The organism is Bradyrhizobium sp. SZCCHNR1053, assembly GCF_032381235.1.
Lineage (GTDB): Bacteria > Pseudomonadota > Alphaproteobacteria > Rhizobiales > Xanthobacteraceae > Bradyrhizobium.
The window spans coordinates 115,343-171,909 of the sequence record NZ_JAUHJM010000008.1 but is presented as its reverse complement, the minus strand read 5'-3'; the positions used below and the strand labels follow the sequence as shown (position 1 = coordinate 171,909).

At 65.5% G+C, this 56,567-nt stretch carries 49 protein-coding genes and 1 tRNA gene (1 of these 50 cut by a window edge); 28 read left to right on the top strand and 22 right to left on the bottom strand.

Going from position 1 to position 56,567, the window contains the following annotated elements; all coding sequences use genetic code 11:
- Window positions 1–59: 59 nt before the first annotated feature.
- From thpR to QX051_RS19775, 10 genes are all read left to right on the top strand, one after another.
- Window positions 60–599, top strand: coding sequence for an RNA 2',3'-cyclic phosphodiesterase (gene thpR / locus QX051_RS19820; RefSeq protein ID WP_315740705.1), 540 nt, complete (start codon window positions 60–62; stop codon window positions 597–599).
- A gap of 191 nt (window positions 600–790) precedes the next feature.
- Window positions 791–1,972 carry a cell division protein ZapE gene (gene zapE, locus QX051_RS19815; RefSeq protein WP_315740706.1) on the top strand — a complete coding sequence of 394 codons (1,182 nt, stop codon included), beginning with the start codon at window positions 791–793 and terminating at the stop codon, window positions 1,970–1,972.
- Window positions 1,973–2,198: 226 nt separating this feature from the next.
- On the top strand, window positions 2,199–3,167 hold the full coding sequence (mdh, locus tag QX051_RS19810; RefSeq protein WP_009031546.1) for a malate dehydrogenase: 969 nt from the start codon (window positions 2,199–2,201) through the stop codon (window positions 3,165–3,167).
- 127 nt (window positions 3,168–3,294) lie between these two features.
- Window positions 3,295–4,491 (top strand): ADP-forming succinate--CoA ligase subunit beta, encoded by a 1,197-nt coding sequence (sucC, locus tag QX051_RS19805; protein WP_315777283.1) that lies wholly within the window; start codon window positions 3,295–3,297, stop codon window positions 4,489–4,491.
- A gap of 55 nt (window positions 4,492–4,546) precedes the next feature.
- The gene (sucD, locus tag QX051_RS19800; protein WP_315740708.1) at window positions 4,547–5,431 is read left to right on the top strand and encodes a succinate--CoA ligase subunit alpha; all 885 of its coding nucleotides are present in this window, start codon (window positions 4,547–4,549) and stop codon (window positions 5,429–5,431) included.
- 139 nt (window positions 5,432–5,570) lie between these two features.
- Entirely contained in the window at window positions 5,571–8,528 is a 2,958-nt protein-coding gene (locus tag QX051_RS19795) for a 2-oxoglutarate dehydrogenase E1 component (protein WP_315777282.1), read from the top strand.
- Window positions 8,529–8,666: 138 nt separating this feature from the next.
- Complete coding sequence (gene odhB, locus QX051_RS19790) at window positions 8,667–9,905, top strand: 2-oxoglutarate dehydrogenase complex dihydrolipoyllysine-residue succinyltransferase (protein ID WP_315740710.1); 1,239 nt, start codon at window positions 8,667–8,669, stop codon at window positions 9,903–9,905.
- A gap of 65 nt (window positions 9,906–9,970) precedes the next feature.
- Window positions 9,971–10,717, top strand: a complete 747-nt coding sequence (locus QX051_RS19785) for an SDR family oxidoreductase (RefSeq protein WP_315770549.1) — start codon at window positions 9,971–9,973, stop codon at window positions 10,715–10,717.
- A 44-nt stretch (window positions 10,718–10,761) separates the two neighbouring features.
- Complete coding sequence (gene lpdA / locus QX051_RS19780) at window positions 10,762–12,165, top strand: dihydrolipoyl dehydrogenase (protein ID WP_315777281.1); 1,404 nt, start codon at window positions 10,762–10,764, stop codon at window positions 12,163–12,165.
- Window positions 12,166–12,294: 129 nt separating this feature from the next.
- Entirely contained in the window at window positions 12,295–12,825 is a 531-nt protein-coding gene (locus QX051_RS19775) for a hypothetical protein (protein ID WP_315740714.1), read from the top strand.
- A 41-nt stretch (window positions 12,826–12,866) separates the two neighbouring features.
- Here QX051_RS19775 and QX051_RS19770 read toward each other — a convergent pair whose 3' ends face one another.
- Window positions 12,867–13,457, bottom strand: a complete 591-nt coding sequence (locus QX051_RS19770; RefSeq protein ID WP_315740715.1) for a DUF4337 domain-containing protein — start codon at window positions 13,455–13,457, stop codon at window positions 12,867–12,869.
- An 81-nt stretch (window positions 13,458–13,538) separates the two neighbouring features.
- Window positions 13,539–14,522, bottom strand: coding sequence for a tyrosine recombinase XerC (locus QX051_RS19765; RefSeq protein WP_315777345.1), 984 nt, complete (start codon window positions 14,520–14,522; stop codon window positions 13,539–13,541).
- 117 nt (window positions 14,523–14,639) lie between these two features.
- On the opposite strand from QX051_RS19765, the gene QX051_RS19760 reads away from it, so the two are divergent.
- The gene (locus QX051_RS19760; protein ID WP_315777280.1) at window positions 14,640–16,850 is read left to right on the top strand and encodes a primosomal protein N'; all 2,211 of its coding nucleotides are present in this window, start codon (window positions 14,640–14,642) and stop codon (window positions 16,848–16,850) included.
- 128 nt (window positions 16,851–16,978) lie between these two features.
- Here QX051_RS19760 and QX051_RS19755 read toward each other — a convergent pair whose 3' ends face one another.
- Window positions 16,979–17,527 carry a septal ring lytic transglycosylase RlpA family protein gene (locus QX051_RS19755; RefSeq protein WP_315740717.1) on the bottom strand — a complete coding sequence of 183 codons (549 nt, stop codon included), beginning with the start codon at window positions 17,525–17,527 and terminating at the stop codon, window positions 16,979–16,981.
- Between the two features lie 650 nt (window positions 17,528–18,177).
- On the opposite strand from QX051_RS19755, the gene QX051_RS19750 reads away from it, so the two are divergent.
- From QX051_RS19750 to QX051_RS19725, 6 genes are all read left to right on the top strand, one after another.
- Window positions 18,178–18,738, top strand: a complete 561-nt coding sequence (locus QX051_RS19750; RefSeq protein ID WP_315715934.1) for a F0F1 ATP synthase subunit delta — start codon at window positions 18,178–18,180, stop codon at window positions 18,736–18,738.
- On the top strand, window positions 18,738–20,270 hold the full coding sequence (atpA, locus tag QX051_RS19745; RefSeq protein WP_315715935.1) for a F0F1 ATP synthase subunit alpha: 1,533 nt from the start codon (window positions 18,738–18,740) through the stop codon (window positions 20,268–20,270). The genes QX051_RS19750 and atpA overlap by 1 nt, the downstream gene beginning before the upstream one ends.
- Before the next feature lie 156 nt (window positions 20,271–20,426).
- Entirely contained in the window at window positions 20,427–21,305 is an 879-nt protein-coding gene (locus QX051_RS19740) for a F0F1 ATP synthase subunit gamma (protein WP_315770540.1), read from the top strand.
- A 96-nt stretch (window positions 21,306–21,401) separates the two neighbouring features.
- Complete coding sequence (atpD, locus tag QX051_RS19735) at window positions 21,402–22,844, top strand: F0F1 ATP synthase subunit beta (RefSeq protein WP_315740720.1); 1,443 nt, start codon at window positions 21,402–21,404, stop codon at window positions 22,842–22,844.
- Between the two features lie 97 nt (window positions 22,845–22,941).
- Window positions 22,942–23,349, top strand: coding sequence for a F0F1 ATP synthase subunit epsilon (locus tag QX051_RS19730; protein WP_315740721.1), 408 nt, complete (start codon window positions 22,942–22,944; stop codon window positions 23,347–23,349).
- A 168-nt stretch (window positions 23,350–23,517) separates the two neighbouring features.
- On the top strand, window positions 23,518–25,200 hold the full coding sequence (locus tag QX051_RS19725) for an adenylate/guanylate cyclase domain-containing protein (RefSeq protein ID WP_315777279.1): 1,683 nt from the start codon (window positions 23,518–23,520) through the stop codon (window positions 25,198–25,200).
- Window positions 25,201–25,282: 82 nt separating this feature from the next.
- Here QX051_RS19725 and QX051_RS19720 read toward each other — a convergent pair whose 3' ends face one another.
- The 14 genes from QX051_RS19720 to QX051_RS19655 form a co-directional block, all read right to left on the bottom strand.
- A complete protein-coding gene (locus QX051_RS19720) occupies window positions 25,283–25,789 on the bottom strand; it encodes an RNA pyrophosphohydrolase (RefSeq protein WP_315740723.1) in 507 nt (168 codons plus the stop codon).
- 137 nt (window positions 25,790–25,926) lie between these two features.
- Window positions 25,927–26,433: an RNA pyrophosphohydrolase gene (locus QX051_RS19715; RefSeq protein ID WP_315740724.1), complete on the bottom strand. Its 507-nt coding sequence runs from the start codon at window positions 26,431–26,433 to the stop codon at window positions 25,927–25,929.
- Window positions 26,434–26,520: 87 nt separating this feature from the next.
- A complete protein-coding gene (locus tag QX051_RS19710; RefSeq protein ID WP_315777278.1) occupies window positions 26,521–27,735 on the bottom strand; it encodes a divergent polysaccharide deacetylase family protein in 1,215 nt (404 codons plus the stop codon).
- A gap of 186 nt (window positions 27,736–27,921) precedes the next feature.
- A complete protein-coding gene (locus QX051_RS19705) occupies window positions 27,922–29,274 on the bottom strand; it encodes a S41 family peptidase (protein ID WP_315740726.1) in 1,353 nt (450 codons plus the stop codon).
- Window positions 29,271–30,641, bottom strand: coding sequence for a murein hydrolase activator EnvC family protein (locus QX051_RS19700; protein ID WP_315777277.1), 1,371 nt, complete (start codon window positions 30,639–30,641; stop codon window positions 29,271–29,273). The genes QX051_RS19705 and QX051_RS19700 overlap by 4 nt, the downstream gene beginning before the upstream one ends.
- Before the next feature lie 33 nt (window positions 30,642–30,674).
- Entirely contained in the window at window positions 30,675–31,157 is a 483-nt protein-coding gene (gene rlmH, locus QX051_RS19695) for a 23S rRNA (pseudouridine(1915)-N(3))-methyltransferase RlmH (RefSeq protein ID WP_315740728.1), read from the bottom strand.
- 56 nt (window positions 31,158–31,213) lie between these two features.
- Window positions 31,214–31,570, bottom strand: coding sequence for a ribosome silencing factor (rsfS, locus tag QX051_RS19690; RefSeq protein ID WP_315740729.1), 357 nt, complete (start codon window positions 31,568–31,570; stop codon window positions 31,214–31,216).
- Between the two features lie 307 nt (window positions 31,571–31,877).
- Window positions 31,878–32,501 (bottom strand): nicotinate-nucleotide adenylyltransferase, encoded by a 624-nt coding sequence (locus tag QX051_RS19685; protein WP_315757270.1) that lies wholly within the window; start codon window positions 32,499–32,501, stop codon window positions 31,878–31,880.
- A gap of 66 nt (window positions 32,502–32,567) precedes the next feature.
- Entirely contained in the window at window positions 32,568–33,857 is a 1,290-nt protein-coding gene (locus tag QX051_RS19680) for a glutamate-5-semialdehyde dehydrogenase (protein ID WP_315777276.1), read from the bottom strand.
- A 74-nt stretch (window positions 33,858–33,931) separates the two neighbouring features.
- Complete coding sequence (gene proB, locus QX051_RS19675) at window positions 33,932–35,068, bottom strand: glutamate 5-kinase (RefSeq protein ID WP_315777275.1); 1,137 nt, start codon at window positions 35,066–35,068, stop codon at window positions 33,932–33,934.
- Window positions 35,069–35,212: 144 nt separating this feature from the next.
- Window positions 35,213–36,283, bottom strand: coding sequence for a GTPase ObgE (gene obgE, locus QX051_RS19670; protein ID WP_315740732.1), 1,071 nt, complete (start codon window positions 36,281–36,283; stop codon window positions 35,213–35,215).
- Between the two features lie 127 nt (window positions 36,284–36,410).
- Window positions 36,411–38,525, bottom strand: a complete 2,115-nt coding sequence (locus tag QX051_RS19665) for a hypothetical protein (protein ID WP_315777274.1) — start codon at window positions 38,523–38,525, stop codon at window positions 36,411–36,413.
- A 19-nt stretch (window positions 38,526–38,544) separates the two neighbouring features.
- Window positions 38,545–39,726 carry a phosphatase PAP2 family protein gene (locus QX051_RS19660; protein WP_315777273.1) on the bottom strand — a complete coding sequence of 394 codons (1,182 nt, stop codon included), beginning with the start codon at window positions 39,724–39,726 and terminating at the stop codon, window positions 38,545–38,547.
- A 117-nt stretch (window positions 39,727–39,843) separates the two neighbouring features.
- Complete coding sequence (locus QX051_RS19655) at window positions 39,844–41,766, bottom strand: adenylate/guanylate cyclase domain-containing protein (protein ID WP_315757165.1); 1,923 nt, start codon at window positions 41,764–41,766, stop codon at window positions 39,844–39,846.
- A gap of 495 nt (window positions 41,767–42,261) precedes the next feature.
- Here QX051_RS19655 and QX051_RS19650 point away from each other — a divergent pair, with 495 nt between their 5' ends.
- A complete protein-coding gene (locus QX051_RS19650) occupies window positions 42,262–43,179 on the top strand; it encodes a DMT family transporter (protein ID WP_315740834.1) in 918 nt (305 codons plus the stop codon).
- Between the two features lie 37 nt (window positions 43,180–43,216).
- On the opposite strand, the gene QX051_RS19645 is transcribed toward QX051_RS19650, so the two are convergent.
- From QX051_RS19645 to rplU, 3 genes are all read right to left on the bottom strand, one after another.
- Complete coding sequence (locus tag QX051_RS19645) at window positions 43,217–43,810, bottom strand: GNAT family N-acetyltransferase (protein ID WP_315777272.1); 594 nt, start codon at window positions 43,808–43,810, stop codon at window positions 43,217–43,219.
- Window positions 43,811–43,950: 140 nt separating this feature from the next.
- The gene (gene rpmA / locus QX051_RS19640; RefSeq protein WP_008961804.1) at window positions 43,951–44,220 is read right to left on the bottom strand and encodes a 50S ribosomal protein L27; all 270 of its coding nucleotides are present in this window, start codon (window positions 44,218–44,220) and stop codon (window positions 43,951–43,953) included.
- 132 nt (window positions 44,221–44,352) lie between these two features.
- Window positions 44,353–44,736, bottom strand: coding sequence for a 50S ribosomal protein L21 (rplU, locus tag QX051_RS19635; RefSeq protein WP_315757168.1), 384 nt, complete (start codon window positions 44,734–44,736; stop codon window positions 44,353–44,355).
- Between the two features lie 374 nt (window positions 44,737–45,110).
- On the opposite strand from rplU, the gene QX051_RS19630 reads away from it, so the two are divergent.
- From QX051_RS19630 to QX051_RS19605, 6 genes are all read left to right on the top strand, one after another.
- Window positions 45,111–46,250 carry an ROK family protein gene (locus tag QX051_RS19630; protein ID WP_315777271.1) on the top strand — a complete coding sequence of 380 codons (1,140 nt, stop codon included), beginning with the start codon at window positions 45,111–45,113 and terminating at the stop codon, window positions 46,248–46,250.
- 483 nt (window positions 46,251–46,733) lie between these two features.
- Window positions 46,734–47,393 (top strand): outer membrane protein, encoded by a 660-nt coding sequence (locus tag QX051_RS19625; protein WP_315740830.1) that lies wholly within the window; start codon window positions 46,734–46,736, stop codon window positions 47,391–47,393.
- 245 nt (window positions 47,394–47,638) lie between these two features.
- A tRNA-Ser gene (locus tag QX051_RS19620) sits at window positions 47,639–47,728 on the top strand.
- A gap of 145 nt (window positions 47,729–47,873) precedes the next feature.
- Window positions 47,874–48,227, top strand: a complete 354-nt coding sequence (locus QX051_RS19615) for a hypothetical protein (protein ID WP_315777270.1) — start codon at window positions 47,874–47,876, stop codon at window positions 48,225–48,227.
- Between the two features lie 423 nt (window positions 48,228–48,650).
- Window positions 48,651–49,160 (top strand): hypothetical protein, encoded by a 510-nt coding sequence (locus QX051_RS19610; protein ID WP_315777269.1) that lies wholly within the window; start codon window positions 48,651–48,653, stop codon window positions 49,158–49,160.
- A gap of 315 nt (window positions 49,161–49,475) precedes the next feature.
- Complete coding sequence (locus QX051_RS19605; protein WP_315777268.1) at window positions 49,476–50,234, top strand: DUF2786 domain-containing protein; 759 nt, start codon at window positions 49,476–49,478, stop codon at window positions 50,232–50,234.
- Between the two features lie 114 nt (window positions 50,235–50,348).
- On the opposite strand, the gene QX051_RS19600 is transcribed toward QX051_RS19605, so the two are convergent.
- Entirely contained in the window at window positions 50,349–50,957 is a 609-nt protein-coding gene (locus tag QX051_RS19600; protein ID WP_315777267.1) for a hypothetical protein, read from the bottom strand.
- A gap of 190 nt (window positions 50,958–51,147) precedes the next feature.
- Here QX051_RS19600 and QX051_RS19595 point away from each other — a divergent pair, with 190 nt between their 5' ends.
- Window positions 51,148–51,483 (top strand): MmcQ/YjbR family DNA-binding protein, encoded by a 336-nt coding sequence (locus QX051_RS19595; RefSeq protein ID WP_315777266.1) that lies wholly within the window; start codon window positions 51,148–51,150, stop codon window positions 51,481–51,483.
- A gap of 41 nt (window positions 51,484–51,524) precedes the next feature.
- Here QX051_RS19595 and QX051_RS19590 read toward each other — a convergent pair whose 3' ends face one another.
- Window positions 51,525–52,559: a hypothetical protein gene (locus QX051_RS19590; RefSeq protein ID WP_315777265.1), complete on the bottom strand. Its 1,035-nt coding sequence runs from the start codon at window positions 52,557–52,559 to the stop codon at window positions 51,525–51,527.
- Between the two features lie 501 nt (window positions 52,560–53,060).
- On the opposite strand from QX051_RS19590, the gene QX051_RS19585 reads away from it, so the two are divergent.
- The 3 genes from QX051_RS19585 to QX051_RS19575 all read left to right on the top strand — a co-directional run.
- Window positions 53,061–53,558, top strand: a complete 498-nt coding sequence (locus QX051_RS19585) for a YchJ family protein (RefSeq protein ID WP_315740825.1) — start codon at window positions 53,061–53,063, stop codon at window positions 53,556–53,558.
- Between the two features lie 365 nt (window positions 53,559–53,923).
- A complete protein-coding gene (locus tag QX051_RS19580) occupies window positions 53,924–55,432 on the top strand; it encodes a bifunctional class I SAM-dependent methyltransferase/glycosyltransferase family 2 protein (RefSeq protein ID WP_315777264.1) in 1,509 nt (502 codons plus the stop codon).
- A 151-nt stretch (window positions 55,433–55,583) separates the two neighbouring features.
- Window positions 55,584–56,567, top strand: the 5' portion of a protein-coding gene (locus QX051_RS19575) for a hypothetical protein (RefSeq protein ID WP_315777263.1). It continues 636 nt past the right edge of the window; only the first 984 of its 1,620 coding nucleotides appear in the window; the start codon lies at window positions 55,584–55,586; the stop codon falls past the right edge of the window.

The window sequence follows — 56,567 nt, the reverse complement described above, 5'->3', positions numbered from 1 at the left end:
CGAAGGCATGATCTCGTCAATTTTCGAGATCAGCCTCCAGCATCGGGAGTCCTGAAACGATGCCGCGTCTGTTTACTGGACTGGAAATCCCGGCCGAGGTTGGCCACACGCTTTCCGGTTTGCGGGGTGGCCTCCCCGGCGCCCGCTGGATCGATCCCGAAAATTACCATGTGACGTTGCGTTTCATCGGTGACATCGACGGCGCCTCCGCCAACGAGATCGCCTCGATGCTGTGGCGGGTGAACCGCAAGCCGTTCGAAGTGACGGTGCAAGGTCTCTCCAGCTTCGGCGGCCGCAAGCCGCGGGCGGTCGTCGCCAACATCGCGCCGAGCCGGCCGCTGATCGAGCTGCAGGCCGAGCTGGAGCGGCTCATGCAGCGGATCGGGCTCGATCCCGAGGGACGCAAATTCGTGCCGCACGTCACGCTGGCGCGACTGCACGATGCGTCGAGCCAGGACGTCGCCGACTATCTCTCCGTCCGCGGCTATTTCCCGAGCCGCGTGTTCATGGCCGAGCGCTTCGTGCTGTTTTCGTCGCGTGCCTCGACCGGCGGCGGGCCCTATGTGGTCGAGGACGCCTACGATCTCTCCCCGGGATGAGGTCTGCAGCGCGGTCGTTCAAGCCAGCCGTTCGCAGAGGCCAAGAGCGAAGACGAGCGTCGTTAGCCCCGGGCTAACGATCACGGCGGCGTTTGCGTGCCATATACCAAGACATCACGGCTCCGACGCATGGCGGCTTCCACCATTTGCGGATTGCATTTTACGTAAGTCTCGTGACCTAGAGTGGACTCATGCTGTCCACTCCCTCAGACGCGTTCCGCGCGCAATATCAGTCTTTGGTCGATACTGGTGCGATCGAGCCCGACCCCGCCCAGGCCGAGGTCGCCGACGCGCTGGCGGCGCTGGAGCGCCGGCTCTCCACCTACAAGCCCTCGCGCAAGCAAGGCTTGTTCGGTCGCCTTTTTGCCGACAAGAGCGAGCCGCCGAATGGCCTCTATGTCCATGGCGAGGTCGGCCGCGGCAAGACCATGCTGATGGACCTGTTCTTCCAGAACTGTCCGGTTGAGCTCAAGCGCCGCGCGCATTTCCACGAATTCATGGCCGAGGTGCATGAGCGCATCTACGGCTACCGCCAGAACATCGCGCGCGGCGAGCTCGCCGATGCCGATGTGATCGGGCTCACGGCGCAGGCGATCTTCGACCAGGCCTGGCTGCTCTGTTTCGACGAATTCCATGTCACCGACATCGCCGACGCGATGATCCTGGGCCGTCTGTTCGCCAGGCTGTTCGAGCTCGGCACGGTGGTGGTGGCGACCTCCAACGTCGCGCCTGAAGACCTCTACAAAGGCGGCCTCAACCGCGCGCTGTTCCTGCCCTTCATCAAGCAGATCGCCGACCACATGGACGTGATGCGGCTGGACGCGCGCACCGATTTCCGGCTGGAGAAGCTGGCCGGCGTGAAGATGTGGCTGGTGCCGGCCGATGTCGACGCGCGGGCGGCGCTCGACAAGGCCTGGGCGCGGCTCACGGGTCATGCCAAGTGCAAGCCGCGCGACATGACGATCAAGGGGCGCATCCTGCATGTCCCGTGCTCCGCCAACGGCGTCGCCCGCTTCGGCTTTGCCGATCTGTGCGGAAAGCCGCTGGCAGCCTCGGACTATCTGCGGCTCGCGCACGACTATCATACGATCCTGATCGATCATGTTCCGGTCATGGATCTGGCCGAGCGCAATGCCGCCAAGCGCTTCATCACCCTGATCGATACGCTCTACGACAACGCCGTGAAGCTGATCGCCTCCGCCGAGGCTGACCCGGTTTCGCTCTACATCGCGACCGAGGGCGTGGAGGCCATGGAGTTCAAGCGGACCACCTCGCGCCTGATCGAGATGGGCTCGGACTCCTATCTGGCCCTGCCGCACGGGCGGAAGGACTCGGCGGCATCTGGGACTTCCACGGGGTTGGTCGAAACCTGACAACCACCGGAGCTTTGGCGAGCGCCTGCCGCCGGGCACACAGCCGCGAAAAGGCCACGTCAATCATGCTGAAAGGATCATCAGCGCCCGTCGCCCGGTCCTGATCGAAATCAAGGCACGCCCGCCAATTGGCCATAGCGTGACTTGAACGGCCCGGGCGAAAGGGATAACCACCACTCGACTTTTCAACCTCCCTCACTCCTTCGGGTTCAAAGGAAAATTTGCCATGGCGCGCGACAAGATTGCTTTGATTGGCTCCGGTCAGATCGGCGGAACGCTGGCTCACCTCGTTGGCCTCAAGGAGCTCGGCGACGTCGTGATGTTCGACATTGCCGAAGGCGTTCCGCAGGGCAAGGCGCTCGACATCGCCCAGTCGTCGCCGGTCGACGGCTTCGACGCGCACTATACCGGGGCCAACTCCTATGAGGCGCTCGACAACGCCAAGGTGTGCATCGTTACCGCCGGCGTGCCGCGCAAGCCCGGCATGAGCCGCGACGATCTGCTGTCGATCAACCTCAAGGTGATGGAGCAGGTCGGCGCCGGCATCAAGAAGTACGCGCCGGACGCCTTCGTCATCTGCATCACCAACCCGCTCGACGCGATGGTCTGGGCGCTGCAGAAGGCCTCCGGTCTCCCGGCCAAGAAGGTCGTTGGCATGGCCGGCGTGCTCGACTCGGCGCGTTTCCGCTACTTCCTGGCCGATGAGTTCAACGTCTCGGTCGAGGACGTCACCGCCTTCGTGCTCGGCGGTCATGGCGACACCATGGTGCCGCTGACCAAGTACTCGACCGTTGCCGGCATTCCGCTGCCCGACCTGGTCAAGATGGGCTGGACGTCGCAGGCCCGCATCGACGAGATCGTCGACCGCACCCGCAACGGCGGCGCCGAGATCGTCAATCTGCTGAAGACCGGCTCGGCCTATTACGCGCCGGCGGCGTCGGCGATCGCGATGGCCGAGAGCTATCTGCGCGACAAGAAGCGCGTGCTGCCCTGCGCGGCGCATCTCAACGGCGAGTTCGGCGTCAAGGACATGTATGTCGGCGTGCCCGTCGTGATCGGCTCCAAGGGTGTCGAGCGCATCGTCGAGATCGAGCTCGCGGGCAAGGACCGCGAGGCGTTCGACAAGTCGGTCGCCGCCGTGCAGGGCCTCGTCGACGCCTGCAAGAAGATCGCGCCCGACCTGCTCGGCCGCTGATCAGGGGTCATTCACGGGGCGTAATCTCGCCCACATCGAGTTGCAGGATGTTTGGTATATGGTATACCAGACATCCTAACAACAATTCTGGTCGTCACCCCATCGCGGGTTCGGGGAGCAAGCGCTTATGAACATTCACGAATATCAGGCCAAGGCACTGCTGCACGAGTTCGGCGTGCCGATTTCCAAGGGCGTGCCAGTTCTCCGTCCGGAGGACGCGGATGCGGCGGCGAAGACGCTCGGCGGCCCGGTCTGGGTCGTGAAGAGCCAGATCCACGCCGGTGGCCGTGGCAAGGGCAAGTTCAAGGAGGCCTCGGCCGGCGACAAGGGCGGCGTCCGCCTCGCCAAGTCGATCGACGAGGTCAACACTTTCGCCAAGCAGATGCTGGGCGCGACGCTGGTGACGGTGCAGACCGGCCCCGACGGCAAGCAGGTCAATCGCCTCTACATCGAGGACGGCTCGGATATCGACAAGGAGTTCTATCTGTCGCTGCTGGTCGACCGCGAGACCTCGAAGGTCGCCTTCGTCGTGTCGACCGAAGGCGGCGTGAACATCGAGGACGTGGCGCACAGCACGCCTGAGAAGATCATCACCTTCTCGGTCGACCCGGCCACCGGCGTCATGGGCCATCATGGCCGCGCTGTCGCCAAGGCGCTGAAGCTGACGGGCGATCTCGCCAAGCAGGCCGAGAAGCTCACCACCCAGCTCTACAATGCGTTCGTCGCCAAGGACATGGCGATGCTCGAGATCAACCCGCTGGTCGTCACCAAGCAGGGCCAGCTCCGCGTGCTCGATGCCAAGGTGTCGTTCGACTCCAACGCGCTGTTCAAGCATCCCGAGGTCGTCGCGCTGCGCGACGAGACCGAGGAGGACGCCAAGGAGATCGAGGCCTCGAAGTACGACCTCAACTACGTCGCGCTCGACGGCACCATCGGCTGCATGGTCAACGGCGCCGGCCTCGCCATGGCGACGATGGACATCATCAAGCTCTACGGCATGGAGCCCGCCAACTTCCTCGACGTCGGCGGCGGCGCCAGCAAGGAGAAGGTCGCGGCGGCGTTCAAGATCATCACCGCCGACCCGAACGTGAAGGGCATCCTGGTCAACATCTTCGGCGGCATCATGAAGTGCGATGTCATCGCCGAAGGCGTCGTGGCCGCGGTCAAGGAAGTGGGTCTGAAGGTGCCGCTGGTGGTGCGCCTCGAAGGCACCAATGTCGATCTCGGCAAGAAGATCATCAGCGAGTCCGGTCTGAACGTGCTGCCCGCCGACAATCTCGACGACGCCGCGCAGAAGATCGTCAAGGCCGTCAAGGGAGGCTGAGCGCCGGTCCAGGCGCTCGCTCATTCCTCACCGCAACGCTTTTAGAGAAAGCACGATGTCCATCCTCATCGACAAGAACACCAAGGTCATCTGCCAGGGCTTCACTGGCAAGAACGGCACCTTCCACTCCGAGGCGGCGATCGCCTATGGCACCAAGATGGTCGGCGGTACCTCGCCGGGCAAAGGCGGCTCGACCCATCTCGGCCTGCCGGTGTTCGACACCGTCAAGGAGGCCCGCGAGGCCACCGGCGCCGACGCCTCGGTGATCTACGTGCCTCCGCCGGGCGCCGCCGACGCGATCTGCGAAGCCATCGATGCCGAGGTCCCGCTGATCGTCTGCATCACCGAAGGCATCCCGGTGCTCGACATGGTCCGGGTGAAGCGCTCGCTGCAGGGTTCCAAGTCGCGCCTGATCGGGCCGAACTGCCCGGGTGTCATGACCGCCGGCGAGTGCAAGATCGGCATCATGCCGGCCAACATCTTCAAGCCGGGTTCGGTCGGCATCGTGTCGCGTTCGGGCACGCTGACCTACGAGGCGGTGTTCCAGACCACGTCGGAAGGTCTCGGCCAGACCACCGCGGTCGGCATCGGCGGCGACCCGGTCAAGGGCACCGAGTTCATCGACATGCTGGAGATGTTCCTGGCTGACCCGAAGACGACCTCGATCATCATGATCGGTGAGATCGGCGGCTCGGCCGAGGAGGACGCGGCGCAGTTCATCAGGGACGAAGCCAAGCGCGGCCGCAAGAAACCGATGGTGGGATTCATTGCCGGTGTCACCGCCCCTCCCGGCCGTCGCATGGGTCATGCCGGCGCGATCATCTCGGGCGGCAAGGGCGATGCCGGCTCGAAGACGGCCGCGATGGAAGCTGCTGGTATTACAGTGTCTCCGTCGCCCGCACGGCTCGGCAAGACGCTTGTCGAAAAGTTGAAATCCTGATTCAGGACTTAGTGCTTTTCGGCGCGAATATTTACAATAAATAAGGTAGACGGTCCTAACCGGAGCCTGATCCGCTTTATCAGCGGGTCAGGCATTGCGCCGTTTTGATTGGGCGCATCGAAATTACCAGGACGCCACCATGTCTCGCCAAGACGCGAACGCCGCCTTCGCCCTGTCGTCTTTTCTGCAGGGCACCAATGCCACCTACATCGATGAGATCTACGCCCGCTACGAGAAGGATCCCGCCTCGGTCGATCCGGAGTGGCAGGAGTTCTTTAAAAGCCTGAAGGATGCGCCGGCCGACGTGCAAAAGAATGCGTCGGGCCCCTCCTGGGCGCGCAGCAACTGGCCGGTCTCGCCGCGCGACGAACTGACCTCGGCGCTGGACGGCAACTGGGCCGTGGTCGAGAAGAAGGTCGGCGAGAAGATCGCGGCCAAGGCGCAGACCAAGGGCGTCGAACTGTCGCTGGCCGACGTCAACCAGGCCACCCGCGACTCCGTCCGCGCGTTGATGCTGATCCGCGCCTACCGCATGCGTGGCCACTTCCACGCCAAGCTCGATCCGCTCGGCATCGAGGCGCCGCGCAACCGCGAGGAGCTCGACCCGCGCTCCTACGGCTTCACCGAGGCCGATTTCGACCGCAAGATCTTCCTCGATCACGTGCTGGGCCTCGAATACGGCTCCCTGCGCGAGATCGTCGCGATCTGCGAGCGCACCTACTGCCAGACGCTCGGCGTCGAGTTCATGCACATCACGAACGCGGCGCAGAAGGCCTGGATCCAGGAGCGCATCGAGGGGCCGGACAAGGAGATCTCGTTCACCCGCGAGGGCCGTCGCGCCATCCTGCAGAAGCTGATCGAATCCGAAGGCTTCGAGAAGTTCTGCGACGTCAAGTTCACCGGCACCAAGCGCTTCGGTCTCGACGGCGGCGAGTCGCTGATCCCGGCGCTGGAGCAGATCATCAAGCGCGGCGGCAATCTCGGCGTGAAGGAGATCGTGCTCGGCATGCCGCATCGCGGCCGCCTGAACGTGCTGACCCAGGTCATGGGCAAGGCGCACCGGGCGTTGTTCCACGAGTTCAAGGGTGGCTCGGCCAATCCCGACGCGGTCGAAGGCTCCGGCGACGTCAAGTACCACCTCGGCGCCTCCTCGGACCGCGAGTTCGACGGCAACCGGATCCATCTGTCGCTGACTGCCAACCCGTCGCATCTCGAGATCGTCGACCCCGTGGTGCTCGGCAAGGTCCGCGCCAAGCAGGATCAGCATGGCGATCCGCCGGACATGCGCATCTCGGTGCTGCCGCTGCTGATGCATGGCGACGCGGCGTTCGCCGGCCAGGGCGTCGTGGCGGAGTGCTTCGCGCTCTCCGACCTGAAGGGCTACCGGACCGGTGGCTCGATTCATTTCATCGTCAACAACCAGATCGGCTTCACGACCTATCCGCGCTATTCGCGCTCGTCGCCCTATCCGTCCGACGTCGCCAAGATGATCGACGCGCCGATCTTCCATGTGAACGGCGACGATCCGGAGGCGGTCGTGTTCGCGGCCAAGGTCGCGACCGAGTTCCGGCAGAAGTTCCACAAGCCGGTCGTCATCGACATGTTCTGCTACCGCAGGCATGGCCACAACGAAGGTGACGAGCCGGCTTTCACCCAGCCGGTGATGTACAAGAAGATCGCCGGTCATCCGTCGACCCTGGAGATCTACTCCAAGCGCCTGGTCGCCGAAGGCGTCATGACCGAGGGCGAGGTCGACAAGGCCAAGGCCGACTGGCGCGCCCGTCTCGACGCCGAGTTCGAGGCCGGCACCTCCTATCGTCCCAACAAAGCCGACTGGCTCGACGGCAAGTGGGCAGGGTTCAAGTCTGCCGACCAGGAAGAAGAAGCGCGCCGCGGCGTGACCGGCGTCGAGCTCGACCGTCTCAAGGAGATCGGCCGCAAGATCACCAAGGTGCCGGACGGCTTCCGCCTGCACCGCACGATCCAGCGCTTCCTCGAGAACCGCGCCAAGGCGATCGACAGCGGCATCGGGATCGACTGGGCGACCGGCGAGGCGCTGGCGTTCTGCTCGCTGCTCCTGGAAGGCCACAAGGTTCGTCTGTCCGGCCAGGACAGCGAACGCGGCACCTTCTCGCAGCGTCACTCGGTCTTGATCGACCAGGAGGACGAGAGCCGCTACACGCCGTTCAACCATCTGGCGCCGGAGCAGGGCCATTTCGAGGTCATCAACTCGCTGCTCTCGGAAGAAGCCGTGCTCGGCTTCGAATACGGCTACTCGCTTGCCGAGCCCACTGCGCTGACGCTGTGGGAGGCGCAGTTCGGCGATTTCGCCAACGGCGCCCAGGTGCTGTTCGACCAGTTCATCTCGTCGGGTGAGCGCAAATGGCTGCGCATGTCCGGCCTCGTCTGCCTGCTGCCGCATGGCTATGAGGGCCAGGGCCCCGAGCATTCGTCGGCCCGCCTTGAGCGCTATCTGCAGATGTGCGCTGAGGACAACATGCAGGTGGTCTATCCGACCACGCCGGCGAACTACTTCCATGTCATGCGTCGGCAGCTGCATCGCGAGATCCGCAAGCCGCTGATCGTGATGACGCCGAAGTCGCTGCTGCGCCACAAGCGCGCGGTGTCGCGGCTCGAGGAGCTGGCCAAGGGAACGACCTTCCACCGCATCCTGTACGATGACGCCCAGATGCAGGCGGACGACAAGACCAAGCTGGTGCCGGACGATCAGATCCGCCGCATCGTGCTGTGCTCGGGCAAGGTCTATTACGACCTGTACGACGAGCGCGAGAAGCGCGGGCTCAACGACGTCTATCTGATGCGCGTCGAGCAGCTTTACCCGGTGCCGCTCAAGGCGCTGGTCGCCGAGCTCAGCCGCTTCAAGAACGCCGAAGTCGTCTGGTGCCAGGAAGAGCCGCGCAACATGGGCGCCTGGCATTTCATCGAGCCGTATATCGAGTGGGTGCTGAACCAGACCGGCGGCAAGAGCAAGCGTCCGCGCTATGCCGGCCGCGCCGCGTCGGCGGCCACCGCCACGGGCCTGATGTCGAAGCATCTTGCGCAACTGAAGGCGCTGCTCGACGAAGCCCTGAACTGAACCTGCCTATAGAGGCGCCCCGCAAGCCATGCGGGGCGCAAGTACATCGCGTTGATCGTCCGTCCCGCATCGCTTGCTCGCCGCAAGGCGATGGCGGACGGACTTTATGGCCGCACGGGTTATTGAGGATAAAAGACCATGACTGAAATTCGCGTTCCGACGCTGGGTGAATCCGTCACCGAAGCCACCATCGGCCGCTGGTTCAAGAAGGCTGGCGACGCGGTTGCCGTCGACGAGCCCCTCGTCGAACTCGAGACCGACAAGGTCACGATCGAGGTGCCCGCGCCGTCGGCCGGCACCTTGGGCGAGATCATCGCCAAGGATGGTGAGACGGTCGCCGTCGGCGCGCTGCTCGGCCAGATCACCGATGGCGCCGCGGCTGCCAAGCCGGCCGCTGCTGCTCCGGCTCCGGCAAAGCCCGCTGCCTCCGCGCCGCCGGCTGCGGCACCTGCGCCGGCCAAGGCGCTGCCAGCCGATACGCCGCAGGCCCCGTCGGTGCGCAAGCTCTCGGCCGAGAGCGGCGTCGATGCCACCACCGTGCCCGGCTCGGGCAAGGACGGCCGCGTCACCAAGGGCGACATGCTGGCCGCGATCGAGCGCGCCGCCTCGGCGCCGACTCCGGTCAATCAGCCGGCCGCCGCCGTGCAGGTGCGTGCGCCGTCGCCCGCTGACGACGCGGCGCGCGAGGAGCGCGTGAAGATGACCCGGCTGCGCCAGACCATCGCGCGCCGCCTCAAGGACGTCCAGAACACCGCGGCCATGCTCACGACCTTCAACGAGGTCGACATGACCAACGTGATGGCGCTTCGCAGCCAGTACAAGGACGTGTTCGAGAAGAAGCACGGCTCGAAGCTCGGCTTCATGGGCTTCTTCACCAAGGCGGTGGTGCAGGCGCTGAAGGACATTCCGGCGGTCAACGCCGAGATCGACGGCTCGGACCTGATCTACAAGAACTACTATCACATCGGCGTCGCCGTCGGCACCGACAAGGGCCTGGTCGTGCCGGTCGTGCGCGACTGTGACCACAAGTCGATCGCCGACATCGAGAAGGGCATCGCCGATTTCGGCCGCCGCGCCCGTGACGGCCAGCTCAAGATCGACGAGATGCAGGGCGGCACCTTCACGATCACCAATGGCGGCATCTACGGCTCGCTGATGTCGACCCCGATCCTGAACGCGCCGCAGTCCGGCATCCTCGGCATGCACAAGATCCAGGAGCGCCCCGTCGTGGTTGCCGGCAAGATCGAGGTCCGCCCGATGATGTATCTCGCGCTGTCCTACGATCACCGCGTCATCGACGGCAAGGAGGCGGTGACCTTCCTGGTGCGCGTCAAGGAGAGCCTGGAGGATCCGGCGCGGCTCGTGCTGGATCTCTGAGCAACGTCATATCTGATGCTCGAGAGGCGCGCCGAAAGCGCGCCTCAAACCTAACGGGGGCCATCATGACCGATCGAGTTGCAGTGATCACCGGCGGCAGCCGCGGCATCGGCCGCGCCACCGCCATTGCGGCCGCATCGCGCGGCTTCAAGATCGTGGTCGGCTACGCCTCCAACGAGGCGGCGGCGCAGAGCACGGTGGCCGCGATCGAGGCCAAGAACGGCAAGGCCATCGCGGTCAAATGCGACGTCGGCCGCGAGCACGACATCCTCGCTCTGTTCAAGGCGGCCGACAAGTTCGGTACCCTCGGCGCTCTCATCAACAACGCTGGCATCGTCGGCCCCACCACGCGCGTCGACGAGATGAGCGCGGAGCGCATCGAGCGATTGATGGCGGTCAACGTCACCGGCAGCATCCTGTGCGCACGTGAGGCCGTGAAGCGGATGTCGACGCGGCATGGTGGTCAGGGCGGCGTCATCATCAATTTGTCGTCGGTCGCGGCCAGGCTCGGCTCGCCCAACACCTATGTCGACTACGCCGCCTCGAAAGGGGCGATCGATTCCTTCACCGTCGGCCTCGGTCACGAGGTCGCGAACGAAGGCATCCGCGTCGCCGCGATCCGCCCGGGCCTGATCGACACCGAGATCCATGCCGCCGGCGGCGAGCCCGATCGCGCCCACCGCCTTGCCCCCATGGTGCCGATGAAGCGCGTCGGCACCGCGGAGGAAGTCGCCAATGCCATCGTCTGGCTGCTGTCGGACGAGGCCTCCTATGTCACTTCGGCCATTCTCGACGTGTCGGGCGGACGCTGACGACCGTCGTCATCTTTGACTGCAAGCTTACGGAACATTCGATCATGGCATCTTACGATCTCGTCGTCATCGGCACCGGACCCGGTGGGTATGTCTGCGCCATCCGCGCGGCGCAGCTCGGCATGAAGGTGGCTGTAGTCGAGAAGAACGCGACCCTCGGCGGTACCTGCCTCAACGTCGGCTGCATGCCCTCGAAGGCGCTGCTGCATGCCTCCGAGCTGTTCGAGGAGGCCGGGCACTCCTTCGCCAAGATGGGCGTCAAGGTGTCGCAGCCCGAGCTCGATCTGCCGGCGATGATGAACTTCAAGCAGCAGGGCATCGACGGCAACGTCAAGGGCGTCGAGTTCCTGATGAAGAAGAACAAGATCGACGTGCTCGTGGGCAAGGGCAAAATCCTCGGCACCGGCAAGCTGCAGGTGACCGGCAATGACGGCGCGGTGCAGACCGTCGAGACCAAGAACATCGTGATCGCGACCGGCTCGGACATCGCGCGCCTGAAGGGCATCGAGATCGACGAGACGCGCATCGTCTCCTCGACCGGCGCGCTGTCGCTGGAGAAAGTGCCTTCGAGGCTGCTGGTGGTCGGCGCCGGCGTGATCGGGCTCGAGCTCGGCTCGGTGTGGCGCCGCCTCGGCGCCAAGGTCACCGTGGTCGAATTCCTCGACCGCATCCTGCCCGGCATGGATGGCGAGATCGCGAAACAGTTTCAGCGCATTCTCGAGAAGCAGGGCTTTGCGTTCAAGCTCGGCGCCAAGGTGACCGGCGTCGATACGTCCGGGGCTACGCTCTCGGCGACCATCGAGCCCGCCGCGGGCGGAGCGGCTGAAAAGATCGAAGCCGATGTCGTGCTGGTGGCGATCGGGCGCGTGCCCTACACCGACGGTCTTGGCCTGCAGGAGGCCGGCGTGGTGCTCGACAATCGCGGCCGCGTCCAGATCGATCACCATTTCGCGACCAGCGTGCCGGGCGTCTATGCCATCGGCGACGTCGTCGCCGGGCCCATGCTCGCGCACAAGGCCGAGGACGAGGGTGTTGCGGTCGCCGAGATCATCGCCGGACAGGCCGGCCATGTGAACTACGACGTCATTCCCGGCGTTGTTTACACGACGCCGGAAGTCGCGTCCGTCGGCAAGACCGAGGACGAGCTGAAGCAGGCGGGCGTCGCCTATATCGTCGGCAAGTTTCCGTTTACCGCGAACGGTCGCTCCAAGGTCAATCAGACCACTGACGGCTTCGTGAAGATCCTTGCGGATGCGAAGACGGATCGCGTGCTTGGCGCCCATATCATCGGCCGCGAGGCCGGGGAAATCATTCACGAGGCCGCCGTATTGATGGAGTTCGGTGGCTCTGCCGAGGATCTCGCGCGCACCTGCCACGCGCATCCGACGCGGTCGGAGGCCGTCAAGGAAGCCGCGCTTGCGGTGGGCAAGCGGGCCATCCATATGTGATGGACGCCCGGAGACGCCTTCGGTGGGTGCGACAAAACGCCCGCTGGTGACGCTGAACCGAACGGCAAGGCGCGAGGTCGTATCGTCATAGCGGCCTCAACCCGCGGGGCCTGGCGGAGATGGAGTCCGATGCTGCGCCGCCTGCTTCAGCCGTTCTGGGTTTTGCTTGCGATCATCTTCCTGATCGAGGCTTGGCTGTGGGACCATCTCGAGCCGATCGTGGCGCGCATCGTCGCCGCGATACCGCTGCGTAGCTTCAAGCACTGGCTGGCCGGGCGCATTGAGACGCTGTCGCCGGCGCTGACCCTGATCGTCTTCGTCGTGCCGGTCGTGCTGCTGTTTCCGCTCAAGCTGATCGGCATGTGGCTGCTGATGCACCAGCAGTGGAAGTTTGCGCTGGCCACGATCGTGTTCGGCAAGATCGTCGGCGTCGGCGTCACCGCCTTCATCTTCGATGTGACGCGCAGCAAGCTGCTGCAGATGTCCTGGTTCGCGTGGCTCTACGAGGCCGTGCTCGCGCTGCGCAGGAAAGCCGCGGCGCTGGTCGATCCGATCAAGCAGCGCATCCGCGAGATCATCCGCGGCAATGCCGATGGCTGGTCATCGCGCGTGCTGCGCGTGATCATGCGCTTCCGCAGGAGCGTGCAGCAGGCGCGGTAGCGGTGGTCGCCACGTCGCAAAGCCAGTTGCTGTCGCTGACCTCAGTGCAGATGCAAGAGATGCGGCTGGAACAGGCCGAGCAACGTCATGGCAATACCGATCAGCGCGAGCCCTCCGGACGCCCAGGCCAGCACGAGCATGCCCGTGATGATCGTCGCTGACGCCAGCACGATGCCGATCTGGAAGGCGGCCGACGCGAGCTCATAGTGGTGGTACTTTGCGGTGGCGAGGTCGCGCTCGTGCTCGGCATGCTTGGCGCGTTCGGCCAGCTGCTCGCTGCCTTCGCCGGTCTCCGGCTCCGAGCGATAGCGCGCGGCATTCTTCTGCCAATCGTCGATCTGCTTCTGCAACGCCGCCTTCGCTGCCTCGTCAGGCAGCGCCGGCAAGCTCAGCTTGCCCTGCTCGGCGGCGGTCTGCACCACGGTGCGGCGAACGGTCTTGGCCTGGAAGAAGGCCCAGAGGTTCGAGGCCTCGACGTTCTTGCTGATCGATTCGGTCTGCGCGCCCTTGCCGAGCGTCTCCGAGAGCGCCAGGAACAGGGCTATGACGGCGATCAGCAGCGCGATCTTCTTGTTTTCGCCGGACGCATGCTCGGCATGCTCCGCATGCTCCATGCTCTCATGTGCGCTCATCTGTTCCCCTCCGGATCAAGCGCGAGAACGATTGCCGGAAGCTCGGTGGTCGCGCAAGGGAAACGATGTGACGGAACGGTGTCACCGCCGCGGATGCGCCGACGCGTAGACCTGGAGCAGCCGCTCCGAATCGATGCCGGTATAGATCTGGGTGGTCGACAGCGAGGCGTGGCCGAGCAGCTCCTGGATGGCGCGCAGATCGCCGCCGCGCGACAGCAGATGCGTCGCGAAGGAATGGCGCAGCGCGTGCGGAGTCGCGCTGTCCGGCAGGCCAAGCGCGCCGCGCAGCCGCTCCATGGCGAGCTGAATGATTCGTGGGCTCAGCGGACCGCCCTTGGCGCCCACGAACATCGGTCCCTCCGCGGGCAGCGGATAGGGGCAGAGCTTGGCGTACTCGTCGATCAGCTGCAGCACATTCTGCAGCACCGGCACCATGCGGGTCTTGTTGCCCTTGCCGGTCACGACCAGCACGTCGCCTTCGCCCGGCCGTGGCACCTCGCGGCGCTTGAGGCCGAGCGCTTCGGAGATGCGCAGGCCGGAGCCGTAGAGCAGGGCCATCACAGCGGCGTCGCGCGCCAGCACCCAGGTCTCCCGGGTCTCGCCGGCGCGCTCGTCGGCATCGGCGAGCCGCTTGGCGGCATCCATCGGCAGCGGCTTGGGCAGGCTCTTGGCGATCTTTGGCGCGCGGATTCCGGAGAGTGCGCCGACCTTGCCCTTGCCCTCGCGCTCGAGGAAGCGGCCGAACGAGCGCAGGCCCGCCAAGGTTCGCATCAGGGAGCGTCCGGCGATGTCGTCGGCGCGGCGCATCGCCATGAAAGCGCGGATGTCGGCTGCCTCCAGCCCGGCGAAGCGCACCAGCGTCACCGGCTCGCCCCAATGGGTGCAGAGGAATTGCAAGCACTGCCGCAGGTCACGGGCATAGGCCTCGACCGTCTTCGGCGACAGCCGGCGCTCGCTGCGCAGATGCGCCAGCCACTGCATCATGACCCGTACCACGCCCTCGTCGGCGCCGATGAGGTCGGTGATGTCGGGCGTCTCCGCCGCTGATGTCGTGGTCGCAGCCATCGCGAACAGCTCGATCTCATCTCGTCGAGTCATGTATATCCCACTATCGTCCTTTACCGTTCGCTAACTTTGCCGGGCGGCTTTCGCTTCAGCCAGAGCAAGGCTATCTCCGGCCTCATGGACCGCCCGACCGATCTCTTTCCAGGTGCAGCCAGCGCGACCGGCGTGGTCGACGTGCTGGTTCCGGTCGCGCTGGACCACACCTATTCCTACCGTGTGCCGCGCGGCATGGACCTGAAGCCTGGCGATGTCGTCGGCGTGCCGCTGGGCCCGCGCGAGGTGCTGGCGGTGGTGTGGGCCGAGAATGCCAATCCCGATCCGCGCCTGCACAACCGGCTCAAGGACGTCAGCGAGAAGCTCGATGTGCCGCCGCTCAAGCCGGAGCTGCGGTCCCTGATCGACTGGGTCGCCAATTATACGCTGTCGCCCCGCGGCATGGTGCTGCGGATGTCCCTGCGCATGGGCGAGCATCTCGGCCCGGAGCGCGTTCGCCTCGGCGTCCGGCTGGTCGGCGAGCCGCCGAAGCGGCTGACGCCGTCACGCCGCCGCGTCATCGACGCCGTTTCCGACGGCCTGCTGCACGGCAAGTCGGATCTGGCGCGCGAGGTCGGCGTGTCCGGGGGCGTGATCGACGGCCTGGTCGACGAGGGCACCTTGACGGTGGAGGCGATGCCGCGGACGCTGGCGCCGCCGGCGCCCGATCCCGACTTCGCCCGGCCGGAGTTCTTCGACGCGCAGCAGGCCGGCGTCGAGGCGATGCGGGCGCTGGCCGCGAGCGGCACGTTCCAGGTGGCGCTGCTCGACGGCGTCACAGGGTCAGGCAAGACGGAAGTCTATTTCGAGGCGGTGGCCGAAACGGTCCGCCGCGGCCGGCAGTCGCTGATCCTGATGCCGGAGATCGCGCTGACCGGCCAATTCCTGGAGCGCTTCTCGCGCCGCTTCGGCGTCCGCCCGCTGGAATGGCATTCCGAGCTGACCCCGCGCAACCGTCAGCGCAACTGGGCTTCGATCGCCGCCGGCGAGGCGCCGGTGGTCGTCGGCGCCCGCTCGGCGCTGTTCCTGCCCTATGCCGATCTCGGCCTGATCATCGTCGACGAGGAGCACGACCAGGCCTACAAGCAGGACGAGGGCGCCCATTACCACGCCCGCGACATGGCCGTGGTGCGCGGCCACATCGCCAAGATCCCGGTGGTGCTGGCGTCAGCGACGCCCTCGGTGGAGACCGAGGTCAATGCCCGCAAGGGCCGCTACCAGCGCGTGGCGCTGCCGTTGCGGTTCGGCGGCCAGCACATGCCGCATATCGAGGCCATCGATCTCCGGCGCGAGCCGCCGCCCCGCGGCCGCTACATCTCGCCGCGGCTGGCCGGCGAGATCCGCACCGCGATCGAGCGCGGCGAGCAGGCGCTGCTGTTCCTGAACCGCCGCGGCTATGCGCCGCTCACCCTGTGCCGCGCCTGCGGTCACCGCTTCGCCTGCACCATCTGCGACGCCTGGCTGGTCGATCACCGCTTTCGCCAGCGGCTGGTCTGCCACCATTGCGGCTTCTCGATGCCGCGTCCGCCGAGCTGTCCGCACTGCGCGGCCGAGGAATCGCTGGTCGCGGTGGGACCCGGCGTGGAGAGGTTGCAGGAGGAGGCGGCGGCGCTGTTTCCGGAGGCGCGCAGCATGGTGCTGTCGAGTGATCTGATCACCTCGATCGAGACCATGCGCGCCGAGCTGACGGAGATCGCGGAAGGCCGCGTCGATCTCATCATCGGCACCCAGCTCGTCGCCAAGGGGCATAACTTTCCGCGGCTCAATCTCGTCGGTGTGGTCGATGCCGATCTCGGCCTCGGCAATGGCGATCCGCGCGCCGCCGAGCGCACCTGGCAGCTCCTGAACCAGGTGATCGGCCGCGCCGGCCGTGAGCAGGGGCGAGGCCGAGGCTACCTGCAGACCCACCAGCCCGAGCATCCCGTCATGAAGGCGCTGGTCGCCTGCGACCGCGAGGCCTTCTACACCAGCGAGATCGACGTCCGCGAGCGCACCGGCTATCCGCCGTTCGGGCGGCTCGCGAGCCTGATCATCTCGGCCGGAGACCGGCCCACCGCAGAGGGCTTCGCCCGCCGGCTGGTCGCGTCGGCGCCGCGCGAGGAGGGTGTGCTGCTGCTCGGCCCAGCCGAGGCGCCGCTTGCGGTGATAAAGGGCCGCTACCGCTTTCGGCTGCTGCTCAAGTCGGCACGCAATTTCGACCTGTCGGATTATCTGCGCCACTGGCTGGCGCATGCCGAGAAGCCCAAGGGCAATCTCAAGCTCGAGGTCGACGTCGACCCGCAGAGCTTCCTGTAGCGCTCGGCGCGCTCTCCACCGTCATCGCGAGGAGCGACGCGACGAAGCAATCCAGAGTCCAGACCCGGCCCTGGATTGCTTCGCTGCGCCGCTGCGCTCGCAATGACGCGTAAATAGATTCTGGTGCCTTACGACACGACCTCAGCGGTGACGCGGCCGACGCCGGCGCGGGTCAGGCCGATGGCGCGGGCGGCGCCGGTCGAGAGGTCGAGCACCCGGCCGCGGATGAACGGGCCGCGGTCGTTGACGGTGACGATGACGCTGTTGCCGCCATGGGTCACGCGCAGCTTGGTGCCGAACGGCAGCGAGCGGTGCGCGCAGGTCATGGCGTTGGCGTTCATGCGCTGGCCGGAAGCAGTGCGGCTGCCGGACTCGTTGCCGTAGTACGACGCCATGCCGGAAAAGCTGCGGCCGGTGCCGGACGACGGCGTGACCGCTGCGTTGGAGTTCATCCACGAGGAGCCGTTGGACGACCATCCGTTCGAGAACGAGTCGGCCGCGGGCTGAGCAGCATGGCGCGACATGTGGTGATGGTGGTGGCGAGCGTGGTGCTGGTGGTGCCTGGACCGGGCCGAGGCTTCGGTGGCGCTGCCGCCGACGATCAGCGTCACGGCAACAGCGAGCGCGGTGCGCGAGCCGGCGATCTTGCCAGCCGAGATGTTCTTCAGTTTCAGCATCTATGTCCCTCGAACAGTATTGCCGCGTTCTGCGGCCAGTGAACCCCCGTCAGGTGTTGAGGCGGGCGCCGTTTGGTGGGGCAATGAGGCGTGAATGGGGCAGTAGAAATTGTTTCGCTCTGATCGAAACATCTTGCATCGCGGTCTACTCATCACGGAAAATTCCGTAATCCGTTGCTATAACGTTTCATTAACGATTAAATACTTTCAAATACTGTTGAGTTAAGTTCTCGCTTAGGACGTCAAGATGTCAGCAAGTAATGTCGATGCGGGCCGGCCGGCGGCCGCCGGGCACCGCCAACGGGAGTCAAGGCCAAACCAGCATGGCGGCCATGCAGCAACAGCTGGAACCTTGTCCGAAGTGATTGGTATTGGGGTCGGGTCGCGTGTTGGGCGCGATCAGCGTGTCCGTTGGACGGGCGCTTACGCTCCGACCGCGGCGCGGCAACAAGGTGCCGAATAGCGGGCCACCGCTTGTTGCGGCTGCGCGTACGCTATGTTAGCAAAGCGCCGCTTTTCGTGATCAAGCTGCTCCCGCGGCGATCGAAAATCAAAGTCCTGCTTGAATTCCAAGGGCTTAACTGGTTTGCGCCGCAGCGGCGCGCCGGTGTCCCTCTTGTGGGTTGGGCACATATAAAAAGAGCACGTCTGTGGCTGCTGAAGATCCCTCCGTATCCGGTGTGTCCGGTCGTTACGCGACGGCCCTGTTTGAACTGGCCCGTGACGAAAAGTCCGTCGATGCGGTCAAGGCCGATCTCGATAGGTTCAATGCCCTCCTCGATGAGAGCGCCGATCTCAAGCGCCTCGTCCGCAGTCCGGTGTTCGGTGCGGACGTGCAGCTCAAGGCGCTCAATGCCGTGCTGGACAAGGCTGGCATCGCCGGCGTCGCCGCCAACGTGCTGCGCGTGCTGACCGCCAACCGCCGCCTGTTCGCGGTGACCGACGTGATCCGCGCCTTCAACGCGCTGGTCGCCAAATACAAGGGAGAGGCCACGGCCGACGTCGTCGTCGCCGAGCCGCTCTCCGACAAGAATCTCGACGCCTTGAAGGCCTCACTGAAGACGGTGACCGGCAAGGACGTCGCGCTCAACGTGAAAGTCGATCCAGCGATTATCGGCGGGCTCGTCGTCAAGCTCGGCAGCCGCATGATCGATAGTTCGCTTCGCACCAAACTCAACTCGATCAAGCACGCGATGAAAGAGGCAGGCTGATGGACATCCGCGCCGCGGAAATTTCCGCGATCCTCAAGGACCAGATCAAGAATTTCGGGCAGGAAGCCGAAGTTACCGAAGTCGGACAGGTGCTGTCCGTCGGTGACGGTATCGCCCGCGTCTACGGTCTCGACAACGTCCAGGCCGGTGAGATGGTCGAGTTCGAGAACGGCACCCGCGGCATGGCGCTGAACCTCGAGACCGACAATGTCGGCGTCGTCATCTTCGGCGCCGACCGCGAGATCAAGGAAGGCCAGACCGTCAAGCGCACCCGCGCCATCGTCGACGCTCCGGTCGGCAAGGGTCTGCTCGGCCGCGTCGTCGACGCGCTCGGCAATCCGATCGACGGCAAGGGCCCGATCCAGGCGACCGAGCGCAAGCGCGTCGACGTCAAGGCCCCCGGCATCATTCCGCGCAAGTCGGTGAACGAGCCGATGTCGACCGGCCTCAAGGCGATCGACGCCCTGATCCCGGTCGGCCGTGGCCAGCGCGAGCTGATCATCGGTGACCGTCAGACCGGCAAGACCGCGATCGCGCTCGACACCATCCTGAACCAGAAGCCGCTGAACGTCGCTGGCGCTCCCGAGAGCCAGAAGCTGTATTGCGTCTATGTCGCGATCGGCCAGAAGCGCTCCACCGTCGCTCAGTTCGTCAAGGTGCTCGAAGAGCAGGGCGCGCTGGAGTATTCGATCGTCATCGCCGCAACCGCGTCCGATCCGGCCCCGATGCAGTATCTCGCCCCGTTCACCGGCTGCACCATGGGCGAGTACTTCCGCGACAACGGCATGCACGCCGTCATCATCTATGACGATCTGTCGAAGCAGGCCGTCGCCTATCGCCAGATGTCGCTGCTGCTGCGCCGTCCGCCGGGCCGCGAGGCCTATCCGGGCGACGTGTTCTATCTGCACTCGCGCCTGCTCGAGCGGGCCGCCAAGCTCAGCAAGGACCATGGTCTGGGGTCGCTCACCGCGCTGCCCGTCATCGAGACCCAGGCCAACGACGTGTCGGCCTACATTCCGACCAACGTCATTTCGATCACCGACGGCCAGATCTTCCTGGAGACCGATCTGTTCTTCCAGGGCATCCGTCCTGCCGTGAACGTCGGTCTGTCGGTGTCGCGCGTCGGCTCCTCGGCCCAGACCAAGGCGATGAAGAAGGTCGCCGGCAAGATCAAGGGCGAGCTGGCGCAGTACCGCGAAATGGCGGCGTTCGCGCAGTTCGGCTCCGACTTGGACGCCTCGACCCAGCGCCTGCTCAACCGCGGCGCGCGCCTGACCGAGCTCCTGAAGCAGCCGCAGTTCTCGCCGCTGAAGATGGAAGAGCAGGTCTGCGTGATCTGGGCCGGCACCAACGGCTATCTCGATCCGCTGCCGCTCAACAAGGTGCGCGCGTTCGAGGACGGCCTGCTGTCGCTGCTGCGCGGCAAGAATGCCGACCTGCTGAACGCGATCCGTGACAGCAAGGATCTGTCCGACGACAGCGCCGCCAAGCTGAAGGCGGTGGTCGAAGGCTTCGCCAAGACCTTCGCCTGACGGCAAAGGATGGCCGGACTTCGCCCGGCCATCAACGTCGTAGACGTGGGACAACAAGACATCTCATGTCCGGCACCAGGCCGGGCATGACCAATCTCGAGGGTTGAACGGCAAGGTCCCAAGGGGATCCGGCCGCCGGGGTGAGATCGACGAACAATGGCGTCACTGAAAGACATGCGGGTCCGCATCGCCTCGACCAAGGCGACGCAGAAGATCACCAAGGCCATGCAGATGGTCGCGGCCTCCAAGCTGCGCCGTGCGCAGCTCGCGGCCGAGGCGGCGCGTCCCTATGCCGAGAAGATGGACGCTGTGATCTCCAACATCGCGAGCGCCACCATCGCCTCCGCCGGCGGGCCGAAGCTGCTCGCAGGTACCGGTCGCGACCAGGTGCACCTGCTGCTGGTCTGCACCGGCGAGCGCGGCCTGTCCGGCGCGTTCAACTCCTCGATCGTCCGCCTGGCGCGCGAGCGTGCGCTCGCCCTGATGAACCAGGGCAAGGAGGTGAAGTTCTTCTGCGTCGGCCGCAAAGGTTATGAGCAGCTTCGCCGCCAGTTCGACAAGCAGATCGTCGAGCACATGGACCTGCGCTCGGTGCGCCAGATCGGCTTCGCCAATGCCGACGAGATCGCCAAGAAGGTCATCGCCCGCTTCGATGCCGGCGAGTTCGACGTCTGCACGCTGTTCTATTCGCGCTTCCGCTCGGTGATCGCGCAGATCCCGACCGCCCAGCAGATCATTCCGCTGGTGGTCGAGGCGCGGCCCGCCAACGCGGCGCCGCTGGCGCCTTACGAGTATGAGCCGGAGGAGGACGAGATCCTGGCCGGACTGCTGCCGCGCAATCTCGCGGTGCAGATCTTCCGCGCGCTGCTCGAAAACAACGCCTCGTTCTACGGGGCGCAGATGTCGGCCATGGACAACGCCACCCGCAACGCCGGCGAGATGATCCGCAAGCAGACGCTGATCTACAACCGCACGCGTCAGGCGATGATCACCAAGGAACTGATCGAAATCATTTCGGGCGCCGAGGCGGTCTAACCGGATCGCGTCGCGCCCCGTTGAAGCGCAACCCAAGGACATATCCCGGTCGAGCCGACCGTGGTTTCGTATACGGATCGTAAGGAGAGAAATCCAATGGCTACCGCAGCCAACCAGATCGGTCGCATCACCCAGGTCATCGGCGCCGTCGTCGACGTGCAGTTCGAAGGTCACCTGCCGGCCATTCTCAACTCGCTCGAAACCAAGAACGGCGGCAACCGCCTCGTGCTTGAGGTCGCCCAGCATCTCGGCGAGTCCACCGTGCGCACCATCGCGATGGACACCACCGAGGGCTTGGTTCGCGGCCAGGAAGTCAGCGACACCGGGTCGCCGATCCGGGTGCCGGTCGGCGTCGGCACGCTCGGCCGCATCATGAACGTGATCGGCGAGCCGATCGACGAGGCCGGCCCGGTCGAGGCCGAGGGCCTGCGCCCGATCCACGCGGACGCGCCGAGCTACACCGATCAGTCGACCGAAGCGGAAATCCTCGTCACCGGCATCAAGGTCGTCGACCTCTTGGCGCCCTACGCCAAGGGTGGCAAGATCGGCCTGTTCGGCGGCGCCGGCGTCGGCAAGACCGTGCTGATCCAGGAGCTGATCAACAACGTCGCCAAGGCGCACGGTGGTTATTCGGTGTTCGCCGGCGTCGGCGAGCGTACCCGTGAAGGCAACGACCTCTATCACGAGTTCATCGAGTCTAAGGTCAACGCCGATCCGCACAATCCCGATCCGAGCGTCAAGTCGAAGTGCGCGCTGGTGTTCGGCCAGATGAACGAGCCGCCGGGCGCCCGCGCCCGCGTCGGCCTGACCGGCCTGACCGTCGCCGAGCACTTCCGTGACCAGGGCCAGGACGTGCTGTTCTTCGTCGACAACATCTTCCGCTTCACCCAGGCCGGCTCGGAAGTGTCGGCGCTGCTCGGCCGCATCCCCTCGGCGGTGGGTTATCAGCCGACGCTCGCCACCGACATGGGCGCGCTGCAGGAGCGCATCACCACCACCAACAAGGGCTCGATCACCTCGGTGCAGGCGATCTACGTGCCGGCCGACGACTTGACCGACCCGGCGCCGGCGACCTCGTTCGCCCACTTGGACGCCACCACCGTGCTCAACCGCGCGATCTCGGAAAAGGGCATCTACCCGGCCGTGGACCCGCTCGACTCGACCTCGCGCATGCTCTCCCCGCTGGTCGTCGGCGAGGAGCACTATCAGACCGCGCGTCAGGTCCAGCAGATCCTGCAGCGCTACAAGTCGCTGCAGGACATCATCGCCATCCTGGGCATGGACGAACTGTCGGAAGAGGACAAGCTGACCGTGGCCCGCGCCCGCAAGATCGAGCGCTTCCTGTCGCAGCCGTTCCACGTCGCCGAAATCTTCACGGGATCGCCGGGCAAGTTCGTCGACCTCGCCGACACCATCAAGGGCTTCAAGGGCCTGTGTGAAGGCAAGTACGATCACCTGCCGGAGGCCGCCTTCTACATGGTCGGCAACATCGACGAGGCGGTCGAGAAGGGCAAGAAGCTGGCCGCCGAGGCGGCCTAAGGGCGAATAGCGAATAGGGAGTAGCGAATAGACGAACTGTTCGCTGCTTCCTCCTTCACTACTCGCCATTCGCTATTCGCTATTCGCAGGTTTCCCAATGGCTACTTTCCATTTCGATCTCGTCTCGCCGGAAAAGATCGCCTTCTCGGGCGAGGTCGACCAGGTCGACGTTCCCGGCCAGGAGGGTGATTTCGGCGTGCTCGCCGGCCATGCGCCATTCGTGGCGACGCTGCGGCCGGGTATCCTGACGGTGACCGCTGGCGGCTCCCAGCAGAAGATCATCGTGCTCGGCGGCCTCGCCGAGATATCGGACAAGGGTCTGACGGTTCTGGCCGACGTCGCGACGTCGCTGAAGGAGCTCGACCAGACCGCTTTCGCGGCCGAGATCGCCGGCATGGAATCCAAGCTGAACGAGAAGCAGGGCAACGAGCTCGATCGCGCGATCGAGCGGCTCGATCACTTCAAGACGATCCAGCAGCAGCTCAACACGACCGCGCTGCATTGATCCAACAGCACGACGTATGAATGAACGTTCATGGCCGGGCTCTGCCCGGCCATTTTCGTTTTCCGGCTCGAACGTCCGGGGCCGGCGGATGACTACTAGCAAGGGATGCCGGTTGCGTGCTCGCCGATCTGACGGCATGCTCCCGGCCGTTCGACTGGGCGTGGTGACATGGCAGGGCAGATCGTGTTGAAGCGCAAGATCGCGGCGATTTTTGCCGCCGATATTGCCGGCTATTCCCGCCTCGTCGCCGAGGATGAAGAGGAGACGCTGCGGCGTCTGGCTGCCTATCGCGAAGTGGTCGACGACTTCATCGCGCGCGCCGGTGGCCGCATCTTCAACACCGCGGGCGATGCCGTGCTCGCGGAGTTTCCCAGCGCGGTCGAAGCGGTGCGCTGCGCGATCGACATTCAGGAGAGCCTGCGCACGCGCAACATGGCCTATCCGCCGAACCGGCAGATGAGCTACCGCATCGGCATCACCATCGGCGACGTCGTCGAGCGCGACGGCGATCTGCTCGGTGACGGCGTCAACATCGCAGCCAGGCTGGAGGGGCTCGCCGATGTCGGCGGCATCTGCATCTCGCGCGCGGTGCACGAGCAGGTCGCCAATAAGCTGTCGGTGCAGTTCGCCGACATGGGTGCGCGGGAGGTCAAGAACATCCCGACCCCGGTGCACGCCTATCGGGTCGCGATGCGCCGCGAGGACGGCACTTGCGCGCCGCCGGAAGAAAAGAAAGTCGCCCGCGGCGGCGGGCTCCGCCTGATCTGGCGAATTGCGGCCGCCCTGGTTGCGCTCGGAGCCGTCGGGGTCGGGACTGAGCTCTATCTGGACTACCGCGATCCGCATCCTGTGCAGCGCGATGCCGCCAAGGCGGCGGCGGAGGCGCTGGCCCGGCTGTCGGCCACGCCGGCTTCGCCTTCCTCGGCCCCGTCTTCATCTCCGTCCCCCGCGGCGACGCAGTCATCCGTCGCCGTGCAGCCCGCTGCCTCGCCGCAGCCGTCACCGCAACCTTCGTCCGTTGTCGCCGCCGAGAAGTTCGCACCTGAAGCCGTGCCGTTCGTGAGCGAGCGGACCCGCATTGCGCTGGCGCGCGACTACGTGCTGGCACCGGATCACAAGGCGTTCGCGACAACGATCAACGGCGTCAGCGCCTATGTCACCGGACAGGCGAGCGATGAGGCCGCGAAATCGGCTGCGCTGGAGCAGTGCCAGCAGCGCGCGGAAAACGCGAACGGACCGCGCAAATGCGAGCTCTATGCCGTCGGCGACAGCGTCGTCTACGTGCACAGCAAGCCACTGTTGCCGCCGCAGCCCTGGGTGCGCCACGACCCGATGACCGAGCGCGCCTTCAGCGCTGCAGAGATGCCGCTGGTGCGTGATACAGGCCGAGCCCGGCTCGAGGCGAACTACGGCACGGCGCGACGGACCAAGGCCATCGCGCTCGGGCCCGGCGGGCAGTTCTTCTATAGCGTCGGCGGCGACCTCGTCGACGACGTGGTTCGCCGCAATCTCGAAGCCTGCGGTGCCCAGGCGGGGACCGCCTGCATCATCGTTGCGCTCGACGATGCCTTCGTGGTGCCGGTGCCGACGGTGATGAAAGTCACCGGCTTCTTCCGCGCGGTCAACCATCAGGCGATCGCCCCGGAGGCGCGCGAGGAGGTGGCGCGGCGCCTCGAGGCCGCGCCGTCGGGCTGGAATGCAGTCGCGGTCGGAACGGCTGGCCGTCCCGGCTTCGGCCTCAACGGCGATCGCGAGGAGACCGCGATCGGCGGCGCGCTGGCCGATTGCGCCACGCGCGACAGCGATTGCCGGGTGATCGCGATCGGCCCGTTCACGGTCGAGGACAATTAAGCCGGCGAACTCTCTCGACCTCGTCTTTCCGAGGCGCGCGGAGCGCGAGGCCGGAATGACGGTGAGCCTCACTCTTCGTTGATCAGTCGCCAGCTTTGGCGAGATGCGCAAAGGCCTGCGCCACCGCGCGGTAGACCTCTCGGCGGAACGGCACCACCAGATCCGGAATGCGCGCGAGCCGCTCCCAGCGCCAGGCGTCGAACTCGGCCGGCTGGTCGTTGCGCGGCGTCACCGGATCGATGTCGCCCTCGCGTCCGGTGAAACGCATCGCGAACCATTTCTGGCGCTGGCCGCGAAAGCGCGCGAGCCGGTGGTTCGGATCCTCAAATGGGGGAAATTCGTAAGTCAGCCAGTCGGTCTCGCCGAGGATGTCGGCGTCGCGAATGCCCGTCTCCTCCCAAAGCTCGCGCCGCGCCGCCGCCTGCAGATCCTCGCCGGGGTCGACGCCGCCTTGCGGCATCTGCCATTCGAGTCCGGGCAGGACGATCTCCGGCCCGTCGTCGCGGAAGCGGCGCCCGAGGAAGACGAGGCCTTCGGCATTGAGCAGGGCGATGCCGACATTCGGCCGGTAGGGTCTGGTTTCGGTCATGCTCATATCCGTGGGGCTTCGTCTCGCATGGCAACGCATCGTGACGGCGTTGTCGCGACGGATCTGCAGAGATTCTTTGCAGTGCGAGCGTATGACACGGTTTCGGCCACGCGTCGCGGTCGGCCCGCGATCGCGAGTCAGCCGCCAGCCAGCGTGGCGAATTCCTTCACCACCCGCTCATAGACCGGCCGCTTGAACGGCACGATCAGCCCCGGCAGGTTCTTCATCGGCTCCCAGCGCCAGCTGACGAATTCCGCCTTGTGGTGGCCGCCGCCGGGCCGCTCGACGTTGATCTCGGCATCGGGCCCGGTGAAACGCAGCGCGAACCATTTCTGGCGCTGGCCGCGATAGCGGCCCTTCCAGGCGCGACCCGCGACCGTGCGCGGGATGTCGTAGGTCAGCCAGTCCCCGACCTCGGCCAGCTTCTCGACGGAGCGCACGCTGGTCTCTTCGTACAGCTCGCGTTTGGCCGCCTCCCAGGCATCCTCGCCGGGATCAACGCCGCCCTGCGGCATCTGCCAGACATGGGTGTCGTCGACATGCTCGATCCCGCCGGCGCGGCGACCGATGAAAACCAGCCCCTCCGAATTGATCAGCATGATGCCGACGCAGGTGCGGTAAGGCAGGTCCTCGTAGCGCGTCATTCCGGTCTCGGCCTTCCTGCGGGACCCTGCGCCTCGCTGCGCAGGCCTCACGCTGTCACGTCGCCAGTCGGGCCGGCGCACGTTCGTTCAGTTCGATTTTGATTTCAGCATCGCGGTTGTCAATGGCACCAGCAGCATGCCCTTGCGGTCGAGCCCCTTGATCCAGGTGCCGATGCGGTCGATCGAGACCGGCAGCGCCGACGCGGTCCCGACGGCGACGCCACGCTCCTTGGCCAGGCTTTCGAGCTTGGCGAGCGCATTGTCGATCTCGACCGGGGTCGGCACCGCGTCGATGGCGACGTCGCCCTTCGCGAACGGCATCGCGCGTCCCGTGGCCAGCGAGGCCGCCACGCTGCGCGGGGCTGCGCCATCGTCGAACAAGGCCAGACCGCGCTTGGCGGCCTCGTTCACGATCGGCTGCATCGCCGCTTCCGTTGCGACGAAGCGCGCGCCCATGAAGTTGCCGATGCCGACGTAACCCTGCAGCCGGCTCATGTGCCAGAACAACCGGTCGATGTTCTGGTCCGGTGCGAGTGTAGCGAGCAGCGTCTGCGGACCCGGATCGTTGTCGGGATAGTCGTAGGGCTCCATCGGGACCTGGAGCAGGATCTCGTGGCGCTGCGCCCGGGCGCGCTCGGCGAGTTTGGTCGGATCGGAGCCATAGGGCGTGAAGGCCAGCGTGACCGCCGGCGGCAGCTTCATGATCGCGTCCACCGTCTTCGCGGCGCCGACGCCGAGACCACCGATCACGATCGCGACGGCCGGCATGCGCGCCGCCTTGGCGCGGTCAGCCTCGGCCGCATAGGCGGTGAACGGCTTCAGCCCGTCGGCCATCACCGGGATCATGCCGTAGCGCGACTTCTCCAGCAGCCGCGGGTCCACGCCGGGCATCTGGCTCGCCGGAGCGGCCGATCCAGGCTCCGCCGTCTCGCCACCGGCACCGATCGCGACCTCCTGGCGGGTGCCGCTGGAGCCGTCGATGATGGTGACCGTCTTGCGCTCGCCGCCCTCCTGCTTGGCCGCGGGGGCCGCGCCGTGATCGACCTTTGCCTCAGACTTGCCATCCGGCTTGGCGGCCTTGTCGTCGGCAGGCCTTGCGCCTTCGTTGATCGCGACGCGGGCGACCGGCTCGCCACCGAGCGGATTGTCGTTGAACATCGCAAAGCCGGCGAACGCGACCAGGAACAGGCCGAGCAGCATCGCAAGGGCCTGCAGGGCCGTGAAGGGAAGCCGAATGCGGCGCTTGCGACGCGTTTCCGTCTGTCCGAGCGGGGCGCTCAGCTCGTCGGCCGTCTCTGTCATCGAAATTCCCGAATCAATCGGGTCGACGATACCACGGCGAGGATTCGGACGCAGGGCCAGTCTCCCAAAGCCCGTAGATCGGCGGAGCGGGAAAGCAAGAAGCCAAAGAGAAGAGGAAAGGGCGGCCCGGAGGCCGCCCTTCAAACCCGATGCGCGTCTGTCGGCTGCCGCCTAGTTCGCAGCCTCTCAGTTCGCAGCCTTGGCCGGCTTGTCGGCCGCGGCCTTCTCGGTCGGCGCCGGCGTGTTGGCGCTGTTCTTGATGCCGTGGAGGAGGTCGGCGGCCATTTTGAGCGCCTTGTCGTCCTTGGCGTCCGGCGGCACGTAGGATTGCGAGCCGGTCTTCTCGTCGCCGTCGTTCTTCAGATGGCCGCGCAGCGAAGCCTCGCCCTTGGTGTCGGTGCGCGACTTCAGCTCATCCGGCACGTCCTGCAGCACCTCGATGTCGGGCACGATGCCCTTGGCCTGGATCGACTTGCCCGACGGCGTGTAGTAGCGCGCGGTGGTCAGCCGCAGCGCGCCATTGCCGGCGCCGAGCGGGATGATGGTCTGCACCGAGCCCTTGCCGAACGAGCGGGTGCCGACCAGGGTCGCGCGCTTGTGGTCCTGCAGCGCGCCGGCCACGATCTCCGACGCCGAAGCCGAGCCGCCATTGATCAGCACGATGACCGGCTTGCCCTTGGTGAGGTCGCCGGCATGCGCCGCACGGCGCTGCGTCTCCTCGGCATTGCGGCCGCGGGTCGAGACGATCTCGCCGCGCTCCAGGAACGCGTCGGAGACGGTGACCGCCTCCTCGAGCAGGCCGCCCGGATTGTTGCGCAGGTCGATGATGTAGCCCTTCAGCTTGTCACCGATCTGGTTCTGCAGGTCGGCGATGCTCTTCTTCAGGCCCTCGGTGGTCTGCTCGTTGAAGGTGGTGATGCGGACATAGGCGATGTCGTCGCTCTCGGTGCGCGAGCGCACCGAGCGGACGCGGATGTTGTCGCGGGTCAGCGTCACGTCGAGCGGATTGTCGGCGCCCTTGCGCACGACCTTCAGCTTGATCTTGGTGCCGACCGGGCCGCGCATCTTCTCGACCGCCTGGTTGAGGGTCAGGCCCTGCACGGCTTCGTCGTCGAGATTGGTGATGATGTCGTTGGCCTGGATGCCCGCCTTCGAGGCCGGCGTATCGTCGATCGGCGACACCACCTTGATCAGGCCGTCTTCCATCGTCACCTCGATGCCGAGGCCGCCGAACTCGCCGCGGGTCTGCACCTGCATGTCGCGGAAGCTCTTCGCATCCATGTAGCTCGAATGCGGATCAAGGCCCGAGAGCATGCCGCTGATCGCGGACTCGACCAGCTTCGAATCGTCGGGCTTCTCGACATAATCGCTGCGCACGCGCTCGAACACGTCGCCGAACAGATTGAGCTGGCGATAGGTATCGGCGGTCGCGGCGCGCGCCGTCGATCCCATCAACACCGCGCGCGGTTGCGAGACGAACAGGGTCAATGCCGCACCAGTGGCCGCGCTCAGGAGAATTACCGAAGTCTTACGCATCATCCGCGTACCTTTTCGCCTTCATTTGCGGCCCACCATGGGCCTGGATCGATTGGAGTGCCGTCCTTACGGAACTCGACATAGAGCACTGGTTGACTCGCGTTGGTAGCGAGAATGGAGGCGACCTGGGACGAGTTACCCATGGTCGCGACCGGTTCTCCCGTCTGAACAAACTGCCCGATGTTGACGGAAATGCGCTCCATCCCGGCGATCAGGACATGATACCCGCCACCGGCGTTGAGGATCAAGAGTTGTCCGTAGCTGCGGAAGGGACCCGCATACACAACCCAGCCATCACACGGGGTTGTGACCTGGGCGCCCGGCCGGGCTGCCAAAGAAATGCCTTTATCGGAGCCTCCGGCGCCGTCCGACGCGCCAAATTCGCGAATCTTGGTGCCGTTGACGGGAAACGTCAGCATGCCCTTGGTCGAGGCGAACGCGATCGCGGGCGCCTTGCGGCCCGGGTTGCGCAGCGCATTCGCGTCCGGCTTGCTGTTGACCGGGACGCCCTGCAGGCTTGCCGTCGACGCGGCCTTGGCGGCGCTCTTGAGATCGAGCTCCATCGTCGTGATCAGCCCTTGCAGCGAGTCGATCTGCTGGGCCAGCACAGCCGCGCGCGCGCTTTCGGCTTCCATGTCTTTCTCGGCCGAGCTCTGCTTGCGCTGGCGTTCCTCCACCAGGGCCGCGAGACGGGTCTGATCGGTCCGCAGCCTGTCGCGGTCGCCGGCGAGCTTGTCGCGTTCGCTGGCGATCGTCTTGCGGATGGCGACGAGCTCGCCGAGATCGGTCGAGAGCTTTTCGGCGCGGCCACGCATCTCCGGGATCACAGCGCCCAGCAGCATCGCGGTCCGCAGCGACTGCAGCGCATCCTCGGGACGGACGAGCAAGGCCGGCGGCGTGCGGCGGCCGGCGCGCTGCAGCGCAGCCAGAACCTCGATGATCTCGGTGCGCCGCGCCTCCAGCGAGGTGCGCAGATCCTGCTCGCGGCCGTCGAGCCCGCGCAGTCGCGTTTCGGCCTCACCGACTCTCGTCTCGACGCTGCGCACCTGCGCGGCGACGTCGATCAGCTGCTGATTGAGCTTGCCGCGATCCTCGCCCAGCGCGGCGATGTCGGCCTTCAGGCGCTCCTGGGCCTCGGCGGCGGCCTTCTGGGCCGCGCGGGCGGCCTCGAGCTCCTGCTCGCGCTGCTTCAACTGCTCGGGTGTCGCCGGTGTCGGCGAGGCGGTACCGGCGAGGGAAGGCCGAAGTCCGGTCTGCGCCGTCGCCGGCAGACCGGGAACGACGATCAGCAGCGCGACCAGCGACGCGCGGCACAGCCGGCCGCTGCGGACGGTTCTTGAGGAACGGGAGAGGGGCCGCGCAGCGAACATCGAGGTCCTTATTGTGCTCCCATCGTCCCCTATTCAAGCGCGGTGATAGGGGTGACCGGCCAGGATCGTAGCAGTACGGTAAATCTGCTCGAGCAACAGGACGCGGACGATCTGGTGCGGCCAGGTCGCAGCGCCGAACGCAACCCCAAGCTTGGCTCTGCGCCGTAATTCGGGCGAAAGTCCGTCGGCGCCGCCGATTGCGAAGACGGCGGCCGGAATGCCTTCGTCCCGCCAGCGGCCGAGATAACCCGCAAAGGTTGTGCTGTCGACGTTCTGGCCACGTTCGTCGAGACACACCAGCACGGACTTGTCCGGGATCGCGGCCGACATCGCGGCGGCCTCCTCGGCGATGCGCGTTGCCGCGTCGCGGGCGCGGCTTTCCGGAATCTCATGAATGTCGAGGCCGCGAAAGCCGAGCTTGCGGCCGATGTCATCAAAACGCCCGCGGTAGCGCTCCGCGAGCTCCCGCTCGGGACCCTGCTTCAACCGGCCGATGGCGACCACGATCAGGCGCATGCGCACGGACTAGCACGTGCGCCGCACGATTCGCATCCGGCGCGGCGTGGGACCGCCTAGACCGTCTTCGCCGGGTTCGGCCCTTGAGTCCACAATCGCTCGAGATTGTAGAACTCGCGAACCTCGGGTCTGAACACGTGCACGATCACGTCGCCGGAATCGATCAGCACCCAATCGCAATTGGGCAGGCCCTCGATGTGGAGTTTCTTGGTGCCGGCTTCCTTCAGGCCCTTGGCGACGTTTTCCGCGATCGACCCGACGTGCCGGTTCGAGCGGCCCGTGGTGATGACCATGTAGTCGGAATACGCCGATTTGCCGTGAAGATTGATCGTGACCGTCTCCTCCGCCTTCATGTCTTCGAGGCGGGAGAGGATGGTGCGCAGGGTCTTGTCGGCGTCGGGTTGCGCCTGCAAGGCCGCATCTCGGGTCGACGTCTTACGCGCTGACTTGGCAGTGGCCGACTTGGTCGTCGTTGCCTTCGTCTTGGGTAAGGCCGACTGGGACAATACAGATGTGGTCAGGGACCATTCCTTTCACTGTATCGCAGGCCGAATCCAACCCGGCCTGCTGACCATACTAGGCATGTGGGGTTAACGGTTTCAACAATCCAGTGCCCCGACTGCCCGGCCCGACATTCTCGACCGGCCGCCCCGCTTCGGACCGTAACGGGACGGCAAGTTCCATGCACATCCGATGCCGCACGACAGCGAGCGCGGCCGTTCAGAACGACTTCCAACTGCCGTCCGGGTTCCTCAGGCCCGTCGACGACAGGCTGAGCTTGAGGCCGGTGAGGTAGACCCAGGCTGGCGCGGCGCTGTCGGCGAGACGGCTGGCCTGCGCTTCGGGAATGCGGTACCGCGCGAGGGCGCGTGCGGCGGGTGCGTTCAGGGCGCGGAAGCTGCGAGGCGGGCGGTCGACCACGGCCATGGGAACCTGGGCAGCGATGTGCTGCCACTTCTGCCAGCGATGGAACTGCGCGAGATTGTCGGCGCCCATGATCCACACGAAGCGCAGGCGGGAGGCGCGCCGGCGCAGATAATCGATCGTGTCGGCAGTGTAGCGGGTGCCAATGACGGATTCGAGACAGCTGATCTCGATGCGCGGATCGGCGGCGACTTTGCGTGCCGCCTCGGCGCGCTCGGCCAGCGCATGCAGCCCGCCATTGTTCTTGAGCGGATTGCCCGGCGTCACCAGCCACCAGACACGGTCGAGCTGCAGCCGCTTCAGCGCGAACAGGCTGATCGCGCGGTGCGCCTGGTGTGGCGGGTTGAACGAGCCGCCGAGCAGGCCGATGCGCATGCCGTCGCTGTAGGGCGGCAGCGCCTGGCGGATCGCAGGCCGCATGGCTGTGGCGTTGGTCACGGCGGCCCCCGCCTGCTGCTCGTGTAGCTCAACCACAGGATGCGGCGGTCATGGCCGCGTCTGACCACTGCCGTGAATGCGGTATTTGAAGCTCGTCAGCTGCTCGACCCCGACCGGCCCGCGCGCATGGAACTTGCCCGTGGCGATGCCGATCTCGGCGCCAAAACCGAACTCGCCGCCGTCGGCGAACTGGGTCGAGGCATTGTGCAAGACGATGGCCGAGTCGACCTCGTTGAGGAACTTGTCGGCCGCGGCGTTGTCGTCGGTGACGATCGCGTCGGTGTGGTGCGAGCCGTGCGCGTGGATGTGGGCGATCGCGCCCTCCACGCCGTCGACGACCTTGGCGGCGATGATCGCGTCGAGATATTCGGTGTCCCAATCCTCGTTGCTGGCCGGCTTCACCCGCGCATCGGCCGCCCGCACCGCATCGTCGCCCCGCACCTCGCAGCCGGCGCCAATCAGCATGTCGACCAGCGGCTTGATCTTGTCGGCGCTGGCGCGATCGACCAGTAAAGTCTCCGCCGCGCCGCAGACGCCGGTGCGGCGCATCTTGGCGTTCAGCACGATCGACTTGGCCATCTCGAGATCGGCGGCGCCATCGACATAGACGTGATTGACACCTTCGAGATGCGCGAACACCGGCACGCGCGCCTCCGCCTCGACGCGCGCAACCAGGCTCTTGCCGCCGCGCGGCACGATGACGTCAACGCCGCCGTTCAGGCCGGACAGCAGCAGGCCGACTGCGGCGCGATCGCGCGTCGGCACCAGCGTGATAGCAGCCTCCGGCAGGCCCGCCTCGCGCAGGCCTTCGACGAGACATTCATGGATGGCGCGGCAGGAGCGGAACGAGTCCGAGCCGCCGCGCAGGATCACCGCATTGCCGGACTTCAGGCACAGCACGCCGGCATCGGCCGCCACATTGGGACGACTTTCGAAGATCACGGCGATGACGCCGAGCGGCACCCGTACGCGCTCGATGGTCATCCCGTTCGGCCGCTGCCAGCTCTCGGTCACGACGCCAACCGGATCGGCGACGCCGCGTACCACGGCGATGCCGTCGGCCATCGCGGCGACGCGGGCCGGGGTCAATGTCAGGCGATCGAGGAAGGACGAGGTCATGCCGGCCGCCTTGGCCTCGGCAACGTCCTCGGCATTGGTGGCGATGATCGCTTCAGTGCGGGCGCGGATCCGCCGCTCCATCGCCTCCAGCGCGCGGTTCTTCTGCTCGGCCGGCGCCAGCGACAGCACGCGGGCGGCCCCACGGGCGCGCTTGGCGAGGTCGTTCATCAGGGCGGGCAGATCGGCGCTGCCGTCGATGGCTTTCAAAGGCGCGGTCATGGGCTTTTCAACCTTGAACTAAGGCTCTCCAGTAGCACGGAACGAGGCCGTTTGCGAACGCCGGTGCCTTGGCCTCAGGCTGGGCCGGCGCCCGCCGGGCCGATGACCAGGTCGTCGCGATGGATCATCTCGGCGCGGCCGGAGACGCCGAGGATGATGGCCACGTCCGGCGACGAGCGACCCTTGATCCGCTCGGCATCATCGGCGTCGTAGGCGACGAGGCCGCGGCCGATCTCATGGGTGTCGGGGCCGCGCACCACGACGGCATCGCCGCGGGCGAACTGGCCGTCGACACGGATGACGCCGGCCGGCAGCAGGCTCTTTCCGGCGCGCAGTGCGGTCACTGCGCCGGCATCGATCGTCAGCGTGCCCTTCGGCTCCAGCGAGCCCGCGATCCAGCGTTTTCGCGCGGTGACCGGGTTCGCTGGCGTCAGGAACCAGGTGCAGCGGCCGCCATCGGCGATCGCCCGCAGCGGATGCTCGATCTTGCCGGACGCAATCAGCATGTGGGTGCCGCCTGTGGTGGCGATCTTGGCGGCCTCGATCTTCGTGCGCATGCCGCCGCGCGAAAACTCCGAAGCGGCGCTGCCGGCCATGGCCTCGATGTCGGCGGTGATGCTCTCGACCACGGGGATCAGTCGCGCATTCGGATCCTGCGCGGGCGGCGCGGTGTAGAGGCCGTCGATATCGGACAGCAGCACCAGCAGATCGGCGCTCGCCATGGTCGCGACACGGGCGGCGAGGCGATCATTGTCGCCATAGCGGATCTCGGCCGTCGCAACCGTGTCGTTCTCGTTGATGACCGGTACCGCGCGCCATTCCAGCAGCTTGGCGATGGTCGAACGGGCGTTGAGATAGCGCCGGCGCTCCTCGGTGTCCTGCAGCGTCACCAGGATCTGGCCGGCATTGACGCCGTGGGCGCCGAGCACCTCCGACCAGGTCCGCGCCAGCGCGATCTGGCCGACCGCGGCGGCCGCCTGGCTTTCCTCCAGCTTCAGCGGTCCGCGCGGCAGTTTCAACCGGCTGCGGCCGAGCGCGATCGAGCCTGAGGACACGACCAGCAGCTCGCAGCCGCGGCTGTGCAGCCTGGCGATGTCGGCGGCCAGCGCTGTGAGCCAGGAGGCGCGCACCTCGCCGGCCTCGGAATCGACCAGCAGCGACGAGCCGACCTTGACGACGATGCGGCGGAAATTTTCGAGACGGGGTGCCATGGCGTGAACAGGGTCGGTTCGAGCCCTCGCATCGTGATGAGAGGTGCGTGGCTGACACGCGGTCCGCACGGGACGGGGCTCAAGTGTTGATGGATGGCGGCGAGTGTCGCAAGCGAGGGCCTGCGAGGCAAGGTTGGCTTCAGTTCAGCCCTGCGGTGACGTTGGGGCCGCCCACGGCTCCTCGGTCGCGGCGCTCTCGGTCGTGCTCTTGGCCTTGAGGGACACCGGCTGTTCGCCGACCACGTCGGCGAGCTTGCGCAGCGCTTCCTTGACGCCCTCGCCGGTGGCGCCGGAGATCAACAGCGGCGTCTTCTTGGCGGCGCGCTTCAGCCGGTCCCTCTGCTTCTTCAGCTCGTCCGGGTCGACCGCATCGATCTTGTTCAGCGCGACGATCTCCACCTTGTCGGTCAGCTCGCCGCCATAGGCTTCCAGCTCGTGCCGCACCGTCTTGTAGGCCTTGCCGGCATGCTCGCAGGTGGCGTCGACCAGGTGCAGCAGCACACGGCAGCGCTCGACATGGCCGAGGAAACGGTCGCCGAGGCCGGCGCCCTCATGCGCGCCCTCGATCAGGCCGGGAATGTCGGCCAGCACGAACTCGCGGCCGTCGGCGTTCACGACGCCGAGCTGTGGATGGAGCGTGGTGAACGGATAGTCGGCGATCTTCGGCTTGGCGGCCGAGACCTTGGACAGGAAGGTCGACTTGCCGGCATTGGGCAGGCCGACCAGGCCGGCATCGGCGATCAGCTTCATGCGCAGCCAGATCCAGCGCTCCTCGCCGGGCTGGCCGGGATTGGCGTTGCGCGGCGCCCGGTTGGTCGGCGACTTGAAATGCGCGTTGCCAAAGCCGCCATTGCCGCCCTGGGCCAGCACGAAGCGCTCGCCGACCGCGGTAAAGTCGTGGATCAGCGTCTCCCGGTCCTCGTCGAAGATCTGGGTGCCGACTGGAACCTTGAGCACCACCGACTTGCCGCCGGCGCCATGACAGTCCTTGCCGGACCCGTTTCCGCCCCTCTGGGCCTTGAAATGCTGCTGGTAGCGGTAGTCGATCAGGGTGTTGAGGCCGTCGACGGCCTCGATGACGACGTCGCCGCCGCGGCCGCCATTGCCGCCGTTCGGGCCGCCGAACTCGATGAACTTCTCGCGCCGGAACGCAACGCAACCGTTGCCGCCGTCGCCGGAGCGCACATAGACCTTGGCTTCATCGAGGAATTTCATAGGGCTCTAGGTAGGCGAGGCGGGCCTCCGGGGCAACTCAAACCGCCGCGGATCGCGCGGAAAAGCGCAAGATTCCCGCCCCGGTCAGGGCCGAAGGCCGCTCGCGCAGCACCGCGACGACCTGCCGCTACGGCGGCTCGAGATCGCCGCCGCCCCTCTTTGCGATCTCCGCGATGTCGTTCGGGGACGGGACGGCGGTGGGCTGAGGCAAAGCCAAGCCGCCGCGCAATCTCGCAAATTGGCGCGCGAGTTGCGGAGCCGCAGTGCTCGTCCCGATCAGGCGCAGGACGGCGCCGCTCCGGTTACCCCCGGCACGGATTCCGGTGAGGGCGTTGTCTTCGTCACAGGGCAGCACGTAATCCGGACCGATGCGGTGGCCGCCGCGGGGCCGGCCCGCCGATGAATAAGGCGTCTTGCGGCCATCCGCCACCACGTACCCGCCTGCAACATGGACCCGGTGCTTCTTGCCGGTTGCGATCCCGTTCAGCGTCCCAAACCGATCCAACAGCGATCCGGTCCGATCGAACTCCCCGTCGATGCGCGTGCAACTGGCCCCAGCCGACCGGGTTTGCTCCCAGTTGGAATCGACAAAATGCGAGCGCTTGGCCCCCGTGCGCGCGCCCATGTTCGGATCGGTGCGCGCCACATAGGCGTGCATTTCGGCGTTTTCGGGAATGCCGTCGACCTTGATGGTCCAGTCGCCGTGCTCGTTGCTGGCCTGATCTTCTGGCCTCACCACGGTCGGGCCGACTTCGAGCAGCCACATCCTGTCTTTGCCCCAGACGATCGGGCCGATCAGCTGAGGGGTGGTGCCGCCCGGCTTCGGAAGCGTTGTTCCGATGACAGCACAGCCTGATGTCAGCTGAACTTTGCCGCTCGGCGACGTCAAGGTGACGGTGACTCCCTGGGCCTCATCGTCCTCCACCCAGATCTCTGCAAAGACCAGCACGGTATTGTCCGGCGGCAAACGCCAGATCCATTCGACGTGCTCGGGCTGCTCGCTGTCGCTGGTGAAGACGACGTGACCGTCGCTGAGATAGGCGTTGCCGGCGGAGAGCACGATGTCGAGCTTCGGCTTGTTGTTCTTGCCGTTGTATTCAGCAACCAGAGCCGACAAGGCGCTCTCGAGTTCTGCCGTGCCGTCATGCGGTCCGGTGGTCGGACCGTAGCTGAGGCTGATGATCACGTTCCTGGTCTTGACCGGGTCTGCAAACGACAGAATGTACTGGATGCCCTGGACGACATAGGTCTTCAGCCACACGCCAGTCGCATCCCGGATACATTCATCGGAGAATTGCACGAACACGACGTCAGCGTCGCACGCAGGATCAGTCGAGGGGCGACCAGGTGTCCAACTCGGCGGATCGCGGCGGTCCTTGCCTGGTTTCGACGGGCCGATACGAGAGGAAATCGGAACAGGCCCCGCCAGGACGTCCATGACATGGCCCCCATGCGAGTCCCGGCGTGCGAGGGTCGTGAACCCGGCGGCTGCGTAACAGCCATCCTCGTCGACGCCATCGGTAGCTGTCGCGTGCAGCGAGATCCAATCGTCGAGTCCGATCTGCTGCGGCTCTATGCCGGCGGCGAAATCGCGTCGGTACTCGAGACCGTAGGCAAAGTCGGTGAGCTCCATTCCGAACTTGCGCGTTCCGATCGCGACCGGCTGCTTATTCTGGTTCTGATCCCAGATGGCTCGGACCCGCGTGCTCAGTGGGCCGCTGGTTCTTAGGAAGCGCGCCGCAGAAAACGGGCAGCCATCGTCCAGCATGCCGATCAGAAGCGGTCCTGGCGCCTCCTTACCTTCCTTGAAGCGGTGGCGGATGGGCGCACTCTTTTGGAATGACTTGGGAGATGACGGTTTGACCGGCAAGGATAACGCGACCCGGTTGACATAATTGCCCCAGACGGACTCGTGCAATGCGCTATCCAGCACCGCACTCGCGCGGCAGCGCATCGTCAGGTACCGCGAGTCTGCCGCATAAGGCGCGAGTTCGATGCCGTACTTTGTCGTGGCGAACTCGGGCTGGGTTGGTTCCAGCTGGCCCGCCACTTTCGCGAAATCTGCGGCCGTTCCAGCCTCTTTCAGCTCGATCAGGAGCAGGAGCCTGTATTTGTCATCGTCGAAACGATCCCATTTTTCCTGGAGGTTTTCCTCGAAGTTCTTGAATTCCGTCGAGATCGCGTATCGGAGATAGGGATCGAAGCATCTCGGATAGTTCTTGGGCGCCCCGGGCTCGGCCATGGCTCGCTCTCCGCATGAATTATGGGTAGCTCGGAACGCCAAATCTGCCCTTCCACTCCGCTTGAGCCTCACACCAGACGTGATGCATCAGAGGGGACTGGGTGACGTTCACGCCGGCAGATTGCGAGAAGTAGAACGGACCCTGGTCGAGATCCTGGGCCGGGACGATCGTGGTGTTGAACGGATTGAAATCCGTCGTCGGGTATTGGTCGATTCCTGCCGCAAGGAAGGTCCGCTTCATGAAGGGCTGGCTCGTCTCGTCCCCATCGCAACGCCCGACAAAGTACTCGCCCAGGGCGACGCCCAGCATGCGTCCCGCCATGCTGTCAGCCGGAAAGTGGACGCCGGCGATGACGCGGTTGGTCGTGATCCGGGCACACACGCGATCGAGCTGATCGATGACCCATTTGTGCCGCGTCGGATCAAGCTTCAGCAACTGCTTCAACACGTAGGTGACCGCATAGGTCTGCGTCGCGTGCCCCATCGGGAAGCTTCCATGCCCCGGGGTTGTGATCATCGGCTGGACCTCGGCGTTGTATTCGACCGGACGGTAGCAGCCCAGCGCGTGCTTGACGCGCATCTCCACGTAGACGCAAAATTGCAGCACCATGTTGATGAGTTCGAATGTGCGCCGCGTCCGCTCGGCATGGAGGTAGACGATCGATGCCCAGAAAGCGAACTGCGGATCGATCTGCGCCAGGATTTCCGTGGCGCGCTCGTTGCGCAGTTCGGCCCAACTGAGGACCAGGGGGATCTGCTGTTCGAAGGTGGTTTGTGCCGGCCGCTGAATTTCGGCGATCAGCGATCTCTGTCCGGATACGGACGACCATATCTGGAAGGCGTCAGAGCTTGACGGTTGAGAGTTTGCCGTGATGCCCTGGAAGGTGATGCCTTGCAGCATCTCTCCGATAGCAACATAGGCGCGAACCCACGCCTCCCAGCGCTCCATTTGGGCGGGGTCATCGATGACCGGGAGCGCCGGCTCATAAAGCACGAGCGGTTTTTCGGTGACGATGCTGCCCTCGCGCACATGGATCAATGCATCGACCATCACCGGATTGGCATAGACATCGCCAAGCGTGCCGAGTACGGCACCGCCAGCGCCGCCGACGCCACCCGCGCCGCCTGCTCCGCCGGCGCCTCCAGCACCACCCGCGCCGCCTGCTCCGCCGGCACCACCTGCGCCGCCCAGTTGGCCCATGTCCGCCTCCTATGATTGAGTCAGCTCACAATGGTAGGGTCGTCCTTTCAGTTGCAGTTCGCCGGGCGATACTCACTCAGCTGTCGACCAGTTCACACGCCCGGATCCTTTTCGTCCTCAATGCCGCTTGGAGTTGCCGTTACCGGATGGCAGGCCGGCTAACGCCAGACAGCGCGCCCATTCCCGACCGGTTTCGAGCTGAGCGTTCGGCATGCGGGCAAGATAGGTTTCGACCGTCAGCGTCGGGTCGACCTCCCGCACCTTCGCTAGTGTCGATCGGGCCTCCTCCATTCGGCCCTGCAGCACGAGCGCAATGGTCAAGGCTCGCCACGTCGAGGGGTGCATGCGGTTGAGTGCCAGCGATGAGCGCGCAAGTCTTTCAGCGGTGGCATAGTCATGAGCGGAAAGTGCAGCCGTCGCGCTGAGCGACTCGAAGTAATAGCGCATCGGATCAAGCGGCGAGAGCTCCATGGCGCGCTGGGTCTCGTGCACTGCAGCGGCACCGTCACCCTTGAATGCGTCGACCGTCCCAAGGAACAGCCAGCCGAGCGCGTGGCTGGGGTTTGCGAGGACGGCCGCCTCGCAACGCCTGCGCGCCATGTCGAGGTCCTTGAACAGATGACAGTAGACGAACCCCTCGGCTGCGAGCGCGAGCGCGTCGGACGGGTCGCGATCAAGCGCGGCATGGGTCGTCGCCAGGGCCTCGGCTGCGTCGCGGGTGCGGTCCTCGGACCAGCCTCGTGTCAGTCGCAGGATGTACCAGTGGCCGAGCCAGGCGCGCGGGGCCGCAATACGGCCGTGCCGGTTGATCAGCTCCTCGAGGATATTGCGTGTCTGGAGAAACTCTTCCCTGGTGGACCTGTGCATGAGCTTGATTGCGCCGAGCAGGAGCGAGTAGCTCTCGAGCGTCGGCAGCGGCTGGGTCAGGATATGGTCGACCTCGGCGTCGAACACGGCGAAGTGTACGGCTCGTGCGATGCGATCGGCCATCTCGCTTTCGGGCCGAAGCAAATCCTCGACGGATCCGCTGAGCCGATCCGTCCAGATCACCTGATCGTCGCGGGCGGCGGAGAGCTCAGCAGTCACCATGATCTGGCTGCCGTTGGCCACATAGGCTCCACTGAGGACGTAGGCCGCACCCAGATGCGCCGAGACCTGGCCAAGGTCGCTGGTCCGACCGCGGAACACGGCGGTCGAAAGCCGCGAGATCACCTTGAGATTCGCAGACTTCGACAGGCGCCAGATCACGCCGTCGGCGATCAGGTTGCCGACGTCCACGAGCCCAGGCGCCTCGGTTCGGGCTGCGAATGGAATCACGGCAATGCTCGGCTGCATCGCCGCTCCGTAGTCGCGCCTCCCGGCGATGGTCGGCTGCGGCCCCGGCGGACCGACGCGGTATGCTCGAACCGGCCTGTCAAAGTGCTTCAAAACGCAGTTGCCGAGATCTTCGCAGACCGCGTCGACGCCATGCGTCAATTCGTCACGCGCGGCGGCGCTCCCGATCGTCTCGCCTGGGCTGGCGAGGCTAGCCAGAGCGGCAGCGAGCTCCTCCTGCGCCGATGCGCTTGCGATCGTCTCGCCGGGTCCGGCCAGAGTTGCCAGCCGTGCCGCAAGGTTGACGCCGGTCCCGTAGATGTCGACGCCATCGCTCCAAGCCATTGCGGCGTTGATGCCCGCACGCAAGTGAAGATGTCGATCCTCCGGGAGCCCGGCGTTCTGCGCAGCTGCCGCTCGATGCATCTCGGCAACGGCATTCACGGCATCCCTGACGGTCTCGAAGCGAGCAAGCAAGCCGTCGCCAAGGCTTTTCACAAGAGTGCCCTGATGCCGGGGCAATATTTCCGACGCGATCAGGCGGATGAGTTCGGTCCAGCGCTGAACGGTAGCAGCCTCATGCGCGCTCATCAGGCGCACGGATTCGACCACATCGACCAACAGCACCACGGTCTGCTGCAGCACCAGACTTGCCGCAGCATTCCCCATCGCGGGCGGTTCCGCCCGGAGATCCAGCTCGTTCTTGCCCTCTGCATCACTGCTCATATCGGACTCGAAACGGGCGCACGCCCTGTTTCATGACGCGGCGGCCAGCCGAGATGTCGCGCGGGTGCAAGCGATGCGGTGCCGGCGCTGCCCTGCTGCCGACGAATGTGGGTATGGGGATATGCTGCGTTGGCATGACCAGATACTCGAACCGCTTCTAGAGCCGCCATCGCGCGTCAGATTCGGAGCGCCTCGTCCCAAATGCAACTGCATATGATGGGTTTTGCCGAGCGCCCGAATGGTTCAGCAAAATCGCAGGTTGAAGAACCGGATCGAAAAGAAGATGCAGTATGAGGCCCGGGCGAGTGTGGTGCGCCGGAACCCCGGCTCGCTTAATCGTGATCTTGTGATCGGCGCCTGTGTTTGCGCATCTTCCCGCCAAGGGCTTGTCGCGCGCGCTCACGACTCCTAAACGAGCCGATGAAGAAGTGAAGGCCGGGATACCGCGACCATATCGCACCCGGGCTTCAGCCAGAACAACCAGCCCATTGCGCAATGACCCTCCTCTCTCGGATCTCCGTCCAAAACGATGTACGATCGGCGCGGCTGGCCGGCATCGGCCTGATGCTGCTGTCGATCGCGATGTTCTCGTTCGGCGATGCCCTGGGCAAGTTCCTGGTGTCGACCTACGCCGTCGGCCAGCTGCTGTGGCTGCGTGCCTGCGCGGCGCTGCTGCTGCTCGCGCCGTTCATCTGGCGCAACCGAGCCGCCTTTCTGCAGCTCGAGCGTCCCTGGCTACAGCTGGTGCGCGTGATCCTGTCGACGCTCGAGGTCGCGGCGTTCTTTCTCGCCACCGTCTATCTGCCGCTTGCCGACGTCATCACCTACTATCTCGCAGGTCCCATCTTCGTCACCGCGCTGTCTGCGCTGGTGCTGCGCGAGCATGTCGGCTGGCGACGCTGGACCGCGATCCTGATCGGCTTCTGCGGCGTGCTGATCGCGCTGCGGCCCTCGGCGCAGACCTTCAGCCTGCCGGCGCTGATCGCGCTCGGCGGCAGTCTGTCGTTCGCGGTGCTGATGCTGATCACGCGCAGCCTGCGCGCAACGCCGGACATCGTGATGGCGTCGTCGCAATTCGTCGGGACCTTCCTGCTCGGCGCGGCGATGTCCTCGTTCGGCTGGGTGACGCCGACGCCCGGCAGCCTGGTGATGTTCGCGGCCGCCGGCATCATCTCGGTGACCGCGCTGTTCTGCGTCAACCGCTCGCTGAAGCTCGCGCCGGCCTCAGTGGTCGTGCCCTATCAGTACACGATGATCGTCTGGGCCGTGCTGTTCGGCTTCGTCGTGTTCGGCGACGTGCCGCATCCCGCGACGATCGTCGGCGCCACCATCATCATCGGCGCGGGGCTGTACATCTACTTGCGGGAACGAAGCCTGGGGCAGGGACAGGGTGCGGTGAATCCGCCGGCCTGAGGTGCCACCCTCCCCCTCCAGGGGAGGGTGGCCCGGCCTAGTTCCGCCGTCCCGCGTTGGCCCAGGCCTTCAGCGACCCCCAGACACCGCGGGTGAGGCGGAAGGCGTCGACCGGGGCGGACGAGCCGAGCACCTCGAAGCGGTGCAGCTCGACGCCGGTCCATTGGAAGCCGCACTTTTCGAGGATGTTGCGCGAACCAGGATTGTTGACACGGGCGTGCCCGATCAGCACGTTCTCATCGCCCTCCTCGAAGAAATAGTCGATCGTGGCGCGCGCCGCCTCGGTGCCGAAGCCGCGGCCCCAATGATCGACGCCGAGCCAGTAGCCGAGCTCGGCCCGCCCTTGCGCAGGACGGTTGATGCCAACCATGCCGATCGGCGTGTCCAGGTGTTCGATCAGGAAGGCGGTCTCGCCTGCCTGCTCCGCCAGCGCGCGCACGAAACGGGCGGCGTCGACCTCCGAATACGGGTGCGGCAGGCGGCGGGTGTTCTCGGCGATAACACGGTCGTCGGCGAGCCGGGCGATGGCAGTCACGTCCGCGAGCACCGGCGCACGCAGCGTCAGCCGGGGGGTCTCGAGGACGCAAGGTCTCGCCTCGCGCAAGGTGGGAGTCGTGATGTCCTGCAGCATGTCGGGCTCCATCGACGCTTCGGGATCAACTGATCAGCGAAAAAGAAAAGGGGAGGCCGGTTGTCCCGCCTCCCCTGGAGCCATCTGGCGCTCCGCCGGTTCATCAGGACCCGGCGGACGCATGTTGTTCCACCGTTATTCTATTCGGCAGCCTGGGCGGCTACCGGCCGCACCGAAATGAACGTGCGGTTGGCCCGGTCATGGAACTCGACGACGCCCTCGATCTTGGCGAACAGGGTGTGGTCCGTGCCCATGCCGACGTTGAGGCCGGGGTGCCAGGTCGTGCCGCGCTGACGCGCAATGATGTTGCCGGGAATCACGCGCTCGCCGCCGAACGCCTTGATGCCGAGGCGCTTGCCCTTGGAGTCGCGTCCGTTGCGGGATGAACCGCCTGCCTTTTTATGAGCCATCGCTCGTCTCCGATCTCGCGATCACCTTTAGCGCGATTCCGCCAAGGGATCATTCACATTTGCTGGGCGCGGACGAAAAATCCGCGCGATGAGGGTTCAAGCCAATGCGGCGCGGCAATCGCGCCGGCACGCTTACTCGGCGGCGTCGGCCGCCGGGGCTTCCGCCTTGGCCTTCTTCGGCCGCGGGCCCTTGGTCGGCTTGGCGTTGCCGGTCAGGATTTCGCTGACGCGGATCAGCGTCAGCTCGTCCCGGTAGCCGCGCTTGCGGCGCGAATTCTTGCGGCGGCGCTTCTTGAACGCGATGACCTTGGGGCCGCGCTTGTGGTCGAGCACCTCGACGGCCACGGACGCACCGGCCACGGCGGGCACGCCCAGCACCGGGGTGTCGCCACCGACCACCAGCACTTCGTTCAGCTGCACGATCGTACCGGGCTCACCGTCGATCTTGCCAATCTCGAGCACATCATCCGGGGCGACGCGGTATTGCTTGCCGCCGGTCTTGATGACTGCGAACATCGTTCTCATCCTTCGTGTTCGATCCCGGCCTCGAAGCACGATGGCCCCGGGTCGGCTTCTTGTTCAGTCGTTATGGTTCATGAAGTCCGGCCCGATCGGGACCGGCGTCGCGCCCTTGGGCTCAACACCCGCCGGATACGCGCAACGACAAACGGCGCGAGAACACCCGCGCCGGTCGATCGGGTGCTTATAGCCGGGTCGGCTGACGAGTCAAGGGAAAGGGGCGAATAGGGAGTAGCGCGAGTAGGGAACGCAGGTGGCGGCCAACCTCGACCCCTATTCGCTTCTCCCTATTCGCCATTCGCCTCTCCCGCCGCAACCAAACTGTCGCCTGCGCCGTTGTTCGGGCCAACGCACAGCACGGCAGGGATCCGATGGCCGACGACGTCATGACCACCACGGGCATCGCCCGCCACGGCGCGGCGCGGCTGCCGTCGGTCGAGATCGACAGCTTCAACATCGAACTCAAGGACGAAGATGGCTTCCTCGGCGATCGCGCCTCCAAGGGCGCGTTCCGCAAGATCCTCGAGCGCTGGCGCAGGCCGTTGCGCAAATCCGACAAGGACCCGTTCGGTGACGAGGACAGCGACACCATCAGCAAGAAGGCACTGGACGCAATCCTGGTCGGCGACGACACCGAGGCTTCGGCGGTGGTGCATTCGGCGATCGAGGAATTCGCCCAGGAGCTCGCTTATGTGACCCGGCGCTTCCTGCGCACCAAGGCCTGGGCCAAGACCGAATGCATCGTGGTCGGCGGTGGCTTTCGGGATTCCCGGCTCGGCGAGCTCGCCATCGCGCGCACCGAGATCATCCTCAAGGACGAGGGCTTCGGCGTCGAGTTGGAGCCGATCCGCTACCATCCCGACGATGCCGGGCTGATCGGCGCGCTGCATCTGGCGCCGTCGTGGATCTTCGAGGCCCATGACAGCATCCTCGCGGTCGACATCGGCGGCACCAACATCCGCTGCGGCGTCGTCGAGACCGCCCGGAAGAAGGCGCCGGACCTGTCCAAGGCGTCGGTCTGGAAGTCCGATCTGTGGCGCCATGCCGACGACGAGCCGACGCGGGAAGGCGCCGTCAAGCGGCTCGCCAAGATGCTGAAGGGCCTAATCGAGGAGGCCGATACCGAGGGGCTCAGGCTCGCGCCGTTCATCGGCATTGCCTGTCCCGGCGTGATCAGCGAGGACGGCTCGATCGAGAAGGGTGCGCAGAACCTGCCGGGCAATTGGGAGAGCAGCAAGTTCAACCTTCCGGCCAGCCTGGTCGAGGCGATCCCGATGATCGGCGATCACGACACCGCGGTGCTGATGCACAATGACGGCGTCGTCCAGGGCCTGTCCGAGGTGCCGTTCATGCAGGAGTTCGAGCGCTGGGGCGTGCTGACCATCGGCACCGGGCTGGGTAATGCCCGCTTCACCAACCGTCGCAAGGAGAACGGTCGCAAGGACAAGGATGACAAGTCGAAGGACGAGAAGGGCGACGACAAGAAGGCGGCCAAGAAGAAGAAGGATTGAGCGTCGGCGCGGCCGCACCACCGTGTCTCTCGGCGGCCCGGAGGGAGCGATGCTGCGTTGCAGCGGGGTGCCTCCCCGGTCCAAGACGTGCGGAAAACCGCCGTGCAACCAATCGGATGGCCTGAAACCCGGTAACCTTGACTGGTTAGGTTAAGGAACGGTTCACATTGCGATGCACGCGCAGATGGCCCAGGGTCGCCGGCGTCGCTCAGGCCGGCCGGATTGACCCCCGTCTCTTCCGTCGGTTTCCCCAAGATGTAGCGACACGGGACCGCCGGTATGTGTCAGCGTACGGCGGTCCCACCCTCTTGCTTGTCCTTTGTCCTTTCCGACCTCCGCCAGCCATCGTGGCCTGCAACGACCAAAAAATCCTCGGCATGATGCCAGTCCGCATTTACAAACCGTCTAGTCGGTTTATAAGAGGGCATCCCAAATGGGGTGGGATTTTGACGGCGCGCTCGCGCCCAAACGGAGTATGAGCAGATGACGATCAGAGGCGCGAGATCTTGGCTGGCCGCCCTGGCGGTGACCGCGCTGGCCTGCGGCGGGGCGCGGGCGGCGGACCTGCCGGCGACCGCGTACAAGGCGCCGGCCTATGCGGCTGCGCCGGCGCCGTTCTCCTGGACCGGCTTCTATGCCGGCGCCAATGTCGGCGGTGCCTTCACCGGCAATGATGGGTTCGCCAATGCTGCGAGCGGCAATGGCGGCAAGCTGTCCGGGGTCATTGGCGGTCTGCAGGCCGGCTACAACTACCAGCTCTCGCCGCTCGTCGTGGTCGGCATCGAGAACGACCTCGGCTTCACCGGCCTGTCGCGCAAGGGCGACCTGGTCAATCCCGCCATCAGTGCGCCCTGGCTGACCTCCGGCCGCGCCCGCGCCGGCGTCGCGCTGCTCGACCAGCGGCTGTTTCTGTACGGCACTGCGGGCCTCGCGGCCGGCGAGCTGAAGGACGGTCCGATCCACAAGGTGAAGATGGGATGGACCGCGGGCGGCGGTGCCGAATGGGCGTTCCTGCCGAAATGGTCGGCCAAGCTCGAATATCTCTACACCGACCTCAAGCACGACGGTCTGCTGGACTGGCGGGCAGCCAAGATCCACACGGTGCGGGCCGGCGTGAACTACCATTTCGACCTGTTCCGCTGACTGGAGCGCACCAGTGTCGACGGTGTTCGAAGGGCCCACGCGTCAGTCTCGGGCCTTCGGGACGCGCGGGTCGGGCGGTATAGCCGACTGACCCGCGCGAGCGGTTCGCTTCCCCGAGCGGACCGCAACCGGCCTGCGCGCGCCGCGCGACGGTCCGGGGAAAAATTCGGCCGGCTGCCTTGTCACCCCCTGCATCGTGCCCTAGAACGACGCCCGACCCGGGGGCTCGCCCCTGATTTGCGCCTGGAGAGGTGGCAGAGTGGTTGAATGCACCGCACTCGAAATGCGGCATAGGTGCAAGCCTATCGGGGGTTCGAATCCCTCCCTCTCCGCCATGCGTTCTAGGTAAATTATTGAAACAGTTCGCTAATTATGCTGGCGGACTGTGTAAGTCCCCAAAATAGTCCCCAGCGCCCAACATTTGGACCCGTCGCAATTCTGTGTTGCTATGATGCAGGCAGGCGAGCGCGGGGGCTCTCAATGTCACATCTGAAGGACGCAGCGACTCAAGTTAAGAGCTTCGAGTCAATGCTAGGGCGACGCATGGCGCGTCACGAACGCGCGGCGATGATACTTTGCGAAGCAGGTAAGCTTGGCGAACGCGAGCAAATAGAGCTGGGCGTTGACTATACCGACCAACACGTGCGGTTATCGGCAGTGCATGCCCGACAGGATTTGGTGTTGGTTGTTTCTTATCTTGACAGCTTAAACGCGACTGCCCGCTCTATCTTGGGATGGATCGCCTTCATAGGGTACATGGCGACCATTGCGTTCGTCTGGAACGTCGGAATCCCAATTCTCAAAGCAAACAATTGGTGGCCACTTTCACAATGAAGCAGCCACGCCCGAAAATCTAACCAGCTCGAAACCGCAACACCATGCATCGGTACCTTACACGGCTCGGCTTTACCGCTATTTTCTTATCGGGATGTGGACCAACTCTCTCTGAGAGAAATTGGGCCGACGCTCAGAAGCAATGTCAGCTGCGGACCACGAAAGAACAGCAACAAGAAACATACGATGACTGCGTCAAGGTCGCGTTCCGCAATTATGAGATTTTAAGCCGGTATACTCCTCCGCCCGTGCAAGCTTCCCCACCAACATATTACCCGCAAGCTGCCGCAGCCCCGCTATCATCGGACGCGCAGCCGCCGGCACCAAACGTCATCCCGCCAACTGTCCGATGCCAATCGGTTCCGGCTGGACTTGGGACCGTTCAAACCGTCTGCCGCTAATCCGACAACTGGGGAGGGAAGCATGAACTACGGTGAGCAATGCGACGGGAAATTCAACAGAGGTGTTAGTTTGCCGGCCTTCTCGGACGAGACCGTTCGCCTGACGCTAATTAAGATCGACAACAGACTAAATGGCTTCAAAAATGCCGGAGAGCGCTTGTTTGACATCACGGCAAACGGCGCGCCGCCTTCGTTGGAGTCAACGCATGATTTCACGATATTCGATGGCGTGGTATTGCCTGGCCAACGGCTACTGACTTACTTCGCAATGAATGGCTTCAACGAGTCGAAACCAAGCGGTGGCCATGATCCAAACCCTTGGGAATTTATCTGGAGGGTGTCGAGGATCAATTCGAGCGGCAAAGAGGTGCGCGGCGAGAATTTTCAAATTGCTTGCCATCAAGACCAACAAGGCGGATTGGACAAAGTGGTCTTCGGTTGGACACTACGCATCTACTGGACTAAGGCCGAGCAATCAGAGTTGACAAGTGACGAAATTCTGGAACTACAGAAGCGGTTCCCGAAAACATAACGATCAGATAGAGGTTGCCGCCGTCGCTATATTTGCCCGGTTTTGCAGTTTCGACCTTACCGCGAGGTAAGCTTGCTCGCCATGTTCGTCCCCGAGGCTGTTGGTCCCCAATCTAGCCTCCAAAAATGGCACGGCTTTGGGCGAACGGATATAGAGGCTGGCGAACGCGGGCGACGGAAACCGCTAAAAAGGAAGGTAAAGCGTGCTCGACTACGGACGCTGGCGAATTGCAGAGGCGATTAGTTTGGCGGACTCCCTCTCCGCCAGTTCCCCCGTCCGCCACTTCCCGACGGGGCTTTACATGGGCCGTGATCGGTGAGCCAGACGTCCGATCCTGCCGCCTCCGATCCTGTTGCGCTCGACAAGCTGAAATCCCGCATTCAGGCTTTGCGCGCGAAGACAATCGCCAATGGCTGCACCGAGGACGAGGCGCTGTCCGCGGCCGCCAAGGTTGCCGAGCTGCTCGATCGCCACGACCTGTCGCTGTCCGACCTCGAGCTGCGGGCGTCGGCGTGCGAGCGCAAGGTCTATGAGACCCATCGCAAGAAGCGCATTCCGCTCGACGACTGCATCGGCGCGATCGCGCATTTCTGCGATTGCCGGGTCTGGCGCGAGAAGAATCCGGCCGGCGAAGCGAGCTATGTGTTCTTCGGTCTCCCCGCGGATGTCGAGGTTGCGCACTACCTGGCGGAATTGATCGACAACGCCGTGCGCGCCGAGCTCGGTCGCTTCAAGACCTCGGCCGAGTACCGCCGGTTCCGGCACCAGGACCGGCATCTCGCCAATGCCTCCTTCGCCCTCGGCATGGTGGTGTCGATCGCCGACCGCTTGGTGGCGATGAAGGCGGCCCGGGATCAGGTCAACCAAAGCAGCGGCCGCGGACTGGTCGTCCTCAAGACCTCGGTGGTCGATGCCGAGTTCGACAAGCTCGATCTGAAGCTGCGGTCGGCGCGCAGCACGAGCCGGATGGTGTCGACGGCGGCCTATGAAGCGGGAGGTGCCGCGGGCACCACGCTCGCGATCAGTCCGGGCGTCAGCGGAGCGCCGCAACGAAATGAACCGAAAAGGAGCTGAACTCAGTCCCTAACGGTCGTTGCCCTTATCGCTGGCATGTCCGACCCGATCGGCCGCTGATGGCATTGGCAGGCCACCAGCGTTGGCTGCAGCAATCGTCCGTAGCGCATGCCCTCAGCTCTTCGCGCCCGGCCCCTTCAACGCATTCCAGGCCGCCTGGTTGGCCTGGTCGAACGCCTTGCGGGATTCGTTCAGGGCGGCGCTGAACACTGACCAGGATTCGCTGCCGGTCTGCTTCAGCTTCTCGAGATGGGCGCCGGCCTCCGCCGCGTCGGATTTGAGCTGCTTCAGCACGGCGTCGAGATCGGTGGTGCCGACCGTCGTCACCTTGGCCGCCGCCTCGCGAAACCTGTCGGCCGACTCCCGCCACGCCTTTGCCTGCGCGGCGGCGATGTCCTTGAAGGTCGCCTGCTGCTGCGCGGCCTGCTTGCCGGCGGCGTCGAAATAGGCCTTCATCTGCGCCTCGAATCCGGCCCAGTGCGCGTCCAGCTCGGTCTTCGCGCTGGCCATCGCGGCTTCGCCGGCTTCGGCTTGCGTCTTGAGCAGGGCCTCGAGATCGCCGCGGCGCTTCTTGAGGTCCGCCATGATCTCCTGCGCCTTGGCCTTCGATGCCGCTTCGGCCTCGGTTGCCTTGATTTCGAGCGATGCCAGCGCGGCATCCATCTCGTGGAGGCGCTCCCTGGCCCAGTTCAGGTAGACCTGCATCGTGCTCTGTGCCGGCATGGCTGCTCTCCTCTGATCCATCCTGCGGCAAGCCATATAGAAACGGCGTCGTATAGTTTTGACATGCATCAAGGCCCCGGGGTGCCGGGCATCACGTTCGCGTGCAGGGCGGCAGTGCGCCCCGCATGGCGGACCGCCATGGCCGGTGCTAGTCATATGGTTCGAATATGATCGCACGAGGCGCGTCGAGATGACCGGTGACGAATTTCGTACGCTCGCTTTGTCGCTCGCCGGAACGACCGAGGCGCCTCACTTCGATCGCACTGCGTTCAAGCTGCACCGGACATTTGCGACCTTGGCCGCTGATGGCGCATCCGCCAACGTCCTGCTCACCCCCGACGAGCAGGAGCACTATGCCGGTCTGCTGCCCGGCGTATTTCGCCGGGTCCCGAACAAATGGGGTGATCAGGGCTGGACCACCGTGTCGCTGGCCGATGTCGACGCCGCTTGCCTGCGCCCCGTGCTCGAGAGCGCGTGGCGCGCCGCGCATCGTGCGCAGGGGTCACGCGGCCGCAACAGGCGCTGAGCCGCCCCCGCAACGAAATTCGCAGGCGGCGAAAAGGGTTCTCACACCCTCCGCCCGACCATCAGCAGGATGCCGCCGATCTGCGGCAGCAGCGCCAGCAGGATCAGGCGGAGCATGATGAAGTCCTCGGCGGAGGGCTTGACCACGCCGCGCGACACCCAGGCCACCAACTTGATCGCGGCCTCGGTTTGCGGATCGGCGGTCTGGCTGACCGTGGACATCGCCGCGTCCAGCGCCAGCCGGCGCTCGGCGACGGCGGCCTCGCGCTCCCGACAGAACTTGCCGACGCCGCCCTTGCACTCGCGGTCGCGCGCGGTCATTGCATCCGCAAGCGCCGTCTGCGCGGCCTGCACCGCGGGCGTGACCCGGGAGGCGCGCGCCAAGGTGACGTCGCTGATGTTGGTCGAGGCGAAGCCGATGCCGGCGGTGACCGCGAACACGAAGGTCATCAGCCACACCGTCCAGCCGGTCAGGGCCGAGGCGCGATGGCGCCCCTGCCACAGCCGCGCGGCGCAGGTCGGCATCACCAGCGCGACGAGGTCGGCGGTCACCCCGACCGCGAGAAACATCCAGCCGGCCGTGCTGTTCGAGCCGAGCGAATGCGCGAACCAGCCGTTCATCGCCATGCCGACCGCGGCGAGCGCCAGCGCGGCCAGTTGCAGCAGGATCGACGAGGCGGTGAGGCGTCCGCGTGCGACCTTGGCCGGAGTAACCGGCGCGGCGGCCGGAACGACCTCGCCCTCGATCACCGCGGGCGTTTCCCGCGGTGTCATTGTCGTCGGCGCGGTTGCTGCGGGGATCGCCGCGGCGGCCGCGCTCGCGGCGGCCTCCGTCCGTGCCGGCTCGGCCGCCGCCCGGCTCTTCGCCGGCTCGTTCACGAACTCCAGGAAGTCCGGCATGATCAGCGTCTCGGAGGCCAGCATCTCGTCGTCGAGCGCCGCCGTCTTGGCCTTCTCCGCCTTGTCGGCTCGGGGACGCGGACGCGGCTTGACCACCTTTGCCCGCTTCGGACGCGGCTTGGCCGTCTTCGGCTGCTGCCAGGGAATGATGGATGCGACTACGGACTCATCAGCCATCGGGGCTGCTCCAATCGGTGGTGATGGGCACGACTCTGCGTTTGCACGCAGCGCGTCTCGCGCCGGCATCGGGTGCACGTTTGATCGGGAATCGAGCAGCGGCCCGCCTCGAGGCGGGCTTTCGTTCTTGCGGCCGGGCTGGCGTCGCGCGAAGAAATCGTTGGCGTCTCACGCGCCCTGATCCGCCGATGATGCGGAGGGCTTGCGGTCACAAGCGCCACGTAATGAGGCGGCGCCCGGAAGGTTCTGGTCCGCGCGGGGCCGGGCCGGTCAGCCGTGCGCCCAACACCCTTGTTCTTAGCCAATGGTTAACACGGATTCGCCGGTTTCGAAACGGTGCCGGGTCCTCGTTCACATATCGGATGATCGCCAACCGAGAACTGCGTCTTTGCAGTCACAACCGCAAGTGACGCCCTTCTTGTTCAATGGACGAACGCTCGGGGCCTCGGCCTCGCGGCGCGCTATGGTAGGACCTCGAATGTGGAGCTCCGTCGTCGTCTCATGCAATGTCCCTGCGGCTCAGGCTTTCCCTACGATCGTTGTTGCGGTCGCTATCTCCAAGGTGATGATCGCCCGCCGACGGCCGAAGCTCTGATGCGCTCGCGCTATACGGCCTATACGCGCGGCGACATCGGCTACATCGAATCGACGCTCGCCGCCGACCGTCGCAGCGCGTTCGATGCCGCCGTGGCGAGAACCTGGGCGACGCGCGCGACATGGCTCGGCCTGCGCATCGTCTCGTCGGTCCGCGGCCAGCCCGGCGACGCCGACGGCGTCGTCAGCTTCGTCGCAACCTATCGCGAGGCCGGCAAGACCATCGAGCACCACGAGGTCTCACAGTTTCGCCGCGACGACGACGGCGCCTGGCGCTTCGTCGAGGGTGACGCGCGAGCCGTCGTCACTCAGCCGAAGCGGGCGGCCGTCACCGCGAAGGTCGGCCGCAATGATCCATGCCCGTGCGGTAGCGGCAAGAAATACAAATTCTGCTGCGGACGGTGAGCGCAGCTGTTGATAGGAGGGGGCGCGACTGCGGGCTCGTCAGGTGCTTCCGTGCCCCGCGAAGGCAGGCGCGCGGGCGCTCAAGCCGTTGGTGCCGGCGCCAACCTGGCAACGACGGTCCAGCGTCACCGGTCTTCCCGCGCCCGCTTAGTTGCGAGCGCGAATGAGATGCAAAGATCGGAGGTATGCGGCGCGAACGATCGCGGCGGCCTCAATGTGGCTGGCCGATGTCTGCTCGTTTCCGTCGCGCGTCAGAGCGGGGGCGCCACGATGCCAACAGAGCGCAGGACTTCTCTGCCGCCGCCTTGACTCCGCCCAACCGGGCTGGCCTAGAAGGACGTAGTTCCTAACAGGGGTGGTATCAGGTGGCGGAGTTGGACGAGCAGGTCCGGCAGGACGAACGCGAGCGGTCGCAGGTTGCCGCAACCCTGTCGCCGGCAACGAAGGCGCTGTCACCGCGCAAGGCAGCCATCCTCGACCATGCCAACGATTTCGCCGATGCGCGCGCCGGCTGGCGCGACAAGGCGGCGTTCTTTCACAGCGAGGACGCGTGCTATCTGCGCTTCCTGATCCCGCCGGGCAGCCGCGTGCTCGAGATCGGCTGCGGCCTCGGCGACACCCTGGCATCGCTCGCGCCGTCCTACGGCGTCGGCATCGACTTCAGCGAAAAGCAGATCAAGATCGCCCGCAGCCGGCATCCTGAGCTGACCTTCATTCTGGGCGACGCGGAGGATCCGGCCACGCTCGCCGCCGCCAGCGGCCCGTTCGATGTCATTCTGGTGCTCGACACCATCGGTTCGCTCGACGACTGCCAGCAGTTCATCGAGCAGTTGCACCCCTTGTGCACGCGCGAGACGCGCCTCGTCATCGGCTACTTCTCGCACCTCTGGTATCCGCTGCTGAAGGCTGCGGAGGCACTGGGCCTGCGGATGCCGCAGCCGGAGCAGAACGTGCTGTCGCCGGCCGACCTGCGCAATCTCGCGCAGCTTGCCGATTTCGATCCGGTGAAATCCGAGCAGCGCGTGCTGTCGCCGCTGCGGCTCTACGGCCTCGGCCGTTTCGCCAACCGCTTCCTCAGCGTGCTCCCGATTCTACGCGCCTTGTCGCTGCGGCACTATCTGGTGTCGCGCTCGCTCCGCTGCGTGAGCGACGACGTCCGCTCGGCGACCGTCGTGATCCCCGCGCGCAACGAGCGCGGCAACATCGAGCCCGCGGTGCGGCGCATCGCCGCGTTCTGCCCGGACATCGAGATCATCTTCATCGAGGGCCACAGCAGGGACGGCACCTATGAGGAGATGGAGCGGGTGCGCCAGGCGTTCCCGGACCACGACATCAAGCTGATGCGGCAGCCCGGCAAGGGCAAGGCCGACGCGGTGTTCACGGCCTTCGACGCGGCACGCGGCGACGTGCTGATGATTCTGGACGCCGACCTCACCATGCCGCCGGAGCAGTTGCCGAAGTTCTTCGAGGCGCTGCGCTCGGGCAAGGGCGAGTTCATCAACGGCTCGCGCCTGGTCTATCCGATGGACGAGGGCGCGATGCGCTTCCTCAACCTGATCGCCAACAAGACCTTCTCCTATCTGTTCTCGTGGCTCTTGAACCAGCGCTACACCGATACGCTCTGCGGCACCAAGGTGCTCCGCCGCAGCGACTATGTCAGGCTCAAGGCCGGCAAGGCCTATTTCGGCGATTTCGATCCGTTCGGCGATTTCGACCTGATCTTCGGCGCCTCCAAGCTGAACCTGAAATCGATCGACCTGCCGATCCGCTACGCCGCGCGCAGCTATGGCGAGACCCAGATCTCCCGCTTCCGCCACGGCTGGATGCTGCTCAAGATGGTCGTGTTCGCGTTCTTCAAGATCAAGGCGATCTGAGGATGACGGGAGTTCGCGGTGTCCAGCCTCAGAGGAGGCTGCGCCGATCGTTCGCCAATCGACCTACGTCGTCAAGGCCGGGCTTGACCCAGCCTTCCACGCCTTCGTTCGCCGAGGAAGGACGACGTGGATGCGCGGGACAAGCCCGCGCATGACGAAGAAAACGATTACGAAAACATCGAATCCGCCTCGTGACGCCTTCGATCGCCTGACGCGCTTCGGCTGGCACGGCGGCGTCGCGGTCGCGCTGCTGCTGTCGCTCGTGTCGTTCCTGGCCGTCGGCTATTTCACCGTCTATTGGCGCAATGCCGACATGGACTTCATGGTGATCTACAACGCGCTCGCCATCAACGATGGCGGCGCGCAGGCCTTCTTCGATCACCCGGCCTATCTCACCATCCTGTCGGTCGAGACCTGGTTCGCGTTGCTGCATCGGCTCGGCCTGCTCGACGCCTGGACATTGTCGGCGATCCCCGCCGATCACGCTGCCTTCGATGTCGCGATGACCGGCGCCGTCCATGCCGGACGCGTCGCCGCGCTGCTGACGGCGGCGGGCCTCATCCTGGCCTTTGCCTGGCTGGCGCGCCGGCTGGTGTCCGATTGGCGCATCGCCATGCTCGCCGTCACGGCCTTCGTATTTTCCGGCGGCGTGCAGATGCATCTGCGCATCCTGCGCAGCGAGATGATGGCGGCGTCGTTCTGCATTCTCGCGCTGATGATCCTGATCGTGGCGGCGCGCCGCGCCAGCCTCGCGCGTCCGCTTGCGATCGGGCTCGCCGCCACGCTCTGCACGCTCGGTCTGGAGAACAAGGTCCATGCGATCCTGTTGATCGCCGCGATCCCCGTGCTGGTGCTGCCGTTCGGCACGGCGACGAGCCGAAGCGTTGCGTTCTGGCAATCGCCGCGCGCCTGGGCGGCCGTGCTGGTCGCCGGGATCGCTGCGCTGCTCGCCATGAGCGCTGCCTGGCCCCTGATCGTCGCCGGCTTCGATCCTGTCAACGCAACGGCTGCCGGCCTCAAACCCATGCTGTTGGGCCGCTTCGGCGTCTATCAGCTCGCGCTGCTCGGCCTGATCGCGGCCTGCATGGTCGTCTTCGCGTGGCTGTGGCGCGTGAGCGCGGCCGAAACTGTTGCG

What these genes read in the sequence shown, in the direction of transcription:
- thpR (WP_315740705.1), top strand. Translation starts at nt 60, where the DNA reads ATGCCGCGTCTGTTTACTGGACTGGAAATCCCGGCCGAGGTTGGCCAC.
- zapE (WP_315740706.1), top strand. Translation starts at nt 791, where the DNA reads ATGCTGTCCACTCCCTCAGACGCGTTCCGCGCGCAATATCAGTCTTTG.
- mdh (WP_009031546.1), top strand. Translation starts at nt 2,199, where the DNA reads ATGGCGCGCGACAAGATTGCTTTGATTGGCTCCGGTCAGATCGGCGGA.
- sucC (WP_315777283.1), top strand. Translation starts at nt 3,295, where the DNA reads ATGAACATTCACGAATATCAGGCCAAGGCACTGCTGCACGAGTTCGGC.
- sucD (WP_315740708.1), top strand. Translation starts at nt 4,547, where the DNA reads ATGTCCATCCTCATCGACAAGAACACCAAGGTCATCTGCCAGGGCTTC.
- QX051_RS19795 (WP_315777282.1), top strand. Translation starts at nt 5,571, where the DNA reads ATGTCTCGCCAAGACGCGAACGCCGCCTTCGCCCTGTCGTCTTTTCTG.
- odhB (WP_315740710.1), top strand. Translation starts at nt 8,667, where the DNA reads ATGACTGAAATTCGCGTTCCGACGCTGGGTGAATCCGTCACCGAAGCC.
- QX051_RS19785 (WP_315770549.1), top strand. Translation starts at nt 9,971, where the DNA reads ATGACCGATCGAGTTGCAGTGATCACCGGCGGCAGCCGCGGCATCGGC.
- lpdA (WP_315777281.1), top strand. Translation starts at nt 10,762, where the DNA reads ATGGCATCTTACGATCTCGTCGTCATCGGCACCGGACCCGGTGGGTAT.
- QX051_RS19775 (WP_315740714.1), top strand. Translation starts at nt 12,295, where the DNA reads ATGCTGCGCCGCCTGCTTCAGCCGTTCTGGGTTTTGCTTGCGATCATC.
- QX051_RS19770 (WP_315740715.1), bottom strand. Translation starts at nt 13,457, where the DNA reads ATGAGCGCACATGAGAGCATGGAGCATGCGGAGCATGCCGAGCATGCG.
- QX051_RS19765 (WP_315777345.1), bottom strand. Translation starts at nt 14,522, where the DNA reads ATGGCTGCGACCACGACATCAGCGGCGGAGACGCCCGACATCACCGAC.
- QX051_RS19760 (WP_315777280.1), top strand. Translation starts at nt 14,640, where the DNA reads ATGGACCGCCCGACCGATCTCTTTCCAGGTGCAGCCAGCGCGACCGGC.
- QX051_RS19755 (WP_315740717.1), bottom strand. Translation starts at nt 17,527, where the DNA reads ATGCTGAAACTGAAGAACATCTCGGCTGGCAAGATCGCCGGCTCGCGC.
- atpA (WP_315715935.1), top strand. Translation starts at nt 18,738, where the DNA reads ATGGACATCCGCGCCGCGGAAATTTCCGCGATCCTCAAGGACCAGATC.
- QX051_RS19740 (WP_315770540.1), top strand. Translation starts at nt 20,427, where the DNA reads ATGGCGTCACTGAAAGACATGCGGGTCCGCATCGCCTCGACCAAGGCG.
- atpD (WP_315740720.1), top strand. Translation starts at nt 21,402, where the DNA reads ATGGCTACCGCAGCCAACCAGATCGGTCGCATCACCCAGGTCATCGGC.
- QX051_RS19730 (WP_315740721.1), top strand. Translation starts at nt 22,942, where the DNA reads ATGGCTACTTTCCATTTCGATCTCGTCTCGCCGGAAAAGATCGCCTTC.
- QX051_RS19725 (WP_315777279.1), top strand. Translation starts at nt 23,518, where the DNA reads ATGGCAGGGCAGATCGTGTTGAAGCGCAAGATCGCGGCGATTTTTGCC.
- QX051_RS19720 (WP_315740723.1), bottom strand. Translation starts at nt 25,789, where the DNA reads ATGACCGAAACCAGACCCTACCGGCCGAATGTCGGCATCGCCCTGCTC.
- QX051_RS19715 (WP_315740724.1), bottom strand. Translation starts at nt 26,433, where the DNA reads ATGACGCGCTACGAGGACCTGCCTTACCGCACCTGCGTCGGCATCATG.
- QX051_RS19710 (WP_315777278.1), bottom strand. Translation starts at nt 27,735, where the DNA reads ATGACAGAGACGGCCGACGAGCTGAGCGCCCCGCTCGGACAGACGGAA.
- QX051_RS19705 (WP_315740726.1), bottom strand. Translation starts at nt 29,274, where the DNA reads ATGATGCGTAAGACTTCGGTAATTCTCCTGAGCGCGGCCACTGGTGCG.
- QX051_RS19700 (WP_315777277.1), bottom strand. Translation starts at nt 30,641, where the DNA reads ATGTTCGCTGCGCGGCCCCTCTCCCGTTCCTCAAGAACCGTCCGCAGC.
- rlmH (WP_315740728.1), bottom strand. Translation starts at nt 31,157, where the DNA reads ATGCGCCTGATCGTGGTCGCCATCGGCCGGTTGAAGCAGGGTCCCGAG.
- QX051_RS19685 (WP_315757270.1), bottom strand. Translation starts at nt 32,501, where the DNA reads ATGCGGCCTGCGATCCGCCAGGCGCTGCCGCCCTACAGCGACGGCATG.
- QX051_RS19680 (WP_315777276.1), bottom strand. Translation starts at nt 33,857, where the DNA reads ATGACCGCGCCTTTGAAAGCCATCGACGGCAGCGCCGATCTGCCCGCC.
- proB (WP_315777275.1), bottom strand. Translation starts at nt 35,068, where the DNA reads ATGGCACCCCGTCTCGAAAATTTCCGCCGCATCGTCGTCAAGGTCGGC.
- obgE (WP_315740732.1), bottom strand. Translation starts at nt 36,283, where the DNA reads ATGAAATTCCTCGATGAAGCCAAGGTCTATGTGCGCTCCGGCGACGGC.
- QX051_RS19665 (WP_315777274.1), bottom strand. Translation starts at nt 38,525, where the DNA reads ATGGCCGAGCCCGGGGCGCCCAAGAACTATCCGAGATGCTTCGATCCC.
- QX051_RS19660 (WP_315777273.1), bottom strand. Translation starts at nt 39,726, where the DNA reads ATGGGCCAACTGGGCGGCGCAGGTGGTGCCGGCGGAGCAGGCGGCGCG.
- QX051_RS19655 (WP_315757165.1), bottom strand. Translation starts at nt 41,766, where the DNA reads ATGAGCAGTGATGCAGAGGGCAAGAACGAGCTGGATCTCCGGGCGGAA.
- QX051_RS19650 (WP_315740834.1), top strand. Translation starts at nt 42,262, where the DNA reads ATGACCCTCCTCTCTCGGATCTCCGTCCAAAACGATGTACGATCGGCG.
- QX051_RS19645 (WP_315777272.1), bottom strand. Translation starts at nt 43,810, where the DNA reads ATGCTGCAGGACATCACGACTCCCACCTTGCGCGAGGCGAGACCTTGC.
- rpmA (WP_008961804.1), bottom strand. Translation starts at nt 44,220, where the DNA reads ATGGCTCATAAAAAGGCAGGCGGTTCATCCCGCAACGGACGCGACTCC.
- rplU (WP_315757168.1), bottom strand. Translation starts at nt 44,736, where the DNA reads ATGTTCGCAGTCATCAAGACCGGCGGCAAGCAATACCGCGTCGCCCCG.
- QX051_RS19630 (WP_315777271.1), top strand. Translation starts at nt 45,111, where the DNA reads ATGGCCGACGACGTCATGACCACCACGGGCATCGCCCGCCACGGCGCG.
- QX051_RS19625 (WP_315740830.1), top strand. Translation starts at nt 46,734, where the DNA reads ATGACGATCAGAGGCGCGAGATCTTGGCTGGCCGCCCTGGCGGTGACC.
- QX051_RS19615 (WP_315777270.1), top strand. Translation starts at nt 47,874, where the DNA reads ATGTCACATCTGAAGGACGCAGCGACTCAAGTTAAGAGCTTCGAGTCA.
- QX051_RS19610 (WP_315777269.1), top strand. Translation starts at nt 48,651, where the DNA reads ATGAACTACGGTGAGCAATGCGACGGGAAATTCAACAGAGGTGTTAGT.
- QX051_RS19600 (WP_315777267.1), bottom strand. Translation starts at nt 50,957, where the DNA reads ATGCCGGCACAGAGCACGATGCAGGTCTACCTGAACTGGGCCAGGGAG.
- QX051_RS19595 (WP_315777266.1), top strand. Translation starts at nt 51,148, where the DNA reads ATGACCGGTGACGAATTTCGTACGCTCGCTTTGTCGCTCGCCGGAACG.
- QX051_RS19590 (WP_315777265.1), bottom strand. Translation starts at nt 52,559, where the DNA reads ATGGCTGATGAGTCCGTAGTCGCATCCATCATTCCCTGGCAGCAGCCG.
- QX051_RS19585 (WP_315740825.1), top strand. Translation starts at nt 53,061, where the DNA reads ATGCAATGTCCCTGCGGCTCAGGCTTTCCCTACGATCGTTGTTGCGGT.